Source organism: Acetobacter okinawensis JCM 25146 (assembly GCF_000613865.1).
Taxonomy (GTDB): domain Bacteria; phylum Pseudomonadota; class Alphaproteobacteria; order Acetobacterales; family Acetobacteraceae; genus Acetobacter; species Acetobacter okinawensis.
The window spans coordinates 1-52039 of record NZ_BAJU01000015.1; the positions used below are offsets into that span (position 1 = coordinate 1).

The 52039-nt window shown below is 59.7% G+C and carries 34 protein-coding genes and 12 pseudogenes; 26 read left to right on the forward strand and 20 right to left on the reverse strand.

Annotation, left to right across the window (positions count from 1 at the left end; genetic code table 11):
* Positions 1-207, forward strand: a 207-nt coding sequence (locus tag JCM25146_RS22875; protein ID WP_035372230.1) for a hypothetical protein, incomplete at its 5' end; no start/stop codon positions are given.
* Between the two features lie 133 nt (positions 208-340).
* Here JCM25146_RS22875 and JCM25146_RS24515 read toward each other — a convergent pair.
* A pseudogene (locus tag JCM25146_RS24515) lies at positions 341-433 on the reverse strand (zinc-ribbon domain-containing protein); the annotation flags it as partial.
* A gap of 267 nt (positions 434-700) precedes the next feature.
* Here JCM25146_RS24515 and JCM25146_RS08025 point away from each other — a divergent pair.
* Genes JCM25146_RS08025 through JCM25146_RS08035 form a run of 3 tightly spaced genes read left to right on the forward strand, consistent with a single transcriptional unit; the run spans position 701 to position 2921 of the window.
* On the forward strand, positions 701-1381 hold the full coding sequence (locus JCM25146_RS08025) for a cell division ATP-binding protein FtsE (RefSeq protein ID WP_025827156.1): 681 nt from the start codon (positions 701-703) through the stop codon (positions 1379-1381).
* Positions 1378-2319, forward strand: a complete 942-nt coding sequence (locus JCM25146_RS08030; protein ID WP_025827158.1) for a cell division protein FtsX — start codon at positions 1378-1380, stop codon at positions 2317-2319. The genes JCM25146_RS08025 and JCM25146_RS08030 overlap by 4 nt, the downstream gene beginning before the upstream one ends.
* Positions 2298-2921 (forward strand): YdcF family protein, encoded by a 624-nt coding sequence (locus tag JCM25146_RS08035; protein WP_242401000.1) that lies wholly within the window; start codon positions 2298-2300, stop codon positions 2919-2921. The genes JCM25146_RS08030 and JCM25146_RS08035 overlap by 22 nt, the downstream gene beginning before the upstream one ends.
* A 50-nt stretch (positions 2922-2971) precedes the next feature.
* On the opposite strand, the pseudogene fghA reads toward JCM25146_RS08035, so the two are convergent.
* Positions 2972-3834 (reverse strand): annotated as a pseudogene (gene fghA, locus JCM25146_RS18170) (S-formylglutathione hydrolase).
* A gap of 157 nt (positions 3835-3991) precedes the next feature.
* Here fghA and JCM25146_RS08045 point away from each other — a divergent pair.
* The 3 genes from JCM25146_RS08045 to JCM25146_RS08055 all read left to right on the forward strand — a co-directional run bounded on the left by JCM25146_RS08045 (position 3992) and on the right by JCM25146_RS08055 (position 7262).
* Positions 3992-4867 (forward strand): bestrophin family protein, encoded by an 876-nt coding sequence (locus tag JCM25146_RS08045; RefSeq protein WP_025827161.1) that lies wholly within the window; start codon positions 3992-3994, stop codon positions 4865-4867.
* A 66-nt stretch (positions 4868-4933) separates the two neighbouring features.
* The gene (locus JCM25146_RS08050) at positions 4934-5524 is read left to right on the forward strand and encodes a CarD family transcriptional regulator (protein WP_025827163.1); all 591 of its coding nucleotides are present in this window, start codon (positions 4934-4936) and stop codon (positions 5522-5524) included.
* Positions 5525-5663: 139 nt separating this feature from the next.
* Positions 5664-7262 (forward strand): tetratricopeptide repeat protein, encoded by a 1599-nt coding sequence (locus JCM25146_RS08055; protein ID WP_025827164.1) that lies wholly within the window; start codon positions 5664-5666, stop codon positions 7260-7262.
* An 82-nt stretch (positions 7263-7344) separates the two neighbouring features.
* On the opposite strand, the pseudogene JCM25146_RS25130 reads toward JCM25146_RS08055, so the two are convergent.
* Positions 7345-8768: pseudogene (locus JCM25146_RS25130) on the reverse strand (penicillin-binding protein activator).
* Between JCM25146_RS25130 and rsmI the strand changes: the two are divergent.
* Positions 8756-9719, forward strand: a pseudogene (rsmI, locus tag JCM25146_RS18180) (16S rRNA (cytidine(1402)-2'-O)-methyltransferase). The pseudogenes JCM25146_RS25130 and rsmI overlap by 13 nt on opposite strands.
* A 42-nt stretch (positions 9720-9761) precedes the next feature.
* Here rsmI and JCM25146_RS18185 read toward each other — a convergent pair.
* Positions 9762-10938: pseudogene (locus JCM25146_RS18185) on the reverse strand (NAD(P)/FAD-dependent oxidoreductase).
* A 28-nt stretch (positions 10939-10966) separates the two neighbouring features.
* Positions 10967-11635, reverse strand: a complete 669-nt coding sequence (locus JCM25146_RS08075) for a glutathione S-transferase family protein (RefSeq protein WP_025827166.1) — start codon at positions 11633-11635, stop codon at positions 10967-10969.
* A 187-nt stretch (positions 11636-11822) separates the two neighbouring features.
* Between JCM25146_RS08075 and minC the strand changes: the two genes are divergently transcribed.
* The 3 genes from minC to minE all read left to right on the forward strand — a co-directional run bounded on the left by minC (position 11823) and on the right by minE (position 13763).
* A complete protein-coding gene (gene minC, locus JCM25146_RS08080; RefSeq protein WP_025827169.1) occupies positions 11823-12518 on the forward strand; it encodes a septum site-determining protein MinC in 696 nt (231 codons plus the stop codon).
* A 148-nt stretch (positions 12519-12666) separates the two neighbouring features.
* A complete protein-coding gene (minD, locus tag JCM25146_RS08090; RefSeq protein ID WP_025827171.1) occupies positions 12667-13482 on the forward strand; it encodes a septum site-determining protein MinD in 816 nt (271 codons plus the stop codon).
* A complete protein-coding gene (gene minE / locus JCM25146_RS08095) occupies positions 13479-13763 on the forward strand; it encodes a cell division topological specificity factor MinE (protein ID WP_025827173.1) in 285 nt (94 codons plus the stop codon). Before minD ends, minE begins: the two co-directional genes overlap by 4 nt.
* A gap of 106 nt (positions 13764-13869) precedes the next feature.
* On the opposite strand, the gene JCM25146_RS08100 is transcribed toward minE, so the two are convergent.
* The 3 genes from JCM25146_RS08100 to JCM25146_RS22425 are packed head-to-tail and all read right to left on the reverse strand — an operon-like array spanning position 13870 to position 16559.
* Positions 13870-14562, reverse strand: coding sequence for a GntR family transcriptional regulator (locus tag JCM25146_RS08100; RefSeq protein WP_025827175.1), 693 nt, complete (start codon positions 14560-14562; stop codon positions 13870-13872).
* Positions 14559-16391, reverse strand: a complete 1833-nt coding sequence (locus JCM25146_RS08105) for an ABC transporter ATP-binding protein (protein WP_025827177.1) — start codon at positions 16389-16391, stop codon at positions 14559-14561. Before JCM25146_RS08105 ends, JCM25146_RS08100 begins: the two co-directional genes overlap by 4 nt.
* Before the next feature lie 9 nt (positions 16392-16400).
* Entirely contained in the window at positions 16401-16559 is a 159-nt protein-coding gene (locus JCM25146_RS22425; RefSeq protein ID WP_159101971.1) for a hypothetical protein, read from the reverse strand.
* Positions 16560-17062: 503 nt separating this feature from the next.
* Here JCM25146_RS22425 and JCM25146_RS08115 point away from each other — a divergent pair.
* The 6 genes and pseudogenes from JCM25146_RS08115 to rsmA all read left to right on the forward strand — a co-directional run bounded on the left by JCM25146_RS08115 (position 17063) and on the right by rsmA (position 25696).
* The gene (locus JCM25146_RS08115) at positions 17063-18715 is read left to right on the forward strand and encodes a hypothetical protein (protein WP_025827181.1); all 1653 of its coding nucleotides are present in this window, start codon (positions 17063-17065) and stop codon (positions 18713-18715) included.
* Positions 18716-18756: 41 nt separating this feature from the next.
* Entirely contained in the window at positions 18757-19956 is a 1200-nt protein-coding gene (gene lptF, locus JCM25146_RS08120) for an LPS export ABC transporter permease LptF (protein WP_025827183.1), read from the forward strand.
* 16 nt (positions 19957-19972) lie between these two features.
* Complete coding sequence (gene lptG / locus JCM25146_RS08125) at positions 19973-21085, forward strand: LPS export ABC transporter permease LptG (RefSeq protein ID WP_025827185.1); 1113 nt, start codon at positions 19973-19975, stop codon at positions 21083-21085.
* A gap of 6 nt (positions 21086-21091) precedes the next feature.
* Positions 21092-23422, forward strand: coding sequence for an LPS-assembly protein LptD (locus tag JCM25146_RS08130; RefSeq protein ID WP_025827186.1), 2331 nt, complete (start codon positions 21092-21094; stop codon positions 23420-23422).
* An 81-nt stretch (positions 23423-23503) separates the two neighbouring features.
* Positions 23504-24869 (forward strand): annotated as a pseudogene (locus JCM25146_RS18190) (peptidylprolyl isomerase).
* A 50-nt stretch (positions 24870-24919) separates the two neighbouring features.
* Positions 24920-25696 carry a 16S rRNA (adenine(1518)-N(6)/adenine(1519)-N(6))-dimethyltransferase RsmA gene (gene rsmA, locus JCM25146_RS08140; protein WP_242401003.1) on the forward strand — a complete coding sequence of 259 codons (777 nt, stop codon included), beginning with the start codon at positions 24920-24922 and terminating at the stop codon, positions 25694-25696.
* Between the two features lie 7 nt (positions 25697-25703).
* On the opposite strand, the pseudogene JCM25146_RS18195 reads toward rsmA, so the two are convergent.
* The 8 genes and pseudogenes from JCM25146_RS18195 to JCM25146_RS08180 all read right to left on the reverse strand — a co-directional run bounded on the left by JCM25146_RS18195 (position 25704) and on the right by JCM25146_RS08180 (position 33549).
* Positions 25704-26926: pseudogene (locus JCM25146_RS18195) on the reverse strand (class I SAM-dependent methyltransferase).
* 121 nt (positions 26927-27047) lie between these two features.
* Positions 27048-27638 (reverse strand): 50S ribosomal protein L9, encoded by a 591-nt coding sequence (gene rplI, locus JCM25146_RS08150; RefSeq protein ID WP_025827190.1) that lies wholly within the window; start codon positions 27636-27638, stop codon positions 27048-27050.
* An 11-nt stretch (positions 27639-27649) separates the two neighbouring features.
* Complete coding sequence (rpsR, locus tag JCM25146_RS08155; protein ID WP_025827191.1) at positions 27650-27925, reverse strand: 30S ribosomal protein S18; 276 nt, start codon at positions 27923-27925, stop codon at positions 27650-27652.
* Between the two features lie 5 nt (positions 27926-27930).
* Entirely contained in the window at positions 27931-28386 is a 456-nt protein-coding gene (rpsF, locus tag JCM25146_RS08160; RefSeq protein ID WP_025827192.1) for a 30S ribosomal protein S6, read from the reverse strand.
* A 158-nt stretch (positions 28387-28544) separates the two neighbouring features.
* A complete protein-coding gene (locus JCM25146_RS18200) occupies positions 28545-29009 on the reverse strand; it encodes a GNAT family N-acetyltransferase (RefSeq protein WP_242401004.1) in 465 nt (154 codons plus the stop codon).
* 101 nt (positions 29010-29110) lie between these two features.
* A pseudogene (gene rpoD, locus JCM25146_RS18205) lies at positions 29111-31086 on the reverse strand (RNA polymerase sigma factor RpoD).
* 155 nt (positions 31087-31241) lie between these two features.
* Positions 31242-33071: a DNA primase gene (dnaG, locus tag JCM25146_RS08175; protein WP_025827193.1), complete on the reverse strand. Its 1830-nt coding sequence runs from the start codon at positions 33069-33071 to the stop codon at positions 31242-31244.
* Positions 33072-33093: 22 nt separating this feature from the next.
* On the reverse strand, positions 33094-33549 hold the full coding sequence (locus JCM25146_RS08180) for a GatB/YqeY domain-containing protein (RefSeq protein WP_025827195.1): 456 nt from the start codon (positions 33547-33549) through the stop codon (positions 33094-33096).
* 232 nt (positions 33550-33781) lie between these two features.
* Between JCM25146_RS08180 and carA the strand changes: the two genes are divergently transcribed.
* The 9 genes and pseudogenes from carA (at position 33782) to JCM25146_RS08225 (ending at position 46733) form a co-directional block, all read left to right on the forward strand.
* Positions 33782-35188, forward strand: coding sequence for a glutamine-hydrolyzing carbamoyl-phosphate synthase small subunit (carA, locus tag JCM25146_RS08185; RefSeq protein ID WP_025827196.1), 1407 nt, complete (start codon positions 33782-33784; stop codon positions 35186-35188).
* A gap of 16 nt (positions 35189-35204) precedes the next feature.
* Positions 35205-38457, forward strand: a pseudogene (carB, locus tag JCM25146_RS18210) (carbamoyl-phosphate synthase large subunit).
* 144 nt (positions 38458-38601) lie between these two features.
* Entirely contained in the window at positions 38602-39075 is a 474-nt protein-coding gene (greA, locus tag JCM25146_RS08195; RefSeq protein WP_025827198.1) for a transcription elongation factor GreA, read from the forward strand.
* Position 39076: 1 nt separating this feature from the next.
* The gene (locus JCM25146_RS08200; RefSeq protein WP_025827200.1) at positions 39077-40273 is read left to right on the forward strand and encodes a threonine ammonia-lyase; all 1197 of its coding nucleotides are present in this window, start codon (positions 39077-39079) and stop codon (positions 40271-40273) included.
* A 207-nt stretch (positions 40274-40480) separates the two neighbouring features.
* Positions 40481-41982, forward strand: a pseudogene (gpmI, locus tag JCM25146_RS18215) (2,3-bisphosphoglycerate-independent phosphoglycerate mutase).
* Positions 41983-43452: a murein hydrolase activator EnvC family protein gene (locus JCM25146_RS08210; protein WP_025827202.1), complete on the forward strand. Its 1470-nt coding sequence runs from the start codon at positions 41983-41985 to the stop codon at positions 43450-43452.
* 182 nt (positions 43453-43634) lie between these two features.
* Positions 43635-45082: pseudogene (locus tag JCM25146_RS18220) on the forward strand (S41 family peptidase).
* Positions 45083-45108: 26 nt separating this feature from the next.
* Positions 45109-46227 (forward strand): divergent polysaccharide deacetylase family protein, encoded by a 1119-nt coding sequence (locus JCM25146_RS08220; RefSeq protein ID WP_025827204.1) that lies wholly within the window; start codon positions 45109-45111, stop codon positions 46225-46227.
* Complete coding sequence (locus tag JCM25146_RS08225; protein WP_025827206.1) at positions 46227-46733, forward strand: RNA pyrophosphohydrolase; 507 nt, start codon at positions 46227-46229, stop codon at positions 46731-46733. The genes JCM25146_RS08220 and JCM25146_RS08225 overlap by 1 nt, the downstream gene beginning before the upstream one ends.
* 118 nt (positions 46734-46851) lie before the next feature.
* On the opposite strand, the gene JCM25146_RS08230 is transcribed toward JCM25146_RS08225, so the two are convergent.
* The 4 genes and pseudogenes from JCM25146_RS08230 to JCM25146_RS22430 all read right to left on the reverse strand — a co-directional run.
* A complete protein-coding gene (locus JCM25146_RS08230; protein ID WP_025827209.1) occupies positions 46852-48429 on the reverse strand; it encodes a DHA2 family efflux MFS transporter permease subunit in 1578 nt (525 codons plus the stop codon).
* Entirely contained in the window at positions 48426-49598 is a 1173-nt protein-coding gene (locus tag JCM25146_RS08235; RefSeq protein WP_025827211.1) for an HlyD family secretion protein, read from the reverse strand. Before JCM25146_RS08235 ends, JCM25146_RS08230 begins: the two co-directional genes overlap by 4 nt.
* Positions 49599-49771: 173 nt before the next feature.
* Positions 49772-51556 carry an ABC transporter ATP-binding protein gene (locus tag JCM25146_RS08240; protein WP_025827212.1) on the reverse strand — a complete coding sequence of 595 codons (1785 nt, stop codon included), beginning with the start codon at positions 51554-51556 and terminating at the stop codon, positions 49772-49774.
* 29 nt (positions 51557-51585) lie between these two features.
* Positions 51586-52039, reverse strand: a pseudogene (locus JCM25146_RS22430) (hypothetical protein); the annotation flags it as partial.

Sequence of the window (52039 nt, forward strand, 5' to 3'; positions counted from 1 at the left end):
GCTCTGGCTCTGGCTCTGGCTCTGGCTCTGGCTCTGGCTCTGGCTCTGGCTCTGGCTCTTTTGCGGGCTGAGTGGCCGAAAAAGCAACCCCTTCTTCACGCGTCGCTGCTGGAGCGGGCGGGGGTGGCGCTACGACAGCAACCTCGGGTTGGGCCACCGCTACAGGCACCGGAGCGGGAGGAGCCTCCTCTACAACTGGGGATGTGACTGTACCATCAGCGGGCAGTGACGGCGTGGCGGAAGGTTTTGCTACCTCCCCCCCCGTTTGCGCCACAGCCTCCGCAGCAGTGCTTATCTGTGCCTCCCCTTCCGCCTCCGGAGGTGCGAGCCGCCATTTGACGCCACAGGCCGAACATTTGAGCGCGTGCCTTTTAGCCAAAAGAGCTTCGGGAACCTGATATGCCGCACCGCAGGAAGGACAGACAATCTTCATGAACACTCTCTTAGCAGGGCCTTTTTGCGTTGCCCCGCTCTGACTGGCACGGCACGCAAGGCTCTTGGCGGATAACAGACATAATGCCCCTTCCTAACACAGGAAAGGGCGAACCGTGCCAGCCCGTGTATTCTAAAGGCACAAAACACCTTTTTCAATTCAGCACTTAATGCGGCTTCTCAATCGACAGCCCTCCGGACTCTCCGCTACACTGGGGGCATGTGGAAACGGTTTTATTGTCACGCTCGCGCACCCGGAAGCCGGTAAATGATTCATCTGGACAATGTTTCCTGGCGTCGAGGCAAAAAAGACAGCGCCCCTGTTTTGGCGCACCTATCCTTTATGGTGCCACAAGGCGGGTTCCGCTGGCTGCTGGGGCCATCTGGCGCTGGCAAAAGTAGCCTGCTCAGCCTGCTGCACCTTGAGAACCTACCGACCGATGGGCAGATGACCATTCTGGGCAAAACCGTTACGCAGGAAGAAAAGCGCGCAGCCCTTGTGCGCCTGCGCCAAAGAATCGGCATGGTGCATCAGGACTACCAGCTTATGCCCGACCTTTCGGTCGCTGATAACGTGGCCTTACCCCTGCGCCTGCAAAACCGCCCAGAGGACGAAATTCAGGACGAAGTCCACGCCATTCTCAAATGGGTGGGGCTGGGCTCGCGCACGGACGTGCCAGCAAACCGGCTTTCCGGCGGGGAGCAGCAGCGCACGGCCATTGCCCGCGCCATTATCCACCGGCCCGGCCTTATTCTGGCAGACGAGCCAACAAATGCGCTGGAGGAAAGCCAGTCCTGCCGCCTGCTCGACATGTTTGCCGAACTCAGCGCCATGGGGACGACTGTGGTGGTGGCAACCCACAACGAATCCCTTGTTCGCAGGCTGGAGCGGCCTTTTCTGTTCCTTGAACACGGTCGTCTGGTGGACGATGGAGGGGAACAGCCATGACCCGCCCCTTCTCCGGCCGCAAGGACGGGCTTTCCCTCTCCGAAGCCCTACCGGATCGCAGCCTGTTCATGCTGGTCGCCATGATGGGTTTTCTCGCAGCACTCGCACTGGCCGGGGCGAGTGGCGCGCGAGCGCTCTCCGCCCGCTGGTCGGGCGGTGCAGCCCAGTTGCTGACCATTCAGGTGCCCGAGGCAGATACGCCACTGCCCACGCCCAATGACACCAGCACCACGCGCGTGCAGGCTGTTCTGGCCGATCTGGCGAGCCTGCCCGATGGTGCTCAGGTGCACAGGCTCACCCCACCCGAACTGGCCCGCCTGCTGGAACCATGGCTGGGCGAGACAGATAACACCGCACTGCCGCTACCCGCCATTATCCGCGTCCGGCTCCCGCCAGACACCTCCGTGCCTGACACGCTGGAACAGGCGCTGAACGCCCACGTACCCGGCACCATAGTGGAGCACAACGCCCGCTGGGGCGAGCGCCTGCGCGCACTGGCCAACAGCCTGCTGGCCTGCGCCGGGCTGGCCCTGCTGAGCGTAGGCGGCATTGCCACCATGATAACGGGCCTTGCCACCCGCACCGGCCTTGCCACCCGTAAGGACATTATCAAAACCCTGCACGGGCTGGGTGCATCAGACAGTTATATTGCAGGCCGTTTTGCGTGGCGCACCGCAACTCTGGGTTTTGGTGGTGGGCTAAGCGGCACACTGGCTGCCTGCTTACCCCTCTTGCTGCTCCTGCAAATGGCGGCCCCCTTTGCCAGTACGCCACTGGCGACCACCGAACGACTGTTACCCGTGGACTGGCAGGCTCTGGCCAACACCATACCATCGGATATGGCGCTGGCACTGGCGCTTTTGCCATTTGTTGCAGCTTTTATCTGCTGGTTTACAACACAGGTCATGGTTCGCCTGTGGCTGCTCCGCCTGCCGTAATGCGCAGCGCCATGCTCCAGCCAAAACTGACCAGAGGGCTTGGCCCGTTATTACGCAAAATCTGTCTGCTGGGGTTGGCGTGCTGGCTGGGCGGGTTTGTCTGGTTTATCCATGACGCCCGCCAGCCCCCTGCCCCCACACCTCAGGCAGATGGCATTGTTGCCTTAACGGGCGGCAGCGGGCGGGTGGAAACATCCCTGCGCCTTCTGGCCGCCAACCCGGAGGCACATCTGCTTATTTCGGGCGTGGACCTGCAAACATCGGGGCGGGCATTGCTGCCCCCATCGACCCCACCTGCCATGCTGGCCCGGATTACGCTGGGTTATCAAGCCCGTTCCACCATAGGTAATGCAGCAGAAACCGCCGTATGGGTTGCTGACCAGCACATAAACAGCCTGATTATTGTAACCGCAGGCTACCATATGCGCCGCGCCATGCTGGAGTTGGGGCGCACACTGCCAGATGTGGCGCTGACCCCCTACCCGGTCATGCCCCCGGCCATGGAACATCCATGGCGGTTCTCCACCATCCGGTTGATGGGCATGGAATACATAAAATGGCTTGGGGCTCTGGCAGGTATGACGCGCAACCCCTCTTTTTGAACGCTACGCTTCAACCACCGCGCACAAGACCAGCATACGTACGCCAGCCTTTAACCCGCGCCCAGCACGCTTGCATGGTGGCGCAGATGGTCTGCAACAAAGCTCTGCACAAACCAGTAGGAGTGGTCATACCCCTCATGCTCACGGCAGATCAGTGCCTGCCCTGCTTTTTTGCGGCATCAACCAGATGCCACGGTTGCAGCTCACGCTGCAGGAACTGGTCGGCCAGCCCCGTATCCACCAGAATGGAGGCAGGGTGAGTATATCCATCCTCCAGCAGGCATACGGCATCATGCGTACGCCATGCCGCGTTGTCTGTGCCCAGATAGGCCGTAAAAGCCTTTTTGCCCCACGGCACAGCCGACGGATGCACAATGGGAGCAAATGCGGACACGGATTTCCAGAACAGCGGTGCCTGTAATCCATGCACAAGTGCGCCGTGCCCGCCCATGGAATGCCCCATGATCCCGCGCCGTGTGCCATCCAGCGGCAAGGCAGATTCCACTAGCAAAGGCAATTCCTGCGCTATGTAGCTCCCCATCCGATAGTGCCCGACCCAGGGCTGCTGTGTGGCATCGAGATAAAACCCCGCACCTGTTCCCAGGTCCCAGTCCGTAGCCTCGCCCTCTACGCCCGCCCCACGGACGGATGTGTCGGGGGTAACAAGGGCTATGCCCAGCCGGGCAGCCTCGGCCAGAGCCCCCGATTTGATAAGGAAAGTCTCCTGCGTGCAGGTCAGACCGGCAAGGGCATACACAACCGGCACCTTGCCCGCATTGCCAGCCAATGGTGGCAAAAACACACCAAAGCGTGCAGGCAGCCCCAGCACGCTGGAGGGATGCTCATAAAACATGACGCGCCCGCCATGAGCCTTATGCTCTTCCAGCAGCGTCAGCCCTGTTGTCTGTGTCATACCCTGCTATCCTTTCCGTCTGCTCGGCGCCACATCCGCATGATTACCATTGCCCAGCATGCACAAACCATACTGTTGCAGGCAACCCTGTGTTATCATGTGTGTTAAAATGACACCGGGCATTCCGCCCCCTGCACACAAAGCCGGAGATTTTTGAATGATTGTTGACCAGAAGGTCGGCTTACGCATTATCACGCGGGAAATCCTTATGGTCATCCTGCTTATGGCTGCGTGGGATCTGGTTGTTGTCATTCTCTTTCAGATTTTTCATCAGGAGTGGATGGAACAGCCGAGCCTGCCTGTCTCGCTCATTGGTTCGGCTCTGGCCCTGTTCATGGGCTTTCGTTCCAACAGTGCTTATGCACGCTGGTGGGAGGCACGAACACTTTGGGGCGCCATTACCAACAACTGCCGCTCCTTTGGCCGTCAGGCTGGAACCCTGCTGGGGGACCGGCATGACCTGATGTACGCCATAGCGGCTTACCCCCATGCTTTGCGCATGGCGCTAGGTCCGGTGGACGCCACGGAAGACGTGGAGCGCCTGCTCCCCCCGGCCATGCTTGCAGCCATTGCCCCTTACCGCAACAAGCCAAATGCCATTCTCTACCAGATTGGGCTAGGCGTTACGGAGGAAGTCACGCGCAAGGGCATAGATGGCGCGGTTCATGGGCAGATTGACCGCATTTTATCTGACATAGCCAATGCACAGGGCGGGCTAGAGCGCATACGCAACACACCGCTGCCCATGCAGTTTTCCGCCCTACCACGCGCGCTGGTCAATATTTTCTGCATTGTTCTGCCCCTGTCCATGGTGCAGACGCTGGAATGGATTACCCCACTGGGCTCCTCGCTCGTCGGGTGTCTGTTCCTTATTCTGGACAAGAGTGCCGACGACCTGCAAAACCCCTTTTCAGGCACACCCCACGCATTGCCCATGGCCACCATGGCCCGCAATATTGAAATTGACGTGGTCCAGCCCACAGGCGACCAGACCGCCCCACCCCTGCAAATACATGGCGGCGTCCAGCAATAGGGGTATTCCCGCCCCTATTCTTTATAGTGCAGACAAACAGCGTATTTTATGCTACAGGTCTTGACCATGAACACGTTTAGAACACCTCCAAAAGGCGGCGTGACAGATGCAATGGCACGCACCGCTGCCGCCACGACTGCGGCCCAGGCCAAAACCAAGGTGAAAGACGAAGATCCTTTTCAGGAAGGGGATGCTATTGTCTATGCCGCTCATGGCGTCGGGCGTGTAGACCGGATCGGGATTGATGAAATTGCCGGGACCAAGCTGGAAGTGATCCAGATTTCGTTCCCCGGCAACCAGATGACCCTGCGCATCCCCCTGTCCAAGGCCCGCAAGTCTGGCCTGCGCAAAATTGTCTCGCGCGAGATTGTGGACAAGGCCATGTCCATCATCAAGGGCAAGCCGCATGTGAGCAAGGGTATGTGGGCACGGCGCGCCGTCGCCTATCAGGAAAAAATCAACTCCGGCGATCTGGTACAGATTGCTGAAGTCCTGCGCGACCTGCGCCGCAATGTAGATAGTCTGGACGGCAGCTTTAGTGAGCGCAAACTGTTTGAAGCCGCACAGGAGCGTTTTGTGGCCGAGGTTGCCGTGCTGGAAAAGAAAGAACCCAACGCGGTTCTGGAAGAACTGACTGCGGTCATGAAAGCCGCCTGAGCTTTTTGGGCCAAGCCGTTTTTTCTTCTGGTCCAGTGTATCCGACCCGGCATGGCGCACAGCCTTGCCGGGTTTTTTTATACCCTGCCGCATCCTGCAAACAACTCCCCCACCCCGTAACCCATACGGACCCGATACCATGCCAGCCCCCCCCCCCATAAACCGGTTGGACCTGAGCACCCTGCGCCATGCCATGCAGGCTATTCAGGCAGGTCAGTTCACCACCCCGCGCGCCCTGCTTGCCCCCCTTGTGGCGGAGCAAAACGAACAGGCTCTTATCCTGCATGCCTTCTGCCTGTGTGGTGAGGGAGACGTGGATGAAGCCGCCAGAATTCTGGCGACCACAGGTTTGCGCCACCCCGACAGCCTGCACCCCCTGCAGGACCTGAGCAATATTATGGCAACCCTGAACCAGCGCCCGGCAGCCATTGCAGTCTGCAGCGCGGCAGCCAGACTTGCCCCGGCAGACAACCGCATCAACACCATTCTGGGGGATCTGTTGGTACAGACCGGGCAGTTTGCTGCCGCCATAACTACCCTGACACAGGCAACCACCCAGCAGCCGGGCAATATGCATGCCCATAACCTGCTCTCTATGGCCCATACCGAACAGGGCACACTGGATGCAGCCCTTACGCACCTGACAGACTGCCTGCCCAACGCACCTGAGCATGTGCCCACACTGGCCAATATTGGCTCTGTTCTGGCTGCACAAGGGCAGATGGCGCAGGCATTTGCCTATTACCAGCAGGCGCTGGCTCTACGCCCACAGGATGCACGGATCAGGGTCAACCACTCCGTGGCTCTGCTCAAAGCAGGCCAGTATGCACAGGGCTGGAAGGAACATGAATGGCGCTTCCATCTGCCCGGCCACGCCCCCCTGCCCATGGAGCGCCTGTTACCAACCCTTGCCCCCAACACCAGCCTGAAGAACCAGCGTATTCTACTGACCCATGAGGAAGGACTGGGGGATACACTCATGTTCCTACGTTATGTTCGGCTTCTGGCCGAGCGTGGCGCTATACTCCACCTATGGGTGCCCGAGGGGCTGGCGGACCTGTGCCGTACAATGCCGGGAGCCCACACAGTGCATGTTGGTCGCACACCGCCCGCGTACGACTGGCACTGCCCGTTCATAAGCCTGCCACGGGTTTTTGCCGAGACATCTCAGCCTTGGGGCGCACCCGTGCCCTACCTGCAAGCCAATACAACCAAGGTTAAGGCCCTTGCCCCGCTTGTACCGTGCAATGGCAAACTGAACGTGGGGCTGGTCTGGGGCGGTGCTCCGCGCCCAAGCGTTTACACGGCACATATGGTTGACCGCAGGCGGTCCATGCCCCTGCACACTCTGGCCCCCTTAGGCCAGGTACGCGGCATTAACCTGATAAGCCTGCAAAAAGGCCCCTATGCCGAGCAGATGATGGACCCGCCCGAAGGCATGGCCCTGTATGACCCGACCGACAGCCTGCATACAATGGAGGATACCGCAGCCCTTATCATGGCGCTGGATGTGGTTGTCTCGGTCGATACAGCCGTTGTTCATCTGGCAGGTGCTCTGGGCAAACCCGTGCTGCTGATGGACCGTTACGACAACTGCTGGCGCTGGCTACATGGGCGCGAGGACAGCCCATGGTACCCAGGCTTGCGCATTATCCGCCAGACCACGCCACGGCACTGGCAGGATGTTGTAGCCCGCGTAGCGCAGGTGCTGGCCAGCATGGCCGGTACGGACACCTGAGCAAAAAAGGCGGCCCACATGGTGGGCAGCCGCCTTTGCCTTAAATGACCACCCGGGCTTTTAGCGGCCCGGTCGGCTCCGGTTAGCCTGACGTCCCTGTACGCATCTGCACCGGTGCGGAGATCATGCGGGCATCACTCCCGTTGCCAATCACCTCAAACACGGCAAGCGCGCGGCGCACCCGCCCGTCGGGCAGAAGTGTAAAGGTGCCATCCACCCCGGCAAAGCCACCCGGCCGGGTGAGCGCCTTGACCGGGAATCCAGGCTCGCCACTACGGGCCACAGTCACAGCCGCCATTGCCGCATCGTAGGACATATCTGCCAAAGGTTTGGGCATGTGGTGGTTACGCGCCATAAAGCGAGAGACAAACGCCTGACGCGATGTGGGGTCGGGCGCTGCGTACCACGCCCCCTTGATTGCCCCCAGCTTGGAGGCAAAGGATGCCCAGAGCCCCGGCCCCATAATACGGACAGCGGGCATGCTGATCTGTGTTAGCGCAACCGCATCCAGCACGTTCTTGAGTCCAAGCCCGATGTCGCCCAGCAGCAGCGCATCAAACGGCGGGTTGCCCAGCGGCAGTTGCTGTGCGGCCACTGGCGCATCGGCTCCTGTGGCAGACTGCGGGGCTGGCTGGTTGACATTCTGCCCCAGAGCAGTTGCCAGACTGGAAGGGAGCTGGGGCAACTCGGTCAGTGTGGGAACCTCGCTGGGGTTGCCACTGGTTGTGGTCGCACCCGGCACTGGGGTTGTCGGCATGGCCTGTTTGACCGCCGCCAGACGTGCATCATAATTGGAAAGCTGGCGCAATGTCAGGCTGATGCTGTCCGCCGTCCCGTTGTGATAAGCAATGGTCGGCGCCGCAAGCCCCTGATCACGGCATGCACTGATCAGCCATTACCCATGGCGTGCCCCAGAGCATTGTCTGGCAGAAGGGCTGCAAAATGCTGTCGGCCATCCCGCTTGGCTTGGGCCACAAGCTGCTGCACCTGCTCCTCGGGGGTTATGCCCATAACCCACACGCCCGGACGCCCCTGCCCGATATCACTGGTAAACGCCAGAACGGGAATACCGGCTGCCTGCGCGGCAGGTGCTGCCACGGCAGTGTCCCCACTGGTCAGCGGGCCAAGCAGAATGCCATCCCCTGCCTGAATCGCAGCAGAGGTTGCCTGCTCAGCGCCGCCTATTGCTGCCGTATCATGCACATCCATCTGCATGTCTGCGGGCAGCCCTGCCCCACCAAGGGCCAGTTGCGCGCCAGCAAGCAGTTCACGCCCGAGCGTGGCGTTTGTGCCGCTCAGGGGCAGCAGCACCCCGACCTTGTGGCTGGCAGCCTGCTGGGCAGGAGCCTGAACCGAGCCAGACCCTGTGGATGTGGACTGGTCGGCACATCCGGCAAGAACCAGCCCCGTAACACCAAGAGCAGCCACTCCGGTCTTGCACAATGCCCGGTTTGCCGCCAGACCTTGACGGGAAAGCCCTGACAGGAGCGAGTATGCACGCGTCATCATCCAGATCATCCTCTACCAACACCCCGTCCGAGGCAGCGTCTTCTCATGGGATCGAACCTTTGCATACCCAAGCGGATGCGCCAAGTCATGCGCGTTCTTCCGGTGGGCTTGTACTGGTGGCAACGCCCATTGGCAATCTGGGTGATTTTAGTCCCAGAGGGGCCGAGGCACTGGCACGCTGATCTGGTTTTGTGCGAAGACACCCGCATGACGGCCCGCCTTTTGTCCGACAGAGGAATTTCCGTCCGAACAGAAGCTCTGCATGAACATAATGAACGCCAGCGTGTTCCCAACCTGATCCGCCGCCTGAGCGAGGGCGCACATATTGCTCTTGTATCAGACGCAGGCATGCCCCTGCTCTCGGACCCCGGGTTCAGGCTCACCCGCGCCGCCATTGATGCGGATATTCCCGTAACCGTTGTCCCCGGCCCCAATGCGGCATTGACTGCCCTTGTACTGTCTGGCCTGCCCCCGCACCCTTATCTGTTTGTCGGGTTTCCGCCCCCACGCTCCGCAGCTCGCAGGGAGGCTTTTGCCAGACTGCACGCAGCCGAGCGCGCAGGCCTGAGCGCCACACTCATCTGGCATGAAGCCCCACACCGTCTGGCCGAAACACTGGTGGACATGGCCAGCGTCTTTGGCCCAGACCGTCCCGCGGCTGTTGCACGGGAGTTGACCAAACGCTTTGAGGAGGTCAAACGCGGCACGGCGGAAGAACTGGCCACTTTTTACACCCAGACCCCACCACGCGGCGAAATTACGGTGCTCCTTGGCCCAGCCCCGGAGGTTGAAACCTCCGCCGATGATCTGGACACCACCTTACGCGCCCTGCTGGACACACATTCGGTCAAGGATGCCGCAGCACTGGCCGCAGCCGCCGCTGGCCTGCCAAAACGCACGGTCTATGCCCGAGCGCTGGAACTGGCGGGGCAGATCAAAAACCAGTAATTCCCCCTAGAGGCGGCATGGCCTGCAAGGCTGGTGGCAAGGCTACTCCGCCCCGGCCACTTCCCCCGCTGCATGGCCGCTGGCCCATGCCCAGTGGAAGTTATAGCCACCCAGCCAGCCGGTAACGTCCACAGCCTCGCCCACCACATACAGCCCCGGCACGGACGTGGCCTCCATGGTGCGGGAGGACAGACCTTTGGTATCCACCCCCCCACGCGTGACCTCGGCTTTGGTAAAGCCCTCCGTCCCCTGTGGTTTAAGCGGCATACGGTGTACCCGCTCGGCCATGAGCCGGACATCCCTGTCAGCCCATTCAGCCAGTGTGCGCTCCGGTGCGCCCAGCTCTACCATGGCGTGCGCCAGACGCTGGGGGAGCCAGCGGGCAAGCGCGCCTGCCCCTTTTGCCTTGGAGCCTTCTTTTTTCAGCTTCAGCAACAGGGCCGCAAGGTCCTGACCTGGCAGAAAGTCCACAGACAGGGTTTGCCCGGCAGACCAGTAGGACGAAATTTGCAGCAAGGCCGGGCCGGACATACCCCGGTGCGTAAACAGGAGGGCCTCATCAAACGCCGTTTTGCCGCATGTGACCCGCACGGGGAGGGACAGCCCGGCAAGGGAGCGCACCCATTCATCACTCTCCCCGCCAAAGGTCAGCGGCACAAGGGCGGGTTCGGGTGGAATAACGGCAAGGCCGAACTGCCGCGCCATCTCATACGCAAAGCGGCTGGCTCCCAGCTTGGGTATGGACAGACCACCCGTTGCCAGCACCACGGCGCGGGCCGTCATATCTCCCCTGGACGTCTGGACCCGAAAAAATCGGCTTTACCAATGTCATAAACCCGCACATCGGTCAGGACCCGCACATGTGCTGCTGCACATTCATCAAGCAGCATCTGCACGATGTCATGGGCGGAATTGTCACAAAAAAGCTGGCCCAGCTTTTTTCGTGCCATGCAATGCGGTGCCTGGCCAGCAGGTCCAGAAAATGGGATGGCTGGTAGCGGCTGATGGCGGATTTTACAAAATGCGGATTGGCAGACAAAAAGCGGTCCGCCCGCATGGTCTGGTTGGTAAAGTTACACCGTCCGCCACCAGAAATAAGGATTTTACGCCCGACCTCCGGCCCATGCTCCAGAACCGCCACGCTGCGGCCACGCTGGCCTGCTGTTAGCGCCGCCATCAACCCGGCAGCCCCGCCGCCGATGACAAGAACATCAAACATCGGCGTGGTATTTTTCGGTATCAAAATATCAGAAATCCAGATTGGTGTAATAATCAGGCGGCGTAATGCCGGACACGCGGTCATTCAGCAACGGACGGAAGCACGGGCGTGACTTCATTCTGGCGTACCAGTCCCGCACGGCAGGGACCTTGGACCAGTCTATGTCGCCAATAAAATCAAGGCAGGACAGATGGGCCGCAGCCGTAAAATCGGCCAAGGACAAAAAATGTCCGCCCAGCCAGTTCCGGTTTTCGGCCAGATCGTTCACGTATTTCATCAACGGGCGCATGGCGGCGTAGGCCTCGCGCAGCGCGCCACCGTCTGGGTTACCACGCCCGCTCAGGCGCTTCATCGCCCGCTCATCAATAAAGCGGCCCGATACTTCACGCGCGAACAGGGTTTCAAACCACGCCACAACCCTGCGCACCTCCACCCGCTCGGCCAGTGTGCGGCCCAGTAGCGGAATATCGGCGTAGGCCTCTTCCAGATATTCGCAGATCACGTGCACATCCGGCACGATCAACCCGTTATCTTCCACCAGAACGGGCACATCCCCCGCGGGGTTAAGAGCGAGGAATTCGGGACGTTTTTCCCACGTCCGTTCAACAATTGCTTCAAACGGCAGGCGTTTTTCGCCCAGCACAAGACGCACCGTCCGGCTGGCTGGAGAAAGGGGGAAATGGAACAGGGTACGCATACACTAGTGCTTTATGCCATTGCATGCAGCCACGCCAGAGGGAAAACCGGGCAAAGCCCATCAATTTCCACGCACATCCCTCTTGTTGGCAAAAACCAGACACAACATAAACTTCTCTGTTGCAATACCCCCCTGTTATTCTACACGCTTACAAAGCGTTCCTGATTTTGAAGAGAGCATCCGTTCGTTGTCCGGCACACATTCCTCCCCTTCTCGCATCCGCATGTCCGGGCGCTCCTTTCTGGCCCTGACTCTCACACCGGAAGCACCGCTCACGGACTGGCTGGCCGCACTGGACCACCAGATCCAGCGTGCTGCCGGTTTTTTTACGGGCAAACCTGTCATTCTCGACCTTAGCCTGATGCAGGCCAGCACGCCCGACCTGCCCTACCTGCTACCCGCCCTGCAAGAACGCGGCATACGCGTGCTGGGCATAGAAGGCGGAGACAAAACCTGGCCCGCCGTTGCAAACTGGGAGTGGCCGGAAAGCCCGATGGGCGGCCGCGCCTCCGGCCCCGTCACCATCCCCGAAAATGACATGACCCCGACACTCCCCCCCACACTGGTAGTGGAGGAAAGCGTGCGCTCGGGCCAACATATTATATGGCCCGATGGCGATGTGGTTATTCTGGGTGCCGTGTCTTCGGGGGCGGAGGTTACGGCAGGCGGCTCCGTGCATATTTACGGCGCTCTGCGCGGGCGCGCCATTGCGGGGATCGGGGGCAATGCGGATGCACGGATATTTACACGCAGCCTTGCCGCCGAGCTTGTGGCCATTGACGGATTCTACGCTACGGCGGAAGAAATGGATGCAAAATGCACAGACAAACCCACGCAAGTTCTGCTCACGGGGGAGACTTTGGCATTCAAACCCCTACCCTGATGCGGGTTTGCAGAAAACATCCGACAAAAACCGTGTGAATGTCACATTATAAGTTTCATTTTCCCGTACAGATTGTAATGTCTGTGCAAGATTGCGCCGTTGCATACAGCACACGGGTTTACCGGCTTACAAAGGAAGAGGAAGACTGATGGCAAAGGTTCTGGTCGTCACGTCAGGCAAAGGGGGCGTCGGTAAGACCACCTCCACCGCAGCTCTGGGGGCCGCGCTGGCCAAGGCGGGCCAGAGCGTGGTTCTGGTCGATTTTGACGTTGGGCTGCGTAACCTCGACCTTGTCATGGGGGCCGAGCGCCGCGTGGTGTTCGACCTTATCAACGTCATTCAGGGGGATGCCAACCTCGCTCAGGCCCTTATCAAGGACAAGCGGGTAGATACCCTCTCCCTCCTCCCCGCCTCGCAGACGCGCGACAAGGATGCCCTGACATCCGAAGGTGTGGCCAAGGTCATTGCCGACCTGAGCAAGAAGTTCGACTGGGTGATCTGCGACAGCCCCGCAGGCATTGAGCGTGGCGCGCAAATGGCCATGCACCATGCGGACATGGCCGTGATCGTCACCAACCCCGAGGTCTCCTCCGTGCGTGACAGCGACCGTATTATCGGCATGCTCGACAGCACCACGGAAAAAGCCAAAGCGGGTGAGAAGATGGAGAAGTTCCTCCTGATCACCCGCTACGACCCACAGCGTGCCGCCCGTGGGGACATGCTTGGTACGGACGATGTGCTGGAAATCCTGTCCATCCCGCTGCTGGGCATTATCCCCGAAAGCCCGGATGTGCTCAAGGCGTCCAACGTGGGCGCACCCGTAACCATTGCGGAACCCGAAAGCGCGCCAGCCCGCGCTTACACCGAAGCCGCACGCCGCCTGATGGGAGAGAAGGTGGAAGTCACCATTCCCACGGAACGCAAGGGTCTGTTTGACTGGCTGTTTAAACGGAGAGTCGCATGACATTCCTCTCCAGCCTCTTCAAGCGCCGCTCATCCGCACCAGTTGCCCGCGACCGGTTGCAGATTCTGCTCGCACACGAACGGATTGCCGTCGGGGACGGCAAGGACGACCTGCTTGCCAAGCTGCACCGCGAGATTATGGAAGTTATCAAACGCCATGTCGCGGTCGATCAGGACAAGGTGCAGATCAAAATGGACCGGGGTGCTCAGTGCTCTGTTCTGGAAATTGACGTTGAAGTCCCCGGCCTGACCGACAGGGCAGAAAACGCCAAAAAAGACTAAGCGCTCTGTAGCCTCTTCCCGATGCCATGGCACTGGGTAGTTTGGAGCCAACGCCCTGTTGCCGCCATTTTATACTGGCTGTAACAGGGCGTTTTTTATGCGCTCCCTAATTGGGCAGAAGGGGCTCAAGCCACTCCTTGGCCTGTGTGAAGTCTCTCTTCAACGCCTTGACCGCTGCATCCGCATCGCCCGCGCGGAAGGCCTCCAGCAGTTGCAGGTGCGGGTGGTCAGGGTTGGCCGGGCTGATTGTGGGCAGGCCGTTTGCTGCCGCATAAATCGGCCCCATGCGCGCCCACAACCCCCGGATCAGCCCCACAGTCACCGACAGTCTGGAAAAACTGGCCCCGGTGCTATGAAAATACACATTGGTCACCGCTGTTGCATGCGGCTCCCCCGCTGCGTAAGCCGCAATAAAAGCTTTGTGTTTTTCTTCCAGCACTGCAATCTGTTCGGGCGTTATGTGTGTGGCCAGATCGCGGGTTACGCGCTCTTCAAGCACTTCACGCACGCCATGAATATCCAGAAACACAGAACGCGAGGTCAGCGGCACGCAGGCCGTATTCCGCTCATCCAGCACCAGTGCCTGCTCGGAGACAAGGCGCAGCAACGCCTCACGCACAGGGGTCGGGCTTAACCCCAGCGATACCGCCAATGGCCGGAGCACAAGACGCTCCCCCCCCTGATAGCGGCAATAGATAAGCTGGTCACGGATCTGCTGGTAGGCATACGCTGCCAGAGCGCCCCGTCCCTCGGGTCTGTTTTCACCCTGCGCTGGTATGGTTATTGTATTATTTGTCATTGCGCATGTGCCATTTGTCTGTTCAGAAACTGGCTGTAGAGGCCGTTCTGCCGCTCAAGTTGCGCAGGAGAGCCATCCTCAGCAATCCTGCCATCCTGCATAACAACGATTCTGTCAAAATTTCGTAAGGTGGACAGGCGGTGTGCCACGGCAATAACCGTGCGCCCGACCATAAGCCGGTCTAGGGCGCGCTGTACGTGCTCCTCGCTCTCGGTATCCAGCGCACTGGTTGCTTCGTCCAGCACCAGAATGGGGGCGTTGCGCAAAAAAGCACGGGCAATGGCAATGCGCTGGCGCTGCCCGCCCGAAAGCTTGACCCCCCGGTCGCCTACAATCGTCTCAAACCCTTCGGCCAGTGCATCGATAAACGTGGCGCACCCCGCAGCCGCAGCGGCAGCCCTTACGGCCTCATCACTGGCATCAGGCCGACCGTAGCGGATGTTCTCCATAACGCTGCGGTGCAGGAGCGAGACATCCTGCGGTACAACAGACAGACAGGCCCGCAGGGCGTCATCCGTCAGGTCCCGGATGTCCTGCCCGTCTATAAGTACGGAACCAGACTGCACAAAGCGCATACGCTGCAACAGGGCCAGCACCGTGCTTTTGCCAGACCCCGAGCGCCCAACCAGCCCCACGCGGCTACCGGCGGTAATGTGCAGGTTAAAATGCGCCAGAACGGGCTCCCCACCGGGGTAGGCAAAGGTCACATCGCCAAAACGTACATCGCCGCGCACGGGGCTTGGCAGGTCTGCCGCACTCTGCGGGTCAGGCATGTCATGCGGGACCAAAAGGGAGGACAGTACCTCGGACAGGCGCGCATTGTGCTGGATGGTCTCCACCAGCGCCAGCGCAAGGTCGCGCGTACCGTGCAGAATGGCAAAGCCGAGCGTAATGACCATGACCACCTGCCCCACGCTGGCCTGCTGCCACTGCCACAGCAGGACCGCCCAGACCAGCAACCCCGCAGTCAGCACAGCAGTCATGCCCGCATGGATCATGCGTAGCTGCTCCATATACCGCAAGGACTTGAGCCGCTCCCCCATCTCGCGCTCGGTCAGGGCATTAAAGCGCTGGCGCTCACGGTTGCGCATGCCAAAGGCGCGGACCAGAGCAATATTGCCCATAACGTCCAGTGTCTCGCCCTCCAGCCCGGCGGCGGCCACTGCGTAATGCCCATGCAGGCGCCGCCCCCTGAGTGCAAGGCGGAACATAATCAGGCACAACCCGCCTGCCAGCAGTACGGTCGCACCACCCATGGTCAAACTGACCGACAGCATAAGCACAACCGAGAGCAGAACATTCAGGCTTGGGGGCAACACGTTCCAGGCCAGCATATTTTCAATGGTAAAGCTGACATTGCCTGCCGTTGCTATGCGTGCAGCAAGGGATGCGGGCATACGGTCTGCAAAATAGGCGGGGGAATGCCCGGTCAGGAACCGGAACAGGTCCTGCCGTATGTCCCCCGTAACCGCGACAAACGTGCGTGCGGCAAACCAACCTGCAATACGCCAGCATATATTGTCCGCCACGATCAGACCGATCAACACACCCACGGCGGCCCATACGGAGGATACAGCAGACGCCCCCGTGTGGCTGGTCATCAGGTCCACCAGATGGCGAATACCGTAGGAGGACAGCACAATGCAGCTTATGGCCCCTGTCACGGCCCCAAACACCAGCGCATGTCCCAGCAGACGGGCACGCATGTACCGCAGCAAAAAGCGTACAGGGCTACCCGCATAGCGGGGTAATTCCGTGTCGAGTACGGTCACATGTGCGGCCACAGGCTGGTCCGCTACGGCTTTGTTCTGTTGGTCGTCCACACACATACCCTGTATTTAAAGTGCCAAGCTCTGCTGCTCCGCACAGTCCGGCTGCACGGGCGGGCAATACTGGGCCAGCATACCCCGCCTTGCCAGAGCAAAGTTTTGTACATGACGGATCGTCACGCCCACAATAGGCTCCGCACGCATCCCCCCTTCCCGGATATGCCGCACAGCCAATCCGGGCGTAAGGACATGAATGCTGCGTTGCCCCCCCTTCTGGTCGCAAGAACCTCTTGTTATAACGATAAAAACTACGTGATATATGGCAACCCAAATTGCCCGTGCCACACCTGTTTTTTCAACTTCCCGGCCATGCGGTTCCACGTCCCACAAGCAGCAACAACTCCACCCCGGGCAGAACTTTGCCGCCACCACCCATAAAATAAAATTATTAAGTGACTGAAATTATTTAATTATTTTAGAATTTACAACGCAAACGCACTGCGCAGACAAGCGCCTGACGCCCCCATCTACCCGGCCCAACATCCGTGCCATCCGGGCAAATAATCGGAAGCTCTGCGCATACGCGCACAGATTTACCCCTCTTATCCACATATTGACGACTGCAACCCTTGGCTTCCACAGAGAACAAGAGAATTCAAGGGAGTACAGATCATCATGGCGTCGGGAAAAAAGGCACTGTTGGCTACTGTTATGGCGGCATCAGTTGCGGGATGCCGCATCTGCTCTGGGCCCCCGCCTACGCGGACGATTACGCGGATCTTCTGGATGTGCTGCGCGCCAAAGGCAGCCTGACACGGCATGAGTATGACACGCTGCTGGCCAAGCATGTCCACCATGCAGCCCTTGCAGCCGAACCTCATGCGACCCATGCCGTCCGTGGTGCCTCCAGTGGCACCCGTACCGCCGTCGCCCATGCAGGACGCGGCGCACAGGCTGGCTATGAACCGGGCATCCGCTTTGATGCAGGGGCTGAGGAAAACGATGTCTCCTTGCGGGCAGTGGACGCCGCCACCCGCGCAGAAGCCAGCGCCCGCTCCGCGCAGGAAGCCGCCAACGCCCTGAACAGCGGCAATTTTGTCCGTGTTGCCAAATATGTGCCGGGCAAGGGGCTGACCTTCAAGGCTGGCCCCATTGACATTAACCTTTCCGGCTTTGTGAACGGTTTTTACAGCTACAACAGCCCTGCTGGCGGCCGCCCCATTGCAGGCGGTGTTTCCTCCGGCTCGTCAGGCTTTGACTCATCAGCGGTCCGTAACGGGCTGCTCCCCGCCGGGTTCATTCTCAAGATGAACACCGTGCAGCAGGGGATGGATATTTCCGCCGTGCTGGGCATGTATCCGGGTCTGGACAACGCAAAGCCCGCCGCCTTTAACGCCAACTCGGGTGGCAGCCCGGTAGGGCTTGGCACGGCAGGCATCGACCTTCGTCAGGTTTACATGACCTTTGGCAACAAGGAGATGGGGACATTCAAGATCGGTCGTGATCTTGCCCTGTTTGCCAGCGACGCGATCATGAACGACGCAACCCTGCTGAGCGTGGGCTCCACAGGCAGCAACTCCGCGCCGGGCAATACCTCGCTTGGTCGTATTGGCGTGGGCTATGTGTACGCGGACTGGATTCCGCAGATTTCCTATACCTCACCCAAACTGGGAGGCTTTCAGGGCTCGGTGGGTATTTTCCAGCCGCTGGATGAATTCGGCTATGCCGATGCAACCAACCCCACCGCCACCAACGCTCCCAGCCAGTATTCCGCAAGCGCCACCCAGCATTCCTCCCCCATGGTGCAGGGCCGTGCCGTATATGATTTTTCGGTGTCTGATCTGCAGGTCCATATCTGGGCCAGCTTCCTGATCCAGCACATGCAGGGGCTTAACAGCCTACAAGCAGACGGTAAGACCCCTCTGCTGAGCGAAGACCAGCACCACGGTGCCATGGTGGAAGCGGGCGATATTGGCACCAAGCTTACCTACGGCCCACTGGAAGGTGTTGCCTATTACTACCGGGGCAGTGGTCTGGGTACGACCGGCCTGTTCTTTGATGGTGTTGCCGCCAACGGTCGCAAACGTAGCTCGGAAGGCTACTACGTGCAGGGCGCTTACCATATTACCAAAAAATTCCGTCTGGTTGGCAGTTATGGGGTAAGCAACCTGTACCTTGCCGGGGGTGAGAACACGGCAACGGAAAGTGCTCTGGGCTCGGCAGGGCTGGTACGCCGCAACCAGTCCGAAGTCGGAGCCGCGTACTACCAGATGACCGACTGGCTGACCGTGGTCGGGGAATACTCCCACACATCCTCTGCCGCACATGGCGGCGGCAAGGAAAGCGACAATACCGCATCTGGCGGTGTGATGCTGATGTTCTAGTTTTGGCTTAAAACCGTTTGTAATTCCTATTTTACATCGGGATGACAAACGGAACAGTTGCCTCTGGCATCTCGGAGGTAGATAAGCGAACTATGAGTGTCCGCTTCCCTCTCCTGTGGCCCATGCGCCGCCTTATGACGCTGGACCGTTACGTGCTGCACCAGTTGGTGATTGCACTGTTGGCCACAACGGGGGGGCTGGCAGCCCTTATCTGGCTGATGCAGTCGCTCCACTTTGTCTCGCTGGTCGTGGACCGCGGGCTGTCGCTGCGAGTGTTCATCAGCCTGACCAGCCTGCTGGTGCCGTCCTTTGTGGCGGTTGTCATGCCCATTACAACCTTTGCGGTCTGCCTGTTCATTTACCTGCGGCTGGCAGGTGACCGTGAACTGACAGTCATGCGCGCTTCCGGTCTGTCCCCCCTTGCACTGGCCCGGCCAGGGCTGATCTGTGCAGTTTTGTCTGCCTTGATCGTATTCGTCCTGAATATGTGGATTGTCCCTGCATCCTACCACGCATTCCGCCAGTATGAGCTCCAGATACGGAACAAGATGGCAGCCTTCATGCTGCAAGAAGGTGTTTTTACCAAAGTATCGGACACCATGACCGTGTACATCCGCTCGCGCGACCAGAACGGAATCCTCTGGGGCATTATGGTGGAAGATGACCGGCAGCCAGACAGTCACGCCACAATTCTGGCAAACCATGGGAATATGATTACCGTCGATGATATTCCGCGCGTGGTGCTTTATGACGGCTCGCGTCAGGTCATTGACCGCAAAACAGGCCGGTTGAATATGCTTGTGTTCCAACAGGATACCATGGACCTCGCAACTGCACATCAGGAAAGCCAGCGCGCCCGTGATTCGGCAGAAATGTCCGTAAGCGAACTGCTCTCCCCCGACCCGGACGAAGTGGCCGCACGCGACAGGGGGAAGTTCATTGTAGAAGGCTGGCGCAGGCTGACATCACCACTGACATGCTTCTCTTTTGCCATGGTCGGCCTGTTTGCCGTGCTCAGCGGGGGGTTCTCCCGCCATGGCGGCATCACCCGCCCCCTTGTGGCCATATTGAGTGTTGTGGGGCTGCTGGCCCTTACGCTGCTGGTGCAAAATCTGGCTGGCCGCAATGTCAGCCTTATTCCTCTTATTCCCCTTCTGGCCATTCTGCCGGGTCTGGTCTGCTCCTATCTGCTGTTCGCGCCAGAAATAAAAATATTCCTGCGCTTGCGCCAACAGGCATGAGAGGACGCACACCCGCATGAGTGTTGCCGTGACCCTCTCGCGCTATATTGCGCGGCAGTTCGTCCTGTCCGTACTGGCCATGATCGCCTCGCTCACAGGGGTTGTCTGCCTGTTCGACTTTATTGATCTGGTCCGTAGGGTTGCCACCCGCCCCAATGTGTCCACCAATATTGTGACCGAAATCGCAGGGCTGCATATTCCCTATTTTGCCATGGAAATCCTGCCTTTTGGCATCCTGCTGGGGGGGATTGTGTGTTTCTGGCGCCTGACCCGCTCATCCGAGTTAATTGTCGCCCGTGCGGCGGGTATTTCCGCCTGGCAGTTCCTTGCGGCCCCCCTTGCCTGCGCCATTCTTATTGGCACGATTGCAACCTGCCTGATTTCCCCCCTCTCCTCCGCCATGTACCACCGCGCGGAAGAGCTGGACCAACAGTACCTGCGCTCCGATGGCGGGCCGCTCAGTCTTTTTGGCGGGGCTCTGTGGCTCCGGCAGGCAGATACCCAATATGACCCCCATGGGGTAGCCATGCTACACGCGGGGGACGTCAAGGTGGAAGACGGGCAGCTCCATATCCGCAATGTCAGTGTTTTCAGACTGGATCATGAAAATCGGCTGATTATGCGAATCGAATCTCCGGATGGCTTCCTCAAAAGCCATGCATGGATGCTGCACAATGCGACTGTTGCAAAGCCAAACACCATTCTTCAGCCCACTGGCACGCTTATGCTGCCAACAACCCTGACCTTTGAACGTGTGCAGGAAAGTTTTGCATCACCCGATGCATTTTCCGTCTGGACATTGCCCGGCTTTATAAGACTGTTGGAACATTCGGGTTTTTCGTCCATACGCCACCGTATTCATTTTCAGTCCCTTCTGGCGCTGCCCATACTGGCAGGCACCATGGCGCTGGTTTCTGCCGGTTTTTCCATGCGTCCGTCACGCCGGGGTGGGGTCGCCAAAATGGTTGGGTCTGGCGTTATGGCGGGTTTTCTGCTTTTCACCATATCCAAAGTCGCCGAGCAGTTTGGAAAGTCAGGAGCACTCCCCCCCATTCTGGCTGCATGGGCACCTACCCTTGCCGGGCTCTGCCTTGCTGTTGCACTACTTCTTCATCTGGAGGATGGCTGATTGATCCTGGCGCTCCGGCCCTTTTGCAGCACCCTGCTGCACCGCCGCTCCGCTCTTAGCGCAGCAACCGCGCTGGGGAGTGTTGCGGCCTGTCTGGTGGTCAGCCAACCCAAGGCAGCGTTTGCCCAGTTCAGACCCCAGACCATGCACATCAATACCGGTCGCTCATCCTCCCCCGATGACCCGGCAACCTTTCAGGCCGACAAGGTCGATTACAACGATGTTGAGCATACCGTAACATGGACTGGTAACGTACAGGTCTGGCAGGGTGACCATGTCATGCGGGCCGACAAAATTGTCTATGACAGGGATACGGGCGTTATTGCCGCACGAGGCAATGTGGCAACTGTCCAGCCCGACGGATCGGTCGTTTATGCCCATTATGCCGAACTGACAGGCGGCATGAAGGATGGCATCATGCTCCACGTCAACTCCACCATGCCAGACAATGCCAAACTGGCAGCCAATGGCATGCGCCGCACCGGCGGCAAGGTCAACGAGCTCAGCCGCGTCGTCTATACCGCCTGCGAAATCTGCGAAAAAGATAAAACCCGCCCCCCCTTCTGGCAGTTCCGTGCCTTTAATGCGACACAGGACGTTGAGCACCAGAAAATAGACTTCCGCGATGCCTATCTGGATATTCTGGGCATCCCGGTCATTTACCTCCCCTATTTTTCCATGACGGACCCTTCCGCCAAACGGCGCAGCGGTTTTCTCATGCCCGGCATCACGCCGCATGACCGCTATCTGGGCACCTATATTACAATCCCCTATTACTGGGTCATCAACGAACAGTCAGACCTGAGCGTGCAGGGACTGTTTGCCACCCGAACAGCACCGCAAATCACCGGGCTTTACCGTAACCGCCTGAACTTTGGCGAACTGAATATCCGCGGCGGCGTCGCCTATGACACTCTCCGCGGACAGAACTACACCAACAACTTTGGCCAGCCGGTAGATAGCGGGAGCACCAGCCACGGTCTGCAAGGCCATATTTTTGCCAGCGGCGACTTCTCCATCAACCGGTACTGGCGCGGTGGGGCCAACATCAAGCTCGCCAGTTCCGCCAATTATATGCGTGACTATCGCGTGCCTGGCTATGGGTCGGATGTGCTTGCCTCCAACGCCTACCTTGAAGGATTTGGCACCGGCGCTTACAGCCGTCTGGATGCGCAGTACTATCAGGGCCTGAACCAGGGCGTTATCCACAACACGGACCTGCCCTTTGTCCTGCCACGTTATACCTATAGCTTTACAGGTCAGCCCGATATTCTGGGCGGCAGACTGAGCGTGGATACAACAGACTTCAACCTCAAGCGTGACAACGGGGTTTCTGACCAGCGCGGGGAACTCCAGCTTAACTGGAACCGCCCCTTCCACACCAAAATGGGTCAGCAGTTCCTGTTGACCCTGCGGCTGGATTCAATGGTTTACCGCGCCAAAAAGCTTTACCAGCAGCCAACCTATTACAATTCAGTGCATACTGTGGTCAGCGGGCAGGTTCTGCCGACCATTGCGCTTAAAACCAACTGGCCTTTTGTACGGAGCTTCGAGCACGGCCGGGGTACGCAGCTGATCGAACCGATTGTGCAGGGTATTTATGCCCCCAACACCGGCGCCGGAGTAAACGACCTGATCCCGAATGAAGACAGTCTGGCTTACGAATTTACTGACAGCACGCTCTTCTCCCTCAACCGCTATCAGGGCACGGACCGGCTTGATGGCGGGTTACGCGGCAACGTCGGCATTCACGCCAACTGGACATGGGACGGCCATGTGGTGGACCTGCTGGCGGGGGAAAGTTTTCAAGAACACATCACCCGTGACAGGCTCCCCAATTCCGGGCTGGACCATCATGCTTCCGACATTGTGGCACGGGCACGCTTTATCCCCACCCAGTATTTTGACTTTACCGCCCGCATGCGCTTGGACCCACACACAACCAAAATCAATTTCGGGGATGCGCTTTTCAGTGCAGGTGTGCCGCATTTCCATATTCGTGGCGGTTATGTTTATGAACCCGTAACCCCGTATTACTACTTTGCCACCAACTACCGCGCCTATTCCCCCACCCAGCTCTACACGCAGCAAACCAGTGAACTGAGCGGCGGCGGCTCGGTGGACTGGCGCAACTGGTATGCCTCCGCCTTTTCCCGACGCAGTCTGTCACGCAAGACCTTTGTCTCGGTCGGCGGGGATGTGGGGTACAGCAACGACTGCTTTGGCATCGACATCATGTACCTCAAGCAATACACGTACGTTGGCGGGCAGCAGCGTAACTCGACCTACCTTGTCACGGTAAGCCTTAAAACGCTGGGGGCCTTTGGCCTCAAGTAAGAACTGCTTCAAAAATAGTGCCATCTCCGGTATCACCAACAGATCGTTCTGATATGGCAGAAAGCTGAAAGACCGTTCCGTATGCGTCTGCGCTCCTTAACTCTGGCTTGTTGTTCCCTTACCGCGCTGGCTCTGCCACTCTGCGCGGCCGCGCCCCATGCGGCACTGGCGGCGACACACCACCACACACCATCTGGCAAACCCGCAACATCCGCCCAGACGCAACCCGAGCCCGACGACATGATCGTGGCGGTGGTGAACAGTATTCCCCTGACCAAAAGGGACGTGGACAACCGTGGCAAACTGTTTGCCCTCTCCACAGGACTGCCTGTCTCCGATGATCTGATGGCCCGCCTGCGCCCACAGATCATTCGCCAGATGATTGACGAAAAACTGCGCACGCAGGAAATTCTAAGCCGCCACATCAACATTGCGCCCGAACAGATTGCCGCTGCCATCGGGAATATTGAAAAACGCAATGGCATGCCCGAAGACCCTGCGCAGCCACCTTGCGCAGGATGGCGTCTCGCTCACCACGCTCATTGACCAGTTGCGGGTGCAGATTGGCTGGGTTCAGGTTCTGCGGCAGGAGCTGGGCCCCCGCTCCCGTGTGGCCGCTGGCGATATTGCCCAGCGTCAGGCTGCCCTGAAGCGCGAAGAAGGCCGGACGGAATACGAAATCAGCGAAATCTTCGTCAAGGTGGATGACCCCCGCCACGCGGAAGACGAGTTGGCCTTTACCAACACGGTTATTGAGGAACTGCACAAGGGAGCGCCCTTCCCCATTGTTGCGGCCCAGTTCTCCCAGAGCCAGACAGCGCTTGATGGTGGCTCCATGGGCTGGGTGCAGGAAGATGAACTCGACCCCAGCGTAGTCGATATTGTACGGCAGATGCCTGTTGGTGTTGGCGCTGTCTCCAACCCCATTACCGTGCCCGGCGGATTTGTGATTGTCACCTTAAACGGCAAGCGCGTGGTCGGCAAGGAAATGGGCCATATGGTTGACATCCGCCAGGTTTTTGTCGGGTTTGACACACCGCTGGACCCCCAGCACGTTACCCCGCAGCAGGAAGCCGCCCTGCAAAAAGCCATGCACATCAGCCAGACAACGCATAACTGCGCAGAGATGGAAGTGGCCAACAAAGCTGAAGGCGAGAAACGACCGGGCAATCCGGGCGAACTGCCGCTGGAGCGCCTGAACCCGCAGATGCAGTCAGTGCTAAGCGAGCTTCCACTCAATCAGGTCTCCCGCCCCATGGTCTCGCGCGAGGGGATTGCCCTGCTTATGGTCTGCTCCAAGACCGAAAAGAACTTTTCCAACCGCTCCCCGAGCGAAATTGCAGACCAGTTGATGAACGAGCGTGTGGAGCAGGCAGCGCGCCAGCTTGACAGCGATCTGCACCGCCGCGCCATGATTGACATGCGCGTTAAACTGAAAGGGGCGTAACCCTGCCTCCCGAACTGGAAAGCCTGCGCGATGTTATTCGCCGGCATGAGTTGGATGCCCGTAAGGCACTAGGCCAGCATTTTCTGCTCGACCCGGGCATTACCGACCATATTGCAGCCCTTGCAGGCTCTCTGGCCGGGCAGCATGTGGTAGAAGTAGGGCCCGGCCCCGGCGGTCTGACCCGCTCTTTGCTGGCTGCAGGTGCCAGTACGGTCACTGCCGTGGAACTGGATAGCCGCGCCGTTGCGGTTATTAAGGAGCTGGCACAGTTTTACCCAGACCGCCTGAGCGTGGTAGAAGCCGACGCCCTTAAGCTGGACCTGACAACACTCTGCCCCGCCCCAAGGCAGGTTGTGGCCAACCTGCCTTACAATGTTGCCACCCCCCTGCTCATAGGGTGGTTGCGTCAGGGTACGGCATGGGACAGGCTGACCCTGATGTTCCAATGGGAAGTGGCGGAGCGGATATGTGCTGCCCCCGACAGTGACCATTACGGCCGTCTGGCTGTTTTAAGCCAATGGTGTGCCGACTGCGCTGTGGTGATGAAGCTCCCCCCCGGAGCTTTTACGCCCCCTCCCGCAGTCTGGTCAGCCGTTGCCAGCATTACGCCCCACCGTAACCAGCCTTCCCCAGCCCTGTTTAAAGCTATGGAGCGCGTGACCGCCGCAGCTTTTGGCCAGAGACGCAAAATGCTGCGGGGGTCGTTAAAAAGCCTGAATGGGGAAAAGCTGCTGGTTGCTACAAATATTGATGGCACCCGCCGGGCCGAAACCCTGAGCATTGCAGAGTTCGACCAACTGGCGCAGGCGCATCTAGCACTTGGCTGACTAAAACTTAGCGGGTGGTTTTGGCTCTTTCTGCATCCACCATATAGTCACGGGTATAGGGTACCGCGCTGATGGAGGGGGAAAGCTGCAACTGGAAGTTCATGTGCCCCTGCACACGAAAAGCAAGTTCAGCCGCAACCAGATAGAACTCGAACATTCTGGCAAAGCGCTCATCATACATGGCGACGGCCTCCGCACGGCGGGTGGCAAAACGCTCACGCCAGATGGCAATCGTTCGGGCATAATGCAGGCGCAGGATTTCGCAGTCCGTAACCCATAAACCGGTCTGCTGCACGGCGGAAAACACCTCGCTCAATGCGGGAGAATACCCACCGGGGAAGATGTATTTATTCATCCATGGGTTGGTCGTCCCCGGCTCGTCGCTCCGGCCGATGGAGTGGATCAGGCTATGCCATCGGGGTTCAGGCTGTTGCGAACGGTTTCAAAAAACGCCTTGTAATGCCCCACCCCGACATGCTCGAACATACCGACCGAGACAATGCGGTCAAACCTGCGCCGCAAATGCCGGTAATCCAGCAGTTCAAACGTAACCTGCCCTGCAAGCCCTGCATCCTGCGCGCGCTGGCAGGCAAAAGCAAGCTGCTCCTGCGAAAGGGTGATGCCGGTTACAACCGCGCCGTAATCTTTGGCCAAAGTCAGGGCCATGCCCCCCCAGCCACAGCCAATATCCAGCACTTCCAGCCCCGGTCGGTCGAGTTTGAGCTTGGCGGCAATGTGGTGTTTTTTTGCTTCCTGTGCCTCGTCCAGTGTTTCCTCCCCGGTCTGGAAATAGGCGCAGGAATACTGCCAGTCCTTGTCCAGAAAGAGTTCGTACAGGCTGTTCCCCAGATCATAATGGTGGGCAACATTCTGCTTTGAGCGGGAAGTGGAATTAAACTGGATCCAGCCGCGCCGCACATAACGCAATGCCGCCGAAAGCTGCTCGGTAATATGCCCCGACGGGTTCATGGCATTGAGCATGAGCAGGTGCAGCAGGTCGTAGAGCGTGCACTCCAGCGGAGCAAGCCCGCCATCCATATAGGCTTCGCCAAATGCCAGACCGGGATTGAATACTAAAGATTTGACCGCTGCTGCATTTTTTAAATGCACTCCTGCGTGTGGTCCGTTTTTTTTGCCACTATAGGTGCTGGTCGTGCCATCCGGCCATAAAACGCGTAAGGAACCGGATTCCACAAAATGCCGTAAGATCGGGTCCAGAACGCGCTTCATGCTGAAATTTCCCTATATTTGAAAAATATCCTGTCACTGCATAGAGCGTAACGGACAAACCGACAAAAAAAAGGACCGGCCAAAGCCGATCCTCTTTTCACAGTCTCGCAAAAGCGAAAACTCAGGCTGTTGCGTCCTGAGCTTCAACTTCTTCAGCGTCAGCAACGATTTCGCCTTCAACAAAGGCTTCGTCACCGGCCAGCGTGGCTTCTTCTTCCACGGAGGTCGCTTCGCCACGTGCCTGACGTTCAGCTTCTTCCTGCGAACGGGCAACGTTAACGATAACAGACACGATCACTTCCGGGTGCAGTGCAACCTTGACTTCATACAGCCCCAGGGACTTGATGGGGTGCGCAAGGGAGACCTGCTGGCGGGAGATGGTAAAACCAGCTTCCGTCACGGACTGTGCCACGTCGCGGGTGCTCACGGAGCCATACAGGCTGCCGCTGTCACCAGCCTGACGGATCAGAACAACCGCCAGACCTTCCATCCGTTCGGACAGACGTTCTGCTTCTTCGCGGTTTTTGATGTTCTGTGCTTCAAGCTGTGCACGTTCACGATCAAAACGGGCACGGTTGGCTTCGTTCGCACGAATGGCCATGCCCTGCGGCAGCAGGTAGTTACGGGCATAACCCGGACGAACCTTTACCGCATCACCCATCTGCCCCAGATGCGCTACGCGCTGGAGCAGGATTACTTCTGTAGCAGCCATGGTTGTTCCCCTCAGCTTACAACGTAAGGAAGCAGAGCCAGGAAGCGGGCACGCTTGATAGCCTGCGCCAGCTCACGCTGCTTTTTTGCAGAAACCGCCGTAATACGGCTCGGCACGATCTTTCCACGTTCGGAAAGGAAGCGGCTGAGCAGACGGACGTCCTTGTAGTCGATCTTCGGCGCGTTGGGGCCGGAGAACGGGCAGGACTTGCGACGACGGTAGAACGGACGACGCGCGCCAACAGCCGGACGACGGGCGGCGGGGTTGATTTCTGTTGTTTCAGACATCTGAATTACTCCGCTGCGTTTTCTGGCTGGTCAGCAATCCGGTCGTCGCCACCGCGACGGCCACCACGGCCGCTTTCAAAACGACCACCGGCTGGCTTGGCGCCACCACGGAAGCTGCCACGTTCGCCACGGTCTTCGCCCTTGCGGGACAGAACGGGGGACGGTGCTTCGTCAATTTCATCGACACGCAGCGTCAGCAGACGCAGGACGTCTTCGTTGAGGGACAGCTGGCGTTCAATTTCCTTGAGCAGCTCCGAGCGCACTTCCAGACCCAGAAGAGCGTAGTGGCCCTTGCGGTTCTTTTTGATGCGGTATGCAAGGCTGCGCAGGCCCCAGTATTCACGCTTGCGAACGGCACCGCCGTCTGCTTCGATCTGAGCGGCAATACCGTCCAGAATAGCGTCCACCTGCTGCTGAGAAATATCATTACGTGCAATAAGCACGCTTTCGTAAAGTGGCATGTTTGCTCCCTTCGGATACAATCAACCCACCCGCGCCGAACCCTTTCGGCAGCGGTGCCTCTGAACACGCCAGAAACTACGGGTATAGCCGGACCAATGCCTGAGCCCGGCAGGGAAAGGCAGTCTCAACCACAGCCAGCGTAAAAAAGCAAGAATTTTCAGCCGCGCAGATGCGCAGGAATGTCCAGCCCCAGCCGGTCTGGCACATCCCACTCCTCCTCCACACGGCGGATCACTGTAAAGCCCATCTGCTGGTACAGCGGCAGGGCGCGCGGATGGTCGGCTGTACAGGTGTTGACCCGCACGGTTCTAGGGTTGCTGGCCCATGCCCGACGCACAACCCCGTCCAGAAAAGCCCGCCCGACTCCCTGCCCTATTGCCTCTGGCAACAGGCCAAAATACGCCAGATTGACATTCTCCGGGTCCGTCAGATTCAACTCGTAAAAACCACGAATGTGGCCGTGCTCACGTAGCAGGCCAATTTTTATGGGTGCTGTGGCCAGCAACTGGTCCAATGCCTTGTCAGACAGAACCTGCCGCATCCACCAGCAGCACTGTCGGCCCACACCAAAATGCAGGCTGCGGTACTGTGGCACAGACAGATGCACGTCATCTTCAAGCACCCACCATCTGCAACGTCAGGGCTGGCGTTGCGGGTGGGCTGTTCATGCGCATGAAGGTCACAACAACCTTCATGCGCGTAACCGGCTGAAGAAAGCCTAGATCAGTTATCATCCAGGAAGGAGCGCAGCTTGCGGCTGCGGCTGGGGTGCTTGAGCTTGCGCAGGGCCTTGGCCTCAATCTGGCGAATACGCTCGCGGGTCACGTTGAACTGCTGCCCCACCTCCTCAAGCGTATGGTCAGTGTTCATGCCAATACCAAAGCGCATCCGCAGCACACGTTCCTCACGCGGGGTGAGGGATGCCAGAACCCGCGTTGTAGCCTCACGCAGGTTGGTCTGAATTGCCGCATCCAGCGGAATGACCGCCGTTTTATCCTCAATAAAGTCCCCAAGGTGGCTGTCTTCCTCATCCCCGATCGGGGTTTCGAGAGAGATCGGCTCCTTGGCAATTTTGAGCACCTTGCGCACTTTTTCCAGCGGCATGCCCAGCTTTTCCGCCAGTTCCTCGGGCGCGGGTTCGCGACCGATTTCATGCAGCATCTGGCGCGACGTGCGAACCAGCTTGTTGATCGTCTCGATCATATGCACAGGAATACGGATTGTGCGTGCCTGATCGGCGATAGAGCGGGTAATGGCCTGCCGGATCCACCATGTGGCATAGGTGGAGAACTTGTAACCACGGCGGTATTCGAACTTGTCCACCGCCTTCATCAACCCGATGTTCCCCTCCTGAATCAGGTCAAGGAACTGGAGGCCACGGTTTGTGTATTTTTTAGCAATCGAAATAACCAGCGCAGGTTGGCCTCGATCATTTCCTTTTTGGCGCGTGCTGAATCGCGCTCGCCACGAGCAACCGTTGCATACACACGCCGGAACTCACCAATTGGCAGCCCGGTTTCCTGCGCCAGACCGGCCACATTGTTACGCAGGTCCACAACGGTTGGCGCATGCTTGGCCACAAAGTTTTTCCATGACCGGCCCGGCAATGCGGAGGCCATGTCCATCCAGCCCGGATCCAGCTCGCGGCCGCGATACTTCAGCAAAAAGTCATCGCGGGAGACGCGGCAGCTTTCTGCCAGACGCAGCATCCGCCCTTCCAGCACGTTCAGGCGCTGGAACATCTGCTTGAGCTGGGCCACCAGATCTTCAATCCGGTTGTTGTGCAGGTGCACCTGCTCAACCTTGCTGACCAGCTGGTCACGCAGCGCAATGTATTTTTCCTCAAACGTCCCGTCCACGTCCTCACCGGAGGTCAGGGCCTCGATCCGGTGGACCTGCAATTTGCGCAGGGCCTCGTAGAGCGGTTCAATTTCGGCAAAATGCGCAAGAATTTCCGGCTTGAGCTTCTCTTCCAGCGCGGAAAGCGACAGGCCGCTGCCTTCACCTTCCATATCACCTTCGGATTCGCTTTCGGCTTCTTCCGTTTCCTCTGCCTCGGATTCGGATTCCGTAAACCCTTCGCCCTCGGCACCCTCTTCCATTGGGCCACCACTCTGCATGGCCTCAAGGTCCACAATGTCACGCAGCAGCATTTCATTGTTCAGGATTTTTTCGTGCCAAGAGATAATGGCGCGGAAGGTCAGCGGGCTTTCGCACAGGCCGCCGATCATTTCGTCCCGGCCAGCCTCGATCCGCTTTGCAATGGCGATTTCGCCTTCGCGGGAGAGCAGCTCGACCGTGCCCATCTCACGCAGGTACATGCGCACGGGGTCATCCGTGCGACCGGCACTTTCGTTCACATTACCGGCGGCAGGACTTTCCGCATCAGATTCGGATTCGGTTTCTTCCTCGTCCGATTCCTCATCGTCTTCGGCCGGCTTCTGGGCCTCGCCTTCCTCGCTCTCTTCGCTTTCGACCACCTGAATGCCCATTTCGGACAGGTTGGCCATAATGTCCTCGATCTGTTCGGAGGACATTTTATCCTGCGGCAGAACGGCATTCAGCTCATCAAACGTGATGCATCCCCGCTCGCGCCCTTTTGCGACCAGTTTTTTGACCGCGGATGACTGTGTATCCAACAGGCTGGAATCACCATCCTGTTCCTGCGCTGCGTTCGTTGATGCCGTTTTTGTCGCCATGCCAGACCTGCTCCCTCCCCCATCTGCATTCCGGACAGAATACAGAACGACCAGTTTACCACACTACACTGTTCACGTTATTCGGGGCGGGCAGGACGTGGGATATACTGAGCACGAAGTCAAGAGGAACACCCTCAGGAACATTCAAACGCCGCTCAGATATCCGCATCATCCAGTCCGCCACGGCGCAGACGCTCCATGGCTTCCAGCCGCGCCTGCAATCTCTGCCACTGGCTGGTATCTCCCGTTTTTTCCGAAAAAAAACGGGCTACATCGTCCGTAACCTCACGTATGAACTGGTCACGGTACAGCAAGCCATAAAAATGCCACCATCGTGTTCTGGCGGCAACAGTCTCCACATCTCCATGGCTCAGGCCCGTGCCATCAACACGCATGAGAGGCGCCAGAGTTGCCGCCTGCCCATGTTCTTCCAGCCATGTCCGCAGGTCATCCCCCGTCTGGGGCAGACGCCCATCGGCCGACAGGTCCAGCAGCACACCACGCAATGGCGCAAAATCTACCGGTAAGTCAAGGCGGCACAAGGCTTCTTCCATTTCCTCCACCAGTTGTGGATGCTCCACAAGTAGCAGCAGCATCAGCCGTTGCAACTCCCGCTCGTGGTTCATATCCACTGTATGCGAATCCCGCACAGCACCCTGTGCGGCAAACGCCTGCGCCCCACCCTTCTGCCGCCCGCGCCCCTGCTGGCGGAAGGTGGCAAAAAAACGGTCTAGCAGCGTAACCCGGTATTCTGCCGCAAGAGCTTTGTCGGGGATAAGGGCTGCAACGTCGCTCAGCCTGCGCCGCAGGGCGGCTCTTTCCTCCGGCCCCGGATTGCTTACGCCCCCCACCAGCAGATCAAACAGCACGCTCGACAGAGGGGCCGCTCCGGCAAAAAGCTCCGACACAAAGGGTGCCCCACGCTGACGGACCAGACTGTCGGGGTCCTCACCATCTGGTAGCAGGCAGATGCGCAGGCTGTGCTCTGGTGCCAGCAGGGGCAAGCCGGTTTCCGCCGCCTTGACCGCCGCCCGTCGACCCGCGCCATCGCCATCAAAACACAGGATAGGCGCACGATCGACCTGCCACAGCACCTCCAGCTGCTCAGGGGTCAGCGCCGTACCAAGTGGTGCCACCGCCCCCGTAAAGCCGGCCTGATGCAGGGCTATGACGTCCATATACCCTTCCACCACAATCAGGTCCGGGGCTGCCATTCCTCTGGGCCTTGGCGCACGCACGGCCGCGCGCGCGCGGTCCAGACCGAACAGCAGCCTGCGCTTGGAAAAAAGTGGTGTTTCCGGTCCATTCAGGTATTTGGGCTGCCCATCGCCCAGAATACGCCCCCCAAAAGAGACAAGCCGCCCCTTGCGGTCACGTATGGGAAAAGTCACGCGCCCCCAGAACAGCTCGCCCTTGGGGCGACCATCCTCGTCCACACGCATCAGCCCTGCCTCGGCCATCTGCTCAGGGGTAATGCCCTGCGGGGCCAGTGCTTCCACCAGATGCCCACGCCCTGCGCTGGCCCAGCCAAGCCCAAAGGCGGCAATGGTCTCCCGCGTTAAGCCCCGCCCCAGCAGGTAGTCCAGCCCGGCACGCCCCTCGGGCTTGTAAAGGGCTGCCGACCATACCGCCTGAGCTGCCTCAAGCACACCCTCCAGCGAACGCGCACGGGCCACCTCCTCCCGCGTGGTGCGGGTGTCTTTTGGCACCTCCATGCCTGCGGCCGTGGACAATTCCTCCACCGCCTCGGGGAAGTTCTTGCCCTCCATCTGCATGACAAAGGAGATCACATCCCCATGCACCCCGCAGCCGAAGCAGTGGAAGTGGTCGTCATACACATAAAACGAGGGCGTTTTTTCCCCGTGGAAGGGGCAACAGCCTTTCCAGTTCCTGCCTGAGCGGGCGAGTTTGACCCTGCGCCCGATAACAGACGTTATGGGCGTGCGTGCGCGCAGTTCGTCCAGAAAGTTGGAATCAATGGCCATATGCCGCGCGCCGCCCCGCCGCCTAGCCCAGCAGCGCCTTTACGGCTGCACTCGCGCGGCTCATGTCCAGAGCGGCACCAAAGCGGCCTTTGAGCACACCCATGACCTTGCCCATATCCTTCATGGACGCGGCACCGGTAGAGGCAACAGCCTCCTTGACTGCTGCGGCCAGGGTGGCCTCATCCAGTTCGGGGGGCAGGTAGCCACGGATCACCGCAATTTCGGCCTCTTCCTTGTCCGCCAGTTCGGGGCGTCCGGCATCGCGGTACAATGTGGCGGATTCCGTGCGGGACTTGATCATGCCGCGCAGGGCGGAAATACCGTCCTCCTCGCTCAGCCCTTCCTGCCCCTTTGCACGGCCTGCGATTTCCACATCCTTAAGCTTGGCCGTGACCATGCGAATGGTTGCAACCCGGGCACTTTCTCCCGCCTTCATTGCGGTTTTCAGGTCTGCCATCAGGCTTTCACGAAGGGTCATGCTTCTCTACACTCCATATTCGTATTACAGTCTTGCCGTCGTTGAGCACCATATCACCCGGCGGCACAAAAAAGACCACGCCTAAAGACAGACGCTGTGATGTGGCGATAAATCCCCAAGTGGGAAAAAGCTTCCCACACACCCCGCGCACCCCAGATCCTGAGTGGGAAATTTCTTCCCACCTCCGTGACATGCTGCTAAAAGAGCATCTGGAGGAGGAACCATCTTGCCCATGCCCATGTCAATCGACTCCATTATCGCCCGCATTGGCGGCCCGGAGGCCACGGCGCGGCTGACCGGCGTTGGCACCGAGGCCATTCGCAAATGGCGACAGGCGCAGGCCATTCCCTCCCGCCATTGGCCTGCCATTGCACAGGCCACCGGTCTTTCCCTTCAGGACCTTCAGCCCACCCCCGCAGTTACAGACAGACCCTCCCCCCTTGCGGGAGGCAGCCAGACAGGATCATCCATGCCTCAAGCCCGCCCGGATGGCGCGACCGCCGCTCTTGTTCTCGCAGATGGCAGCGTATTGTGGGGGAAAGGCTTTGGCGCCTTCACACCCAAACCCGCCATTGGGGAAATCTGCTTTTCCACCGGCATGACCGGGTATCAGGAAACCCTGACCGACCCTTCCTTTGCCGGGCAGATCATCACCTTTACCTTTCCGCATATTGGCAATGTCGGCACGAACGCGCTGGATGATGAAGCCGCACGTCCCGCAGCCCTTGGTCTGGTGGTCAAGGAAGACCCGACCGAACAGGCCAACTGGCGCGCCACAAGCGGCCTGGATGCGTGGCTCAAGCAGCACGGCACCCCCGGCATTGCCGGTGTGGATACCCGTAGCCTGACGCTGAAAATCCGCGATGGCGGCGCACAGACCGCAGCCCTTGTCTTCCCCGCCGATGGCAAGTTTGATCTGGACGCCATTGCTGCCGAAGTGGCCGCGTGGCCGGGGCTGGAAGGCATGGACCTTGCCAAGGAAGTCACCTGCGCCGCCCCCTATGCATGGTCCGAGGGCGTATGGTCATGGCCCGACAACACTGCCGCCCCCACAGGCAAGCGCCGCAAGGTTGTGGCCGTGGACTACGGCGCAAAACGCAACATCCTACGCTGCCTTGTCAGTGCCGGGTGCGATGTGACCGTAGTGCCCGCCACCACCACCGGTGAGCAGATTCTCGCACTCAAGCCCGAAGGGGTGTTCCTCTCCAACGGTCCGGGCGATCCGGCTGCGACGGCAAGCTATGCCGTGCCTGCCATCCGCACCGTGCTGGAAGCGGGCATACCGCTGTTTGGCATCTGCCTTGGCCACCAGCTGCTGGCACAGGCACTGGGCGCCAAAACCTACAAGATGGAACGCGGCCACCGCGGCGCCAACCAGCCCGTGCAGGACCTTGCAACCGGCAAGGTAGAAATTACCAGCCAGAACCACGGCTTTGCTGTGGATGCGGCAACTCTGCCCGAAGATGCGCATGTCACCCACATCAGCCTTTTTGATGGCTCGAACGAGGGGCTGGCGTCTGACAAATACGCAGCGTTTTCCGTGCAGTACCACCCCGAGGCAAGCCCCGGCCCGTCCGACAGCTTCTATCTGTTCGAACGCTTTGTCACCCTGATCGACACCAACGGCGTCAAACACTAACAGGACCGAACGCATCATGCCCAAACGGACAGACATCCGCTCCATCCTCATCATCGGCGCCGGTCCCATTGTTATCGGTCAGGCGTGCGAATTTGACTATTCCGGCGCGCAGGCCTGTAAGGCCCTGCGGGAAGAAGGGTACCGGGTCATTCTGGTCAACTCCAACCCCGCCACCATCATGACCGACCCCGGCCTTGCGGACGCCACTTATGTGGAACCGATTACGCCAGAAGTGGTCGAGCGCATTATCCTCAAGGAAAAACCCGACGCGGTGCTGCCCACCATGGGCGGGCAGACAGCGCTGAACACAGCCATGGCGCTGCATGCTTCGGGTTTTCTGGAAAAGCATAATGTCGAGCTGATCGGCGCCAAGGCCGATGTGATCGACCGCGCCGAAGACCGCCAGAAGTTCCGCGAGGCCATGGACGCCATTGGCATTGAAAGCCCACGCAGCTTTATTGCCCACACGCTGGCCGAAGCGCACGAGGCACTCAAGCAGATTGGCTTCCCCACCATTATCCGCCCCTCCTTTACCATGGGTGGCTCAGGCGGCGGCATTGCCTATAACCGCGAAGAATTCGAGCGGATTGTCCTCTCCGGCCTTGATGCCTCGCCCACCACGGAAGTGCTGGTCGAAGAGTCTGTACTGGGCTGGAAAGAGTACGAAATGGAAGTTGTGCGCGACACGGCGGACAACTGCATTATCATCTGCTCGATCGAGAACATCGACCCCATGGGTGTGCATACGGGTGACTCCATTACGGTCGCCCCTGCCCTGACACTGACCGACAAGGAATACCAGCGGCTGCGTGATGCCTCCCTGGCCTGCCTGCGGGCCATCGGGGTGGAAACCGGCGGCTCCAACGTGCAGTTCGGCATCAACCCCGTTGATGGCCGCATGGTGGTGATCGAGATGAACCCCCGTGTCTCGCGCTCCTCGGCACTAGCCTCCAAGGCAACGGGCTTCCCCATTGCCAAGGTCGCAGCCAAGCTGGCCGTGGGCTACACGCTCGATGAGCTGAAGAACGACATCACACGTACAACGCCAGCGTCCTTCGAGCCGACAATCGACTATGTTGTCGTCAAGATCCCGCGCTTTACGTTTGAAAAATTCCCCGGCGCACCCGCCCTGCTCTCCACGTCCATGAAGTCGGTTGGCGAGGCCATGGCCATTGGCCGTTCCTTCCCCGAAGCGCTGCAAAAAGGCCTGCGCTCCATGGAAACCGGCCTGTATGGGCTGGACCCGGTGGAAGTCCCCGGCGATGGCGGGGAAGACGCTTTTCGTGCAGCACTCTCCCAGCCACGGCCGGAACGTATTCTCATGGCAGCGCAGGCGCTGCGCTCTGGCCTGTCGGTCGAGGCCATTCACGAGGCCTGCAAGTTTGAACCGTGGTTCCTGCGTGAGATGGAAAAAATCATCCGCGCCGAGCGTGACGTGGAACACCACGGCCTACCCAAAGACGCACAGGGCCTGCGCCGCCTCAAGGCGCTTGGCTTCTCAGACGTGCAGCTCTCCCGCCTGTCCGGCACCCAGCCGGAGGAAGTGGCCAAGCTCCGGGCAGAAGCAGGCGTAAACCCTGTTTACCGCCGGATCGATACCTGCGCGGGCGAGTTCGCCTCCGCAACACCGTATATGTATTCCAGCTACGAAGGGCATTTTGCCCCTCCGGTCTGTGAATCCAACCCGACGGACCGGGAAAAGATTGTCATCCTCGGTGGTGGTCCCAACCGTATTGGTCAGGGGATCGAGTTCGACTACTGCTGTGTTCATGCCTCCTACGCCCTGCGTGAGGCCGGGTATGAGACCATTATGGTCAACTGTAACCCCGAGACGGTCTCCACCGACTATGACACGTCCGACCGTCTGTATTTTGAACCGCTGACGGCGGAAGATGTCATTGCCCTGATCCGCTGCGAACAGAGCAACGGTACGGTCAAGGGCTGCATTGTGCAGTACGGCGGGCAGACCCCGCTCAAGCTCTCCCGCGCACTGGAAGCTGCAGGCATTCCGCTGCTGGGCACCCCGCTGACGCCATTGACCGTGCAGAAGACCGCGAGCGCTTCCAGGCCATGCTGCACAAGCTTGGCCTGCGCCAGCCCGAAAACGGCATTGCCCGCAGCCCCGAAGAAGCCGAGGCCGTGGCCGAACGCGTAGGCTACCCGGTGGTTGTCCGCCCATCCTACGTGCTGGGTGGCCGGGCGATGGAAATTGTGTATGACCGCGCCTCCCTCCAGCGTTACATGCGTGACGTGCTGCGGGTCGCGGGGCATGAAATTTCCTCCGGCCCCATCCTGCTTGACCGCTACCTGAACGAGGCGATTGAGGCGGATGTGGACTGCATTGCCGACGGCACGGATGTGTACGTGGCCGGGGTAATGGAACACATTGAGGAAGCGGGCATCCACTCGGGCGACAGCGCATGCGCCCTTCCGCCCTACACGCTCTCCCCCGCCATTGTGACCGAACTCAAGGCCCAGACCGAGGCCATGGCGCGTGAGCTTGGCATTGTGGGGCTGATGAACGTCCAGTACGCAATCAAGGATCAGGAGATCTTTGTGCTGGAAGTCAACCCGCGTGCTTCGCGCACCGTGCCGTTCGTGGCCAAGGCAACGGGGGTTCCCGTAGCCAAGATTGGCGCACGGGTCATGGCGGGCAGCAAGCTGAGCGGCTTTAATCTGGACGACCGGGCGGTTGTGCCGCATGTGGCGGTCAAGGAAGCCGTGTTCCCCTTCAACCGCTTTGCGGAAGTGGACACCATTCTTGGGCCGGAAATGCGCTCTACGGGTGAGGTCATGGGGCTGGATACCTCCTTTGAGCGGGCCTTTGCCAAGTCCCAGCTTGGGGCGGGTGTACGCCTGCCCATGAGTGGTACTGTGTTCTTGTCCGTGCGTGAGAGCGACAAGCCGCAACTGCCCCCGCTGGGCCGCCTGCTGGCTCCATGGGCTTTAAAATCGTGGCAACACGGGGCACGGCACGCAAGCTGCGTGAGTCCGGCATTGATGTCAGTGTGGTCAACAAGGTGCTCGAAGGACGCCCGCACTGCGTGGACGCCATCCGCTCGGGCGAAGTGCAGATGGTCATCAACACCGCACAGGGTGCACAGTCGGTTGCCGACAGTTTTGACATCCGCCGTTCCGCCCTTGTGCTGGGTATTCCGCACTACACCACCATGGCGGGCGCGCGCGCTGCAATCCACGCTATTGCGGCAATGCGCGAAGGACCGCTTGATGTTGCGCCACTTCAGTCATACTTTAGTGGTTCGTTCTGAGCACTGGGGGTAGCCTGACCGGCTGCCCCCTGCGTTCCATGCCGGGCCAAACCCCACGAGTGTGAGGCGTCACCCGACGCGACTATTACTGTAACTACCGCGCCGGGCCAGCAGGTCCGGCAGCTTTTATTCTGGGGACACGTCTTGCAGAAAACTCCAATGACGGGCAAGGGCCTGCTTCAGCTTGAAGATGAGCTGCGCAAGCTGAGATCAGAAGAACGCCCTGCTGTTATCCGCGCCATTGCGGAAGCCCGCAGCCACGGCGACCTTTCAGAAAATGCCGAATACCACGCTGCGCGCGAGCGTCAGTCCTTTATTGAAGGGCGTATTCAGGAGCTGGAAGAGCTGATCTCCACCGCCGAGGTGATCGAACCTTCCTCCCTGTCTGGCAGCCATATCAAATTTGGTGCAACCGTATGCCTTGTTGACGAGGATACGGACAAGGAAATCACCTACCAGATCGTTGGCCTGCACGAGGCAGACATCAAACAGAGCAAGATTTCCATCTCATCCCCGCTCGCCAAGTCGCTTATTGGCAAGCAGGAAGGCGATACCGTATCTGTTCCCGCCCCCGGTGGTGACAGAACTTACGAAATCCTGTCCGTCAAATTTATCTGACATGATCTCCTTCGACGACGTTACCGCCGCGGCAAAGCGTATTCAGGGTCGTGTTCTCCGCACGCCCACAATCCCCTCCCACGCGCTGTCACGCGCAACGGGGGCGGAGATTACGCTCAAGCTGGAGAACCTTCAGGCTGTTGGTTCCTTCAAGGAACGCGGGGCAGCCAACAAGCTGGCCCTGCTGACCCCGGAGGAGCGTGCACGCGGTGTTATAGCCGTATCGGCGGGCAATCACGCCCAGGGCGTTGCCCGCCACGCCAGCCTGCTGGGTATCGACGCGGTTATTGTCATGCCCAAGTTCACCCCCGCAGGCAAAGTGGTGCGCACGCGCAACTGGGGCGCACGCGTGGTGCTTGAAGGGGAGAGCTTTGCCGAAGCGCTGATGTTCGCACAGGACCTTCAGGCGCGCGAAGGCCGCACGTTTGTACATCCGTATGATGATGCTGCGGTTATGGCGGGACAAGGCACCTGCGCGCTGGAACTGCTGGAAGATGCCGGGGAGCTGGACATGCTGGTAGCCCCCATTGGGGGTGGCGGTCTGCTATCTGGCTGTGCCGTAGCGGCCCGCACCATGCGCCCGAACATGGAGCTGATTGGTGTTCAGGTTGAATCCTTCGATTCCCTTGCCGCCTTCCCCGGCCCTGCAACGCACCCCAATGGTGGCTCCACCATTGCCGAAGGCATTGCCGTGCTCCAGATTGGCAGGCAGACGGACGAGGTTATTCGCAAGCAGGTGGACAAGGTTCTTGTTGTCTCCGAATGTGCGATCGAAAATGCCATTACCCTGCTGGCAGAAGGTGCCAAACAGGTCAGCGAGGGCGCTGGTGCCGCAGCCCTTGCCGCCGTGCTGACATACCCCGACCTGTTCCGGGGCAAAAAGGTCGCTCTTCCCATTTCTGGCGGGAATATTGACAGCCGCATTCTGGCCAACACGCTGCTCCGCGCCATGCTGCGGGATGGACGCATCCTGCGCCTGATTATGGAAATTCCCGACCGGCCGGGTGTGCTGGCCGATATTTCCAAAACCATTGGGGAGGCGGGAGGCAACATTATCGAGGTCTCACACCAGCGGCTCTTTGCCGCCCCCTCCGTGCAGGCAGCACAGCTTGAAGTCATGATCGAGGCGCGCGACCCTGAACATGCGGCACTGATTACCAAGGCCCTTGGCCTGTCCTACATCGTACGCCGCGCCTGACTGTGTAACCCGCTTTGCCATATTGGCCCTGCAACGGGGTGGTGGACACTGTTCCACCACCCCGTTTTCATATCCGCTGCAACCCGCCCCGTGACCTCTTTATCTTCCCTGCGTTTTGGTGGCATTATTCCGCCACAACCCAAAAAACATAAAAAAATGAGGTCCAACGCCATGCCATCTCCCCGCCCCCCCCACAAGCGCACTGCTATGCTGGTCATTCTTGACGGATTTGGCTGGCGCGAAGACTCGTCGGACAATGCGGTGCACTTGGCCAGAACCCCCAGTTTTGACCGGCTATGGCACAATAACCCGCACAGCTTTTTGCGCACGAGCGGGGAAGATGTGGGGCTACCGGACGGGCAGATGGGCAACTCGGAGGTCGGGCACCTCAACATCGGGGCCGGTCGGGTGGTCATGCAGGAACTACCCCGCATTTTTGCGGCTATTGAGGATGGGTCTCTGGCGCGCAACCCGGCACTGACCGATTTTATTGCCGCACTCAAAAAAACCGGCGGCACCTGCCACCTTATGGGGCTTATCTCCGCAGGGGGGTACATTCACATCAGGACCATGCAGCAGCCCTTGCCCGTATTGTCAGCGATGCCGGGGTGCCCGTAGCCCTCCATCTGTTTACCGATGGGCGTGACACAGCCCCCCGTTCGGCCGCCACCTACCTGCAACAGCTCCGGGCTGCACTCCCTTCTGCCGTGCAGCTTGCCACCATTTCCGGCCGCTATTACGCCATGGACCGCGACAAACGCTGGGACCGGGTGGAAAAAGCCTATAACGCCCTGCTCAACGCAACAGGCCCTCAGGCACAAAGCCCCGAGGAGGTTATCAGTGCGGCCTACGCACAGGATGTATCGGACGAATTTATCCTCCCCACCGTGCTGACCGGCTACACCGGCATGCGGGACGGGGACGGTATTCTCTCCTTCAACTTCCGCGCGGACCGCATCCGCCAGTTGATGGACGCCATGCTTGAGCCGGACTTTAACGGCTTTGCCCGCAGCAAGGTTGTGCACTTTGCCGCAGCCCTTGCCATGACCCATTACAGCGATGCGCTGGCCGCCCGCATGACCGTGCTATTCCCGCCGGAGGAACTGACCAACCTGCTGGGCGAGGTGGTTGCTCAGGCCGGGCTACGCCAGCTCCGTATGGCCGAGACCGAAAAATACCCCCATGTCACCTACTTCATGAACGGTGGGCGTGAAAACCTGTTTGAAGGTGAGGACCGTATTCTCGTCCCCTCCCCCAAAGTGGCCACCTATGACCTGCAACCCGAAATGTCGGCCCCTGAATTGACGGACAAAGCCGTGGCCGCCATTAAAAGCGGCACATACGACCTGATTGTCCTCAACTTTGCCAACCCGGACATGGTCGGCCACACCGGGGTACTGGCCGCAGCCATTACCGCAGTAGAAGCCGTGGATACCGGGCTGGGCCGCATTGCCCAGGCACTGGAGGAAGAACAGGGTGTTCTGGTGGTCACCGCCGACCACGGTAACTGCGAAACCATGAAAGACCCCCAGACAGGCGGCCCACACACGGCGCATACCCTCAACCTTGTGCCGTTTATTGTTGCAGGCAGCCACGCCAGCAAACTGCATGATGGCGGCAAGCTGGCAGACCTTGCCCCTACCTTGCTGGATATTATGAACCTGCCCAAACCTGCGGAAATGACTGGCCAGTCCCTGCTTGAACACTGAATGACCCACCACCAGCCCCCCACCTGCACACCCTTTTGCCGCATTACCGTGAGTCGCAAGGGGGGCTGGGCTGCGTTAGTGCTGGCAGGGTATATGGCTGTGGTGCCACACGCCCCACCAGCATGGAGCGCCGAGCACAAGGGGGGGGCACACACCACCACAGCGCGACAGACACCACAGGCCACCACGCATAAAAAGCACCATCCTCCCCGGCGGGGTAAGCAGGCGTTGGCTGGCACAACAGATACGCCATCTCCTCCACCTGTTGGCTCACAACCCCGCTCGATCCGGCAGGCGCAGGCGGCGGTAGAGGCCGCACATGCACAGCACGCCGCCATGGAGATGGAAAAAGCCCGGCAGGCGGGCGCCATTGAGGCCTCACGCCTTAAAAATGAAGCCGCTCAGGCTGCCGCCACACAGGCCAGCACGCAGGCACAAGCACTGTCTGCGGCAACCATTGCCGCCACGAGCCAGCTACAGGATACGGAACAGCATATCTCTGATCTGAGCGAGCGCATTGGCACAATCCGTGACGAACAGCGGACCTTGCAAACCACCCTGCAAACCAGCGCCCGCGCCCTTGGCCCCATTCTGCCATTAGCCGAGCGCCTGTCGCTTTACCCGTCGGACACCCTTCTGGCCGCACCTGTACCGCAGGGTGATGCAGTCACCGGATTTTTGATCCTGCGCGGCCTTTCACGCCAGATGGAGGTACAGGCTCAGGCCATGCGCGCGCAACAGGCACGCCTGAGTGCTGTGGATGCAGACCTTTCGGCCCAGTACGCAACGCTTGCCCAACTCAAACAGACCCAGAGCCAGCAGCGCGACACGGTGCGCCAGCAGGCAGCACGCGCCCGCATTGCCCAGCAGCAGGCCAGCAGGGCAGCACAGAATACCGCACAGCAGCTCCTTGCCGCGACCCAGCGCGCGTCCAGCTTGCAGGACGCCATTGCCCGGCTGGATGCACTGGAAGATAACGCACGCACTGCCTTACAGCACGAAATTGCCGCCGCCGAGCAGGCCCATCAGGCCGAACGCGCACAGGCAGCCCGAAGACAGCAGGCCACACTCAACCAGCAAGAAGGACCCGGCCTTGCCGAACGCAGCGCAGGCACGGGGGTGCAACCCGTGGCAGGCAGGCTGGTCTCTGGCTGGGGGGTCGCCAGCGATTCCGGCCCCACAACCGGCATGACCTACCGCACACCGCCGGGTGCAAGCGTGCGCGCCCCATGCTCTGGCAGCGTGGATTTTGCCGGGGCGTTCCGCAGCTATGGGCAAATGGTGATTTTGAACTGCGGCCGGCGCTACCGCTTTATTCTTGCTGGCCTTTCGGAACTGAGCGTGGATACCGCACAAAGTTTGACAAAGGGCGCGCCACTGGGACACATGAGTGCAACAGGAAGTTCGTCCACGCTGTTCATTCAGCTGCGTAACGGACAAAAAACCATCAACCCCGCGCCATTTCTGTAAAGAGTGGGGCGGGTTGTGCGTGCTGGCTGTTCCCCTCCGTTACGGAACACGCTAGTCTTGCGCACTCTGCCGCCATGCTCGAGCATGGCTGGCCGCGCGGTCGCCCAGACTGGCGCCCGTATTTGAAAAGACAGGAAGCACAAGCGCACGGGCCAAGGCCCTGCGACAGGAGACAAGATCGCATGAAGTTCCGCACAGGTCTGATGCTCGGCGCCGCAGCCATGACCGGCCTTGCCCTGACTTTTCACCCCGGACACAATAATGGCGCGGGATTGCTTGGCACACCGGCGCGGGCGGAAAGCCCCACAACGGACGCCTCCCCCACCACCAACCATGCGGAAACCTACCGCCTGCTGACCCTGTTTGGCACGGTGCTGGATCTGGTCCGGGCCGACTATGTTGAGCCTGTTTCCGACCGGGACCTGATTACCAACGCCCTGAACGGTATGCTCAGTGGTCTGGATCCCCACAGCTCATACATGACGCAAAAACAGTATGACGACATGATGGTCCAGATGAAGGGCGAATTTGGCGGTCTGGGTCTGGAGCTGCAACAGCAGGATGGCCATATCCGCGTTGTCTCCCCCATTGATGGCACACCGGCTTTCGCGCGGGGATCAAGCCGGGCGATTACATTATTGCCGTGGATGGGCACACAATAGACGGCACCCCGCTGGACGAAGCGGTCAAGAGAATGCGGGGCAAGCCCAACACCAAAATTACCCTGACCCTTGTGCGTGAAAAAACACCCAAGCCCATTACGGTCACCCTGACGCGCGAGATCATCCATATTGATGTGGTCAAATCCGCCCTGTACGACCGGATTGGCTACCTGCGGATTGCCCAGTTCAACGAAACCACGGAAAAAGAACTGCTCAAGGGCTACAACACCCTCAAGCAACAGGCCGGTGGCAAGCTAGGCGGGCTGGTGCTTGACCTGCGCAACGACCCCGGCGGCCTGCTTGATCAGGCGGTGGAGGTATCCTCCAGCTTTATCCGCTCGGGAGAGATTGTCTCCACCCGCGCACGCCACCCCAAGGACAGCCAGCGCTGGGATGCCCATGGAACAGACATTACCGATGGCCTGCCCATGGTGGTGCTGATCAATGGCGGCTCGGCCTCTGCATCGGAGATCGTGTCTGGCGCCCTGCAGGACCACCACCGCGCCGTGCTGCTTGGCACGCGCAGCTTTGGCAAGGGGTCCGTGCAGTCCATTATCCCCATCCCCGGCAATGGTGCTGTCCGCCTGACCACCGCGCGGTATTACACCCCGTCTGGCCGTTCCATTCAGGCATTGGGCATTACCCCCGATATTGTGGTCAAGGAAACGCGTGAGGACCCCGGTTTCAGCCTGCGTGAGGCTGATCTGGAGCATATTCTCAAAAATCAGGGTGGCAACCAGACCAAGGCGCAACCGCGCACGGACCTGCCCGCCATTGCCAAGATCATTCCTGACCAGCCCCCTGCCAACTGGCCGGAGTTCGAATACAACAAACCCGGTACGGACTTCCAGCTACAGGAAGGTCTGCGGGTTGTACGCTCCATGGCTGGCCTGCCTGCACCCGACCCCACGGCATCCCTGCCGCCACTCAAACCCGCAGCCAAAACTGACTGTGCGGCGCATAACTAACACGGAGCAGGGATAAGACAGTGGCCATGCAGACCTCCACCCTATGGCAGCAGCTTCCGGCCAATGGCCGGTTGTTCATCCGCTTTTGGGGGGGCTGCCTTGCGGCAACCTCTGCACTGGCCCTGACCCTGCAGATCATGGGGCCACCCCACCTGATTGCAGGGGGGGATGATATAGATACCGTAGCCCAAAGCGGCAGCCGGGCAGATGGTACGGGGGGGCATCTGGTCAACATTCCCCCTCCGCAGGCTGCTCTGCTTGAAAAAAGCCCCGGACCGGGGGGCTTTCCCCTCCCCATTCGTGGGGCGCATGGTGCCTTGCCACGACAGGTATACGCCGCACCACCAGTGGAAGTGCCCCCCGGCACCCCCATGGTTGCGCTGCTGGTTGACGGTGTTGGCCAGTCCGAAGACCTGACCAAGGATGCAATCGCCGCACTCCCCGGTCAGGTTTCGCTCGCCGTATCACCTTATGTGGCGGACCCGGACGCCATTATGGAGGCCGCCCGCCAGCACCAGCATGAACTCCTGCTCTCCCTGCCCATGCAGGGGGAGGCAGACAAACCCGCCAATGGCAGCAAGGACAGCCCAAGCAATAGCGAAGGCCCCAAAGCGCTGGGGGTTCTGCTCTCTGCCAAACAGAATATGGACAACCTCAACTGGTCCCTCTCGCATCTGGCCGGGTATGTGGGTGTGACCAATGCTTTTGACGGACAAAATGGCGGCGGCTTCCCCAATTCCAGCGGGTTCAAGTCCATTCTGGCAACATTGGACCAGCGCGGCCTGCTCTACCTGAATGCAACACCACAAACACACCTGGACAGCAGCCCCGCTGTTGGCACGGCGGATGTGAGCATCAACACCGACGAAGATATTGTTAATATCGATATCCAGTTGCTCAAACTCCAGCAGCTTGCCCGCCAGAACGGGCGCGCCATCGGGGTGCTTGGCCCCTTGCGCCCCGTAGCACTGGCCTGCCTGCGGGCATGGCTGCCGCACCTCAAGGACGTTGGCATAACGCTTGTGCCGGTCAGCCAGCTTATTCTGCCGCCAGACCCGGCCAGCCTGCCCCCGCCAGCCAGCAATGGCCAGATGCGCGTCAACCTTTCCACCACTGCACCCCGCATGATGGGAGGCAACCACTAATGCCGGTTGACCCGACAACCCTGCCCTATCGCCCCAACGTGGGTGCGCTGATTTTTAACGCTGATGGCCATGTGCTGATTGCCCGACGTACCGACATGCCCGGCGCAGGCGGCCCACTGACCCAAGGCACATGGCAATGCCCACAAGGCGGCATAGACGATGGGGAAGACCCACAGACCGCCGTCCTGCGTGAAGTGGGGGAGGAACTTGGTACAGAGCATGTTCGCATTCTGGCCGAACACCCGGAATGGATACAGTATGACCTGCCTGCCGCACTGATTGGCAAAGCCCTTGGCGGGCGTTACCGTGGACAAACGCAAAAATGGTTTGCCCTGCGCTTTACCGGAACAGAGGCCGATATCTGCCTGAACCGTCACCTACCTGCTGAATTTGATGCATGGATGTGGGTAGAACTGGCATCTCTGCCCGAACAGTCGGTTGGTTTTAAAAAACCGATTTATGAACGGCTGGTCCGCGCATTCAGCCGCTTTGCAGTGCCGGGCTGACGCACCGGGGCAGCACTCGCCAAAAAAATACCACCGGCACAGAACAAAAAAACCACCTGCGGGAAGGCAAAGCGCCCTCCGGCAGGTGGTTTTTTAATACACAACGGCAGTACCCGCTTTAATGCGCGCCCTTGGCCTTGCCATCCCCACGGATGGGGGAGAGCAAAAAGCACAGTGGCACGCACAGAAACGCACCGATCCCCAAAATCATGAAGACTTCATTATAAGACAGCATAGCCACCTGCCGCGAGAATTCCTGAAAAAGCGCGTGCTGGGCAACAGAATCTGCCAGCCCTTCTGGCGCACCCCGCGCGGTTGCCGCCTGCCTGACCTGATCCTGATACGCATTGAATGGCTGATGGAAGGGTGTCATCCAATGCACCATATAAGCTTGGTGCGCCTGTTTGCGCTCGGTCAGCAAGGCCGTTGCGCCCGAAATGGCCAAAGACCCCAACACGTTACGCGCCATACTGAACAGGGCCGAGGCATCGGGGTTCAACCGCTCGGGAATGGTGGAATAGGCGATGGTTGAAAGTGGGACGAACAGAAAGGCAAGGCAGGCTGTCTGGCTCATGCGGTAAAGCATAAGATGCCTAAAATCCAGCAAAGGCAGCAATTGGGCCGAATAGAACAGCGCCACACCCATAAGGCCAAAGCCTATAGCAATCACGTTGCGTACGCTGGTCAATGTCATCAACTTGCCCACAACGGGAATCAGCACGATCACGGCAATCCCGCCGGGGGAGAGCAGCAGGCCGGACAGGGTTGCGGTGTAGCCCATGACCTGCTGGGCAAACTGCGGCACCACAATGGCCGACGCATACAGCAGCGCGCCCATGGCCCCCATAAGCGCAGTACCCACGGCAAAATTGCGGTCTTTGAAAACACGCAGGTCCACTGCGGGCCGATCCGTGTGCAACAACCAGAAGACAGCCCCGGTAAGCCCCAGAAAAGCCAGAACGCCCATAATGCGGATAAAGTTGGACCCAAACCAGTCCGCATCCTCCCCACGGTCCACCATGACTTCAAGGCAGCTAAAGCCAAGGGTAATCAGGCTAATGCCGATCACATCCACCGGGGCCTTCTGCTTTTGCGCCCATGGCGGGTCCTCCACCACGGTCATGACCCCAACAGTGGTCAGAAAACCAAACGGCACGTTAATGAAGAATATCCACCGCCACGAGAAGTTGTCGGTAATCCACCCCCCAAGGGTCGGGCCAATAACCGGGCCGACCACGGCGGCAATTGCTGTCAGCCCGAATGCCGCAGCCCGTTTGGCGGGGGGAAAGCTATCCAGAATGATGGATTGCTGGTTAGGCTGAAGCCCACCACCAAAAAAGCCCTGCATCAGACGGAATACAACCAGTTCGCCCAGACTTGTTGCCATCCCGCACAAAAAGGACGAGACGGTAAACATGGTAATGCAGATGAGAAAATAGCGTTTGCGGCCAAACACTTTTCCCAACCAACCCGAAATGGTGAGCACAATGCCGTTAGCGACCAGGTAAGCCGTAAGCGTCCATGTTGAATCATCATACGTGCTGGACAGACTGCCCGCGATATGCGGGAGGGACACGTTGACAATGGTGGTGTCCAGAATTTCCATGAACGCGGCCATGGTCACCACAAAGGCCACGGTCCATGGGTTATATTTTGGCTTCCACCCTGCTGGCGCGTCGGCAGCCTGTGCGCTCATGGAGTAACCTGCCCGCTATTATCCACGCCGCCACGCGGGGGAGCGTCGGAGTGGCCTTGCGTGTCCACATGGACCGTTGGCTCAACAGACAGACCAAGGGCCAGCGGCTGGTCCGGGTCCAGACCATCATCAATCAGGATTTTAACCGGCACACGCTGCACGATCTTGACATAGTTGCCAGTCGCATTTTCAGGCGGGAAAGCGCTGAAGGTCGCCCCCGTGCCTTTTTGCAGCGAATCAATATGTCCATGCAGCTTCAGGCTCGGGTAGGCATCCACATGGATATCCACCTTCTGGCCCGGGCGCATTCTGGTTATCTGTGTTTCCTTGTAATTGGCCACAACCCAGACTTCGGGCTCTACAATGGCAAACAGGCTCTGCCCCTGACGGACGTAGTTGCCCTGCTCCACATTACGCTGGGATATCCAGCCATCATGCGGGGCGCGGATGACGGTCCACTCCACATTCAGCGCAGCGGATACAAGGCTGGCCTGCGCCGCCCTGACCTGCGCTTCCTGCTGCGAAATCTGCACGGCTGCATTTTCAATATTCGGCTGGACGGGCTGAGCCATCTGCACCGCACCTTCGGCCGCCATGACCCGCGCCTGAGCTGCCTCCAGCGCGGCTTTTGCGTAATCTATATCCTGCTGGGACGTCGCTGCACGCGCCACGCCATTCTGGCGACGGAAATCCGTTTGCGCCTTGAAGAGCTGGGCTTTGGCATCGGCCAATTGCCCCTGCGCCTGTAACAGCCTGCCGGGGAATTCCAGCAGCGCTACGCGGTGCATCATGTCACTTGCCTGTGCAGCAGCCTGTGCATTGGCCAGCTGTGCGGCGGCGCGGTCCTTCTGGGCAACCCAGTCACGCGGGTCAATCTGGGCCAGAATCTGCCCTTTGCGCACAAACTGGTTATCGTTCACCAGCAGTTCGGTCACGTAACCTTCCACATGCGGGGCAATGGTTACGGAGCGGCCTGCGGTAAAGGCATCGTCCGTTTCCACCTCGTTACGGGTCATGAACCAATACAGCCCACCTGCCACAACCAGACAGCCAATAACGCCGGAAAGGATGACCTTGCCGCGACTGCTTTTTTTGGCTGGCTCCTGTGGGGGACTGGGCTCCTGTGCGGAGGATGGTGGTAAAGACTGTTCGCTATGGTCGTCTGCCATTCTGTTCCTTGCCCTCTCACACACGTCCTGCGCGGCGTTTTTTTGCGGCCAGCAACGCTGACCGACCAGTTCGGTCAGTATGTGGCACGTTCATACCCCTGCATCAAGCACCACATGGGCACATGCCTGTTTTTTCCCCGCAATGGCCCCGAAAGCCGCCTCGGATTTACCGCCTAGCGATCCAGCCCCTGAGTTCTGACCAGCCGGGCATACAGCCCGTCATGGCGCATCAGCTCATCATGGGTGCCGCATTCCACAGCGCGTCCGTCCTTCATCACCACAACCATGTCGGCCGAGCGCACGGTGGACAGGCGGTGCGCGACAATAAGAGTCGTGCGCCCACGCCGCAACGTGGCCAACGCATCCTGCACCTGTGCCTCGTTCTCGCTATCGAGCGCACTTGTTGCTTCATCCAGTAACAGCAGGCGGGGGTTACGCAGCAGGGCACGCGCAAGGGCCACACGCTGGCGCTGCCCGCCGGACAGGCGCTGCCCCCCCGGCCCCACCACCGTGTCATACCCATTGGGCAGAGCCTGTATGAACTGCTCTGCCGCAGCAGCGCGAGCCGCAGCAGCCACCTCCGCCTGTGATGCACCGGGTCTGCCGATCAGAATATTTTCCCGCACCGAAAGGTCGAACAGCAAAGGGTCCTGACTGACATATGCCATACCAGCACGCAGGCTTTGCAACTGCACGTCACGCAGGTCCATCCCATCGAGCATAATGCGCCCCGATGTGACATCATGCAGGCGCGGGACAAGGGAGAGTGCTGTGGACTTGCCTGCCCCCGATGGCCCGACCAGCGCCACCGTGCAACCGGGCCGTGCATCGAAGCTCAACTGCTCCAGCCCTACCCGGCCATCGCCGTACACAAAGCCCACGTTCTCAAACACAAGGTGCCCGTCACCTGCGGGCAGCGGGCGGGCGTGTGGGCCGTCAGTGACGGCCGGGGGGTCATCAAGCACGGCAAAAACATGCACAAGCCCGCCCAGCCCCTCCTGCAAGGCAGCGTTAAGCGAACCAAGGGCGCGCAAGGGGCGTGAGGCCAAAAGCAGGGCGGCAACAAAGCCGGAAAAGTCGCCCAGTGTTGCGCCCCCCATGGCCGCACGCCAACCTGCAAAACCAAGCACAGCGGCAACAGCCACCCCACCCAGTGCCTCCAGCAGGGGTTCCACCCTTGCACGGCCACGGGTAATGCGTAGCATGGCCTGATAGAGATGGTCGAACGACAACGCGGCCCGGGCGCGCTCGCTATCCTCCAGCCTGTACACGCGCACCGTGCGGGCCTGTGCAAAACTTTCGGTCAGGAAGGCTGCGGTATCCCCCACCCGTTCCTGCATCCCGCTGGATGCACGGCGCACGCGCCGACCCAGCCGCTGCACGGGCACAGCCGCTATGGGGTAGAGCAGCGCACCAATCAGGCTGAGCTCCCAGTCCATATACAGCATGGAAATAATCAGCCCCACGACTGTCACCACATCGCCCACGGAATTGACGGCGCGGATCAGGGCATCGCGGATACAGACAGCATCTGTGGTAAAGCGTGCGGCCAGTTTGGCCGGGGCCTCCTGCTCCACATGGGCAATATCCGTACTGACCAGATGATCAAACATCTGCTCCTGCAACCCCCGGATGACCAGCAGCACCAGCCCCTGTGTTGCCAGTGTCTGCCCATACTGGGCCAGAGACTTGGCCAGTGTAATCACTACCACCAGCAATGGCACCTGATACAGGATGCGCGGGTCATGTGCAGCAAACATGTCCAGTGCTCGCTGGATAACCAGCGGGTACAGGGCCGTCAGCACGGCCATAAGCACCGTAACCGCCACAACGCCCGCAATGCGGCCCGGGTACCGGCTGACCTGTGTACGCCACAGTCTTTTGAGCAGGAGCCGCGTATCACCAGGCGGCATCTGGCGGGAAGAGCGGGAGGGGGCGGCATTTTGCACGGATGTCATACCCTGTTCTCTACCAGCCTCCCGCCCGGTCATGTAAGGGGCCGGGGCCCGCTTTGTGCCGTTTTTACGTTCAGATAGTGTTTTATCCGCTCGCGGCACTCCGCCGCCCCCGCAAGACACCCCCCGTCCAGCCACCATTGCCGGACAAGGCCCATAATACGCCCGATCTCTGGCCCGGCCTGCCCGCCCATGGCCACCACGTCCCGCCCGGCCAGAGGAAAAACAGGAACATCCATTCCAAGCAGCCTGCTCCTGAGTTGTGCAAATGCCCTATTCTGCGCATCCGTATGGGCCTGTGCGGCCTGATGCAGCCATAACCGCCCCACCAACACATCAGGCGGCTCAACCGCCACAAGGCGGCGCAAAGCATCATCCCCCATACCCACATCCGGCACGGGAGCGGGCTTGGCAAACGCGGCCAGCAGCCCACTCTCGGCGCGGGACAGCTTCAGGCGGCGGGCGGTGGCAGGGGCATTCCGGCTC

What these genes read in the sequence shown, in the direction of transcription:
- JCM25146_RS08025 (WP_025827156.1), top strand. Translation starts at nt 701, where the DNA reads ATGATTCATCTGGACAATGTTTCCTGGCGTCGAGGCAAAAAAGACAGC.
- JCM25146_RS08030 (WP_025827158.1), top strand. Translation starts at nt 1,378, where the DNA reads ATGACCCGCCCCTTCTCCGGCCGCAAGGACGGGCTTTCCCTCTCCGAA.
- JCM25146_RS08045 (WP_025827161.1), top strand. Translation starts at nt 3,992, where the DNA reads ATGATTGTTGACCAGAAGGTCGGCTTACGCATTATCACGCGGGAAATC.
- JCM25146_RS08050 (WP_025827163.1), top strand. Translation starts at nt 4,934, where the DNA reads ATGAACACGTTTAGAACACCTCCAAAAGGCGGCGTGACAGATGCAATG.
- JCM25146_RS08055 (WP_025827164.1), top strand. Translation starts at nt 5,664, where the DNA reads ATGCCAGCCCCCCCCCCCATAAACCGGTTGGACCTGAGCACCCTGCGC.
- JCM25146_RS08075 (WP_025827166.1), bottom strand. Translation starts at nt 11,635, where the DNA reads ATGCGTACCCTGTTCCATTTCCCCCTTTCTCCAGCCAGCCGGACGGTG.
- minD (WP_025827171.1), top strand. Translation starts at nt 12,667, where the DNA reads ATGGCAAAGGTTCTGGTCGTCACGTCAGGCAAAGGGGGCGTCGGTAAG.
- minE (WP_025827173.1), top strand. Translation starts at nt 13,479, where the DNA reads ATGACATTCCTCTCCAGCCTCTTCAAGCGCCGCTCATCCGCACCAGTT.
- JCM25146_RS08100 (WP_025827175.1), bottom strand. Translation starts at nt 14,562, where the DNA reads ATGACAAATAATACAATAACCATACCAGCGCAGGGTGAAAACAGACCC.
- JCM25146_RS08105 (WP_025827177.1), bottom strand. Translation starts at nt 16,391, where the DNA reads ATGTGTGTGGACGACCAACAGAACAAAGCCGTAGCGGACCAGCCTGTG.
- JCM25146_RS08115 (WP_025827181.1), top strand. Translation starts at nt 17,063, where the DNA reads ATGCCGCATCTGCTCTGGGCCCCCGCCTACGCGGACGATTACGCGGAT.
- lptF (WP_025827183.1), top strand. Translation starts at nt 18,757, where the DNA reads ATGACAAACGGAACAGTTGCCTCTGGCATCTCGGAGGTAGATAAGCGA.
- lptG (WP_025827185.1), top strand. Translation starts at nt 19,973, where the DNA reads ATGAGTGTTGCCGTGACCCTCTCGCGCTATATTGCGCGGCAGTTCGTC.
- rplI (WP_025827190.1), bottom strand. Translation starts at nt 27,638, where the DNA reads ATGGCTGCTACAGAAGTAATCCTGCTCCAGCGCGTAGCGCATCTGGGG.
- rpsR (WP_025827191.1), bottom strand. Translation starts at nt 27,925, where the DNA reads ATGTCTGAAACAACAGAAATCAACCCCGCCGCCCGTCGTCCGGCTGTT.
- rpsF (WP_025827192.1), bottom strand. Translation starts at nt 28,386, where the DNA reads ATGCCACTTTACGAAAGCGTGCTTATTGCACGTAATGATATTTCTCAG.
- dnaG (WP_025827193.1), bottom strand. Translation starts at nt 33,071, where the DNA reads ATGGCCATTGATTCCAACTTTCTGGACGAACTGCGCGCACGCACGCCC.
- JCM25146_RS08180 (WP_025827195.1), bottom strand. Translation starts at nt 33,549, where the DNA reads ATGACCCTTCGTGAAAGCCTGATGGCAGACCTGAAAACCGCAATGAAG.
- carA (WP_025827196.1), top strand. Translation starts at nt 33,782, where the DNA reads ATGCCCATGTCAATCGACTCCATTATCGCCCGCATTGGCGGCCCGGAG.
- JCM25146_RS08200 (WP_025827200.1), top strand. Translation starts at nt 39,077, where the DNA reads ATGATCTCCTTCGACGACGTTACCGCCGCGGCAAAGCGTATTCAGGGT.
- JCM25146_RS08210 (WP_025827202.1), top strand. Translation starts at nt 41,983, where the DNA reads ATGACCCACCACCAGCCCCCCACCTGCACACCCTTTTGCCGCATTACC.
- JCM25146_RS08220 (WP_025827204.1), top strand. Translation starts at nt 45,109, where the DNA reads ATGCAGACCTCCACCCTATGGCAGCAGCTTCCGGCCAATGGCCGGTTG.
- JCM25146_RS08225 (WP_025827206.1), top strand. Translation starts at nt 46,227, where the DNA reads ATGCCGGTTGACCCGACAACCCTGCCCTATCGCCCCAACGTGGGTGCG.
- JCM25146_RS08230 (WP_025827209.1), bottom strand. Translation starts at nt 48,429, where the DNA reads ATGAGCGCACAGGCTGCCGACGCGCCAGCAGGGTGGAAGCCAAAATAT.
- JCM25146_RS08235 (WP_025827211.1), bottom strand. Translation starts at nt 49,598, where the DNA reads ATGGCAGACGACCATAGCGAACAGTCTTTACCACCATCCTCCGCACAG.
- JCM25146_RS08240 (WP_025827212.1), bottom strand. Translation starts at nt 51,556, where the DNA reads ATGACATCCGTGCAAAATGCCGCCCCCTCCCGCTCTTCCCGCCAGATG.